The organism is Sphingomonas sp. AP28, assembly GCF_056680455.1.
Genome location: NZ_CM155283.1, coordinates 403072 through 460742, shown reverse-complemented (window position 1 = coordinate 460742; position 57671 = coordinate 403072). Strand labels below are relative to the sequence as shown.

Sequence of the window (57671 nt, the reverse complement as noted above, 5' to 3'; positions counted from 1 at the left end):
ACGTGCTGACTGCCCATCTCGCCGAGGCGCAGCGACGATTGTCGGCGGTCGCGATGGTCCATCGTCGCCTCCATTCGGACGAGCATGTCCAGGCCGTCGACCTCGCGCGCTATATCGGCGACCTCTGTGCCGAGATCAGGTCGACGATGGACCAGTCATGGGGCGGACAGATTCAACTCGAACTTGCGCCGATCCTAATCTCGACGGACCGCGCCGTCAGCCTCGGCTTGATCCTGACGGAGTTGGTGATCAACGCCAATAAATACGCGTATGCGGGTGGCTCGGGACCGATCACGATCGCGCTCGAACACCATCGCAACCGCTTTCGCCTGATCGTCGCCGATCGCGGCCGCGGAAAGGGCAATGCGGGTACCGGGTTCGGTTCGCGGATGCTCATGTCGATGGTCGCGCGGCTGTCCGGCACGATCGAGGAGGCCGACAATGATCCCGGCCTCCGCGTCACCATCGGCGCGCCGATCAACGACGACCCGCCGCACGCCTGAACCGCTACGCTAGCGCCATAACGCACGGTCCCCGCATCAGACAGAGCCCGTCCGTATCAGCGTCCGAACATCCTCCGCCACTTGGTTGTTGGCGCCGAGCCGCTCGATCAGTTGCGCCGGACGGCTGCCACGCAGTCCCGCGGTCGTCAGCTGCTTGTTGCGGACATAGGTGTAGACGCCACTGACCGCGAACGCCTGGACATGCGAGATATTGGCCTTCTGCTCGGCCTGCGTTGCGACGAACACGTCGGACTCGAAGAAGGCGCGTCGTGTCAGCGGACTTTCGAAGGCCAGTTCGATCACCGCGATCAGGGCACGCTCGGCAGGGACGCGATGATCGACGTTGGGTGCCGGCGGTGCGGGCTCCGCGTTGTCGTAGCGGTCCGGCAGGTGCAGCCGCAACTTCAGCACCGCCGGGTCCGCAGCGAGCGTCTCGGCGAAGCCCGTCATGAATGTGCCGAACGCGGTCGCATCCTCGGTCGCCGCCCCGAAATGGACGTGGATACGGTCGAAGCCGTCGTCGCCATTCGGGATGGGATCCGCGACCCGGTCGACCAGCGTGCGCGATCCATCGGGCAGCGCATAGGCGACGGTGGCGGCGAACATGTTCTGTTCGTCGGCGAACAGGATATGGCTCGCGGCGTTGAAGACCTCCTGGTCCGCCTTCGATGCGAAGCCGATCTCCACCCCGCCATCGAGTTCATAATCGGCGAACGGCGCGATCCCTTCGATCACCGGCCAGAGATGCGCGTCCTGTTCGCGGTTCAGATGGTTCTGGACGTACCAGCCCAGCCCCGGGATGCGCGAACACAGCGGACCATGGACGTCCCGCCAATAGGTCGCGAACACCTCGTGCGGCACGCGAGGCCGACGCAGCACGGTGGTGTAGCTGTTGATGACGATGCTCGCATCGCGCTCGGCGTAATCGGACTTGGTCGAAACTTTGGGCATTGTTGTACTCCTGATGCTGTACGTGCGAACGCCCGCGAGTGGTTCGCCGGGCCAATCGCGTAAAAGGTCGTCGCGCGCGACGATCCTCGAGCTATGCCGCGGTCCGCGGCTTGAGCCGGTTCACCACCGGCGTGACGATGACCGCGAGGATGGCGACCGCGGCGGCGACATAGCCGACCGCGCCGAGCCCGAGATGCTGGATCACCGAGCCGCCGATGATCGCGCCCAGCCCGATGCCGGCGTTCGCCATCGATACGTTGAGCGTCCCGGCCAACGCCTGCGCATGGCTCGCCGACTGCATCACGCGCACCTGGCAGATGGGATAGAGTGCGGTGTTGGCGATGCCCCAGACGGCAAGCGCAACCGCGAGCCAGACATGGGAGCCGGCAACCAGCGTGGTCGCCGCCATACCGACCGCCAGCACCAGCGCCGTGATCGCCGTCACCAGCAACGGCCCGCGACCGACGAACTGTCCGCCCAGCCAGTTGCCTGCGAGACCGACGATGCCGAAGCCCATCAGCCACCAACCGACCTGCCCCGCCGGAATGTGCGCGATCTGCTCGAGCGTGTCGGCCAGGTAGGTATAGGCGGTGAACATCGCGGTGAACACGATCACCGACAGCACGACGTTGCCGAGGAAGTACGGGTCCTTGAGGATCCGCGCCTGTTCGGCCAGCTTGACGCGCGCCGGTCGTGCCAGGCTCGGCATCACGACGAGCAACAGCACCGCCATCAGCAGCGACAGGCCCGACAAACCCCAGAACGTCCCGCGCCAGCCGAACGCGGTCGATGCCAGCGTACCTAACGGAATGCCGAGCACCATCGCACCGGAAATGCCGAGATACACGTTGGCGACGGCCTTGCCTGCCTTCTCGGGACCGGCAAGCTCGCCCGCGGTTTCACTCGCCGTACCCCAGAACACCGGAAGCGCCAGTGCCGGCAGGAACCGCGCGAGACCCAGCACCCAGATATCGGGAGCTGCGGCGGCGAGTGCGTTCGCGCCTGCGAAGATTACTAGGATCACGACGAACAACCGCTTGCGTTCGAAGTGCGAGAGCATCGCGGTCAGAAACGGGCCTGCGAGCATGACGGTGAACGCGAACAGGGTGACGAGCTGTCCGGCGACGGTGATCGAGATACCGAGATCGCGCGACAGGCTCGGAAGCAGGCCGACGATGATGAACTCGGTCGTGACGATCACGAATGCGGAAATCGCCAGCAGCAGCACAGCCAGGCCATGCCCCGCGGACGGAGCGCCCGGCCTGCTATCGGGCGGAACGGCATCGATGGGACGGACGGACGACGACATGGGCAAACTCCTGAAGCTGCCGTGTCTACGCGCGACAAAAAGCGAAGTCCTGCGGCAAGATTTCGCGTAGGACGCGACAATAATTCCACAATGGATGGATGCCGCATGATCCCCTCCGAACGTCTCAAGGGCATCGAGGCCTTTGTCTCTACCGCCGATGCCGGCAGCTTCACCGCAGCGGGCGTCAGGCTGAACCTGACCAACTCCGCCGTCAGCAAGAGCGTCGCAAGATTGGAGGCACGGCTCGGGAGCCGGCTGTTCGAACGTACCACCCGCCGGCTCAAGCTGACCGATGTCGGCGCCGCCTTTTACGAGACCTGTGTCCGGGTCCTCGAGGACCTAGCCGACGCCGAGGCGGTGCTGGCGGCGCATCGATCGGAGATCGTCGGCCGACTGAAGGTCGACGTGCCGATCGCGTTCGGGCGGATGCAGGCAATGCCGCTGTTGCTCGCCTTTGCCGAACGCCACCCCAATTTGCGTCCGAGCATCACCTTCACCGACCGGAAGATCGACATCGTCGAGGAAGGCATCGACGTCGCGATCCGGATCGGCGCGTCGGAGCCCTGGGCTGACAATCTGGGCCACCGCTATCTCGGCAGCGAGCGCGTCATCGTCTGCGCCGCCCCCGCTTATCTGGCGCGGCGCGGCACTCCGGAATCGGCAGGCGATCTCGCACGCTTCGATTGCATCCTGTACGGGCGCGGCGACGGCAGCACGATCAAGTGGCGCTTCGCCAATGATGCCGGTGGTGTCGACGAGCGCGCCATGGACGGCCGTATCGTCCTCGGCAGCGCTGAGGCGCAGGTCGGCGCGGTCAAGGCCGGTTTCGGTATCGCGCAACTCGCCACCTGGCTGATCGAGGACGAACTTGCGCGGGGGGATCTGGTCGAGATCCTGCCCGTACTGGCGACGGCAGGCCTTCCGCTGCATCTCGTCTGGCAACGCCGCCGGCAGCTTAGTCCCAAGGTGGATGCGCTGCTCGATGCGCTCACCAACGGCTTGCGGATCGCATGACGGCACAGTGAAAAGCGCGTCATCCTGCCGTTTCCTGCAACTCGCGATGATCTTGCCTGTTGGGCAGGAATGGACATTCTCAACGACCAAGTCGCCATCGTTACGGGTGGCGAATCCGGAATCGGCGCCGCGTGCGCCAAGGCGCTCGGGGAGGCCGGCGCGCGCGTCGTCATCACCTACTTCAAGGACGCCGCGGCAGCGCAGGCTGTGTGCGAAGCGATCGGCGGCGACGACCGTGCGATCGCGGTCCAGGCCGACGTGGGCGACGAAACCGCGATCGAACGCCTGTTCGCGCAGGCGGAAAGCACGTTCGGCACGGTCACGTTGCTCGTCAACTCGGCAGGCCTGAACATGAGCGGTGTCATGCTGGCCGACATGGAGCTCACCCAGTTCGACCGAGTCATCCGCTCCGACCTGTACGGCCCGTTCCTCACCTGCCGCCGCATGGTCCGTGCACTCGAAGTCAAGGCTACCAAGGGCCGCATCGTCAATATCTCGTCGATCCACGAACGCGCGCCACGTCCCGGTGGCGTCGACTACGACTCCGCGAAGGGTGGTCTGTCGCAGTTGACGGCGACGCTCGCGCTCGAACTCGCGCCCAAGGGTATCGCGGTCAACGGTGTCGCACCCGGCATGATCCTGACCCCGATGAACCAGTCCGCGCTCGATCACCCGCAGGAACTCGCCGCCAAGGAGGCCGCGATCCCCTGGAAGCGCGCCGGGCGGCCCGACGAGGTCGCGTCGCTGGTGACGTACCTGCTGTCGCCCGCCGCGGACTACATCACCGGCACGACCGTCACGATCGACGGCGCATTGTCGCTCACCGTCGCACAGGGCGCGTGATGATCACCTACGCCGTCGAGCAGCTCGACACCGTTGCGATCGCCGCCGCCTCCGTGATCGACGGCATGGACCTCATGAGCCCGTTCGTCTGGAAGGAAGGCGACCTGTACCGGATCATGGTCCGCGGCGTTCCACATCCGCTCGGGCCGCAAGATCCGACCGGGATAATCGCGCGCGGCGAAAGCCGTGACGGCGTGTCGTTCACGATGGACCCGGGGCTTGCGATAACGCCTGGCCCCGGTGCGGAAGACATGGGCGGGTGTGAAGACCCGACCGTGTTGATGACCCCCGATCACGAATATCTGATCTATTACACCGGCGTCGATGCCGATCGGTCGCAGGGTTGCATGATCCTCGCCGCGGGTCGCGACCTAACCGCGCTGGTGAAGGAGGATCTGGTGCTCAAGGCCCCGCCGGGCGAGGGCAATATCAAGGAGGCCACGCTGGTGCAGACGAGCGCTGGCGACTGGCGGCTGTTCTACGAATACGCGGCGAATGGCGCGTCGCGGATCGGCATGGCGGGCGGACCGACCGCCAAGGGCCCGTGGACCGTGCTGCCCGATCCGTTCGGCATCCGCGAGGACAGTTGGGACAATTGGCACCTGTCGACCGGGCCGATCTGGCAGGCGGAGGGCGCCGACCCGGTGATGTTCTACAACGGCGCGACGCATGATGCGCGGTGGCGGATCGGTTGGATAAGCTTCAGTCCCGATCTCACGCGGGTCACGGGGCGTGGGTTGGAACCGCTGCTCGTACCGCCGCCCGCTCTCAGCCGCGAAGCGACCGACATCGCTTTCGCCGCATCCACCGTCGCGGAGGGCGATCGGATCGCGCTCTATTATTCGCTGGAGGACCGTATGTTGCGGCGCGCCTTGATCGGACGATACAGCCGCTAGCGAAGTCTTGGGGTCGCGACCGTCATACCGTCCGCGACCCCGACACACTTACCCGTGGGCGCGAGCAGCGGCCTTCTGCGCGCGGGCCTGCTTGGCATAGTGATGATGCGCGACCACGCAGCCGATGGCGGCGCCGGCGACGGCATGACCCTTGCCGACGAAATGCCCGCCTACGCCGCCCGCCGCTGCACCGCGAATGCAGCCTTTTGCCAAGACGGGCGACGCCGTCATGGCGAGAAGCGGAAGGGCGAGCAGGGAAATGAAGCGCATATCGGTATCCTTGAAAGCACTGCAGGAAGACCTGAAATACCCTTCAGGCCGCGGTCGTGTTCCGTGAGAAATTCGTCATGTTCCGCATCGGCGGGACATTCGCGACCGATACGAATTATCCGCGATAATACATTGAAATGCGGCGCTCCTGTAACGAACACCAAGTCCACCGATCGGGGCAAGACATGCCCCCGTCGCATCCCCTTCCGATCAACCCGAAAGCCACTCACCATGATTGCCCTGTACCTCGCGGCACTGTCGATCGCGCCTGCCGCCGCCGTGAAACCGATCGGTCCCGATGCGGCGAAATGCGTCGCGGGCAGCACGCATCCGGCCATGCTGGTCGTCGTCGAGGGATTCAAGGCACGCACCGGCACCGTCCGCGTCCGGACCTTCGGAGGCGCGACGTCGACCTATTTCGACAAGAAAAGAACGCTCTTGCGTACCGAAGTTCCGACCCCGCGCGAGGGCCGCGTCGCGATCTGCATGCCGGTCGACCGGCCGGGCGTCTACGCGGTCGACGTCCGCCACGACATCAACGCCAACGACAAGACCGATCGCAGCGACGGCGGCGGCGCGTCGGGCAACCCCCACGTCACGCTGTTCGACATGCTGTTCTCGCGCAAACCCGATCCAAAGATCGTCCAGGTGCGTGTCGGATCGGGCACGACGGTCGTGCCGATCACCCTCACCTATCTGCAGGGCGGATCGCTGCAACCCATACGCTGAGCCGATCACCAGCTGATCGACGCGCCCAGCCTGAAGGTACGCGGCCGCAACGGCGTATATTCGTTGCGCGCGGCGAGCGCGAACGGGTTGCCGCCCGCAAATCTGTCGCCCTTCACGTCGAACAGGTTATCGACCGTCGCGGTCATTCGGACATCGTTTCTCGCCACGCTGCCGCCGAGATGCGTGCTGCCATATTCGCCCTGCGAGATGTCGAGCGGCGCCTGCGTCCCGACGGTCGACCGGCCGACGTAGCGCCATCCCGCGTCGACGCTGACATGCGTATCGGCGCTAAGCGACCATTCATAGCCGATACTCCCCGACACCGCGAACGGCGGCGTGTTGGGCAGTCGCGCGCCGACCTGCCGGCGTAGTGCGGGGTCTGCATCGGCGACGTGGGTCTCGTTGAGGAACATCGCCATGTCGATCTTCAAGCCGGACAGCGGCACCCAGTTGGCGCTCGCCTCCAGCCCATAGATATGGCTGTTGCCGAGATTGGTGGTGAACGGAAAGCCGGATTTGTCGACCAGATCCGCCTGGATGTGCCGCCAGTCGGTCAGCGATGCACCGATCGATGCGGAAAGCCCAAGCGGTCCATGCCGCTCCTTGCGCAGGCCGATCTCCCCGACGTGGATGGTGTCGCGAACGAGATCGGCGATGCGGCCGACGCCAGGCGCCACGGTAACCCCGCCGGTCCGAAAGCCCGATTGATAGCGCGCATATGCCGCCACCGTCGGGGTCAACAGCCAGGATGCGCCGAGCGTGGGATCGAGCCGGGTCGAACTGCGTCCGCGGATATAGGTTGTCGTCTTGAGGCGCGCGATCGGATCGCCATCGGTACGCTGATGCGTCAGCCGCGCGCCCGCAGTGATCGTCAACGCCGGGCCGATCGCGATCCCCGCCTCGCCGAATATCGCGGCATCGCGCGTCCGGTTGGTGACGCCGACGATGTCGCGCAACCTGTCGGGCGACCCGTATCGGCGCGCATAGGCGTCACGCGCGTGGATCAGCGCGACGCCGACCAGCCAGCCGGCACCGTTCGGCTTTGCCCGCGACAGCCGCGTCTCGTGCGAGAACAACCGGCTTCGCTCGTCGGTGTCATAGGCAATCGGCGTATTCGGCCGCACCGGTCGCGTCGCGTCGAACCGACTTTCCGCATCGCGGTGGACGAACCCGGTCGCCGAGACGAGGTGCAGCCCGTCCTCCCAGCGCCTGTCGACCACGACCCGTCCCAGGAAATACTGCTGCTCGAACGGCTGGGCGAGCAAGGACGAACGCGACAGCGGCCCCATCCCCCGCTCCGCATATTGAAGGTCGGGCGCGGTCACGTTCTGGATCACGGCGCCCGCATCGACCGTCCACCCACCTACCGGAACGATACGGACGTCCAGCCGCCCGCCGGTCGTCGCCACCCGGTTGACGTTGCGAAGGTTGCGCCGCACGTCGTCGATATAGCCACCTTCGACCACCCGGTAGCCAACTGCGCGCACGCCGGCGACGCCAGTTTCGATCGGTATGTTGACCATCCCGGCGATATCGGTGCCCGGATCGCCCGATCGCGTCGCGCCCACGCCGCCCGAAGCATTGGCCGATAGGGACGACAAATCCACCGCGTGCGGCACCAGCCTGACGATCCCACCGATCGCCCCCGCCCCGTACAACGTGCCCTGCGGCCCCTCGAGCACTTCGACCTGGTCGACATCGTACAGGTTCAGCCCGGGCTCCGGACCGTTATAAGCGACCGGCACCTCTCCGAAATAGACGTTGGCCGTCGATTGCGTCGGCCCGGTGAAGCTGCTGTCCGCCACCCCGCGTATGAACAGCTTGTTGCGCCCGGCACCCAATGCGGTGCTCTGCAGGATCGGGGTCGCGGCAATCGCCTGGTCCATGCCGTTCGCCGCATCGTTCCGGATATTGATCGCACTCGCCGGTCGCAGGATCGTCAGCCCGCCCGGAAACCGCAGTCGCGACGTCGCGCGCTTGGTCGCGGTGACGATGATTTCGGGCGAGACTTCGACAGGCGGCGTCTGGAGGCGTCGCGGTTCCGGTTGACGTTCGCGGACGACGGGGCGCGGGACGACCGCACGACGAACGATCCGGAAGCTGTCCGCGCTCAGTCGTTGCGCGGTGTACGGCGTACCCGCGAGCATCTGGTCGAGCGCAGCCGCGGCGGTCAGTCGACCCCTCACGCCCCGCGTCACGGCCCGCGGCAGCCCGGGCTCCGCGCTGCCGATATCGACGCCCGCCTGCTGCGCGAGCACCGCGATCGCGCGATCGAGCGGCCCGGGCGCAACCGCAACCGTGCGCTGCCCGGCCCCGTAAGCGGGCGCGGACAGCGACGGTGTGAGCAGGGTGGCGGCGAGCAGCGATACGGCCAGGCGGAATTTACGGACCGGCATGGCCTCCAACCAGACGCCAGCGGCCATCGACACGCTCTGCGCGCGCACCGATCAGCGCAGCCACGCGGGGAACCAGTCCGTCGGCACCTCCGCCGACGCCGATCGAGCCGGTGAACGGCGTTTCGGCCAGCCCCGGCGAGACGCTCACAACGGTTCCGGTACTGCGTTCCAGGGCCGCGGCGACAAGGCGCACTGGCGTCTGCTGGAACACGAGCCGGTTCCTGCGCCAGCTACCGACGTCGTCGATCGCGACCCCCGACATACGCGGTGCCTCGCCGTCGACATGCGACAGCGCCGCGCCGGCGGTCAGCATGATGCGCTCCTGGTCGGGCTGGAACATCACCGCACCCTCCGCGACCTGGACGCCGAGATGCGGCCCTACGCGAGCGACGTTGAAGACGGTGCCGACGTCCTGCAACCGCATCGTCCCCGACTGGACGACGAAGGGATGTGCGACATCGTGCGTGACCCGGAAGATCGCTTCGCCGCGTTCCAACGTCACCAGCCGCGATGCGCCGTCGTCGACCGCCAGCTTGGTCCCGCCGTTCAGCTCGATACGGCTGCCGTCGGCGAGCGTGACACTCCGCCGGACCCCGGCCGGTGTCTCGATGATCCGCTCTGCAGTCTTGGCAGGGTTCTCCAGCGGTAGCATGACGCCGACGATCCCCGCCGCCGCCAGTCCCCCGACAGCGCCCATCACCCAGCGTCGCCGGGGCGTCGGCCGGTCGTCGTTGGCGGCAACCACGGGCGTCGCTTGCGACCAGTCGGGCGGCGAGAGCGCATCCGTGAGTTCGGCATCCGCGACAGCCAGTGCGTCATAGGCGCGTGCGTGTCGTGGGTCGGCCTCCAGCCAGTCGGTGAAGGCCATCCAGGCGCCACCATCGGCGGTCGCCAGGCGGAGGTGCCACGCGACCGCCTCGACCGCGGCATTCCTGCCATAGTCCAAGCCGTCGTGACCGTCCTTGCCCCACTCATCGACCATCGCGCTGGTCCTCCTCATGAGTGAGACGTCCTGCCTGCGGGATATCCGCACCGGAATTGCTCCGTTGCAAGTGAATTCGCAGGTACGCGCGGTGCAGCAGCTTCTCAACGCCGCTGACGGTGATGCCCATCTGCTCGGCGATCGCCTTCTGCGGCATGTCCTCGAACCGGTAGAGGCGGAACGCGGTCGCCACGCGATCGGGCAGGCCGGCGAGCGTCGCCTCGACCCGACCGAGCCGTTCGCGGGCGATCAACGCGCGTTCTGCATCGGGATGCTCGTCGGCGGTAGCCTGCGTTTCCAGCCAGTCGGTGTCGCGATCCGCCCGCCGCGCCGCGCGACGACGCCGGTCGACGGCGATATTGTTCGCCATCCGGCAGATATAGCCGAGCGGTTCTGCGATCGGCCCGCCGGTCACCGTCTCCAGCTTCAGCCACAGATCCTGCAACGCATCCTCCGCCTCCTCTACGCTTCCCAGCCGGGCGACGAGCAGCCGGAGGAGCATCGCGCGCTCGGCGAGAAACACGGCACGGAGCCCGCCCAGGGTCACGCCGGGTCGGCCTTGGCATCGCGGCGGAACAGCACCGCCAGCGCGACGATCGCGACGCCGTTCTGGAGCAGCGCGTGCCACCCTGCCCCGTCGGTCCCGAACGCCCACAGCATCGCGGGCAGCAGCGGGTAGAGCGCGAGGCTGGTGACGAGGCCGACGGTCATCGAGCGCCCCGGCAGTCCGAGTGCTGTCAGTCCCGAAGCCAATGGCGCGCTTGCGAGCCCCGCCGCTCGTGCTCCGGCAATGAGGATCAAGAGGACGGTGCCGCCCGCGAAGCTCGCGCCGCCGAGCGTCACGAGCAGCCGATCCCCTGCAAAGGCCAGGATCACGACGATCGGCAGCGCTACCGCCAGCGCCAGCCCCGCGCTCCGCCAGACCGTATGCCGCAATGCTCTCAGGTCGCCGCGTGCGACCTGTGCCGCGAGCACCGCGTAGCTCGCCTGGCTCAGGAGCACCGTCGGCTGGGCAAGCAACGACGTCGCGCGCTGGGTCAGTGCGAGCAGTCCCGCCGCCGCCGGCCCGAGCAGCCAGCCGACGGTCAGCGGAGCCAGGTTCGGCGCGAGCTCCCGGACCGTGATGTCGAAATTGGTGATGAGGATGAAGCGCTTGAGCCCCGCGATATCGCGCAACGTGCCACGCCAGGGTCCGCGCACGGGCTCGTTGCCGGCAAGCTTGCGCCAGGCGACCCAGCCGAAGACCCACATCGCCAGTCCCTCGGCAACGGCCGCGACGAGCCAGACCGCGATGAAGCCGATCAACCCGCCGCCGGTGAACCAGACCCCGAGCGCGCCGACGAGGCGGATCAGCGGCGACACCGCCTGGTGGATGCCGATCAGGTCGAACCGGTCGGCGATCTGGAGCAGGCCTTGCGGCGTCGCGCGGACCGTCGCGATCACCGCGAGCGAATACGGGATCGCGATCCGGATCGTGTCGGGCGACCAGCCGAGCCGCGGTCCGATCAGCGGCACCAGCAGCGCTGCTACGATTACCGCGAGGGCACCGCAGCCGAGCTCGATCACCGCCATGAACCGGACGATCCGCGCGAACCGGGCACGGTCGCCCGCCTCCAGCGCGAGCCCGCCATACCGCACCACGCCGTGGAAACCGGAGAACGCCAGGACGCTGCCGATCAGCACGGCATAGGCGTTGACCAGCACAAGAACGCCGTAGTCAGCAGCGCCCAGCCGGTGCGTCACGAGCACGAGGTAGACAAGGCTCATGACGCCCGCTGCCGCCTTGCCGCCTAGGAGGTGACCGAGGTTCGCCAGCACCAGCCACAGCCCCGACCGATCGCCGCGTCCCGCCCCAGCTTTGGCGGAGTCCGCCTGCCGGGACGTCATACGGTGGAGAAGCGAACGCATCGCGAGCGCTTAGACGCCCATCGTTGCGCCGACGAACGGAAAGTTCCGCGCGATCGGCCAGATGACAAAATATTTAGTGAGGATGGCCGGTGCCGGGAACGTCTACCGGCCATGAAGATCGGTTTTCTGTTCAATCACGACCAGGTTCATCAGGTCGCGCATGCCCTCCCGACCGCGCTGGCCATGGCGGAGGGCTATCCCGAAGCGGAGATCGTCGTCGCGACCACCAACGCACGGCTGACCGACGAAGTGCGGCGGCTGTGCGCGCGGCTCGGCGTTACCGTACCGCTGGTCGAACTGGGTCTGCGTCGTGCATCGACGCGTGCGCTATCCGGCACGCTCGAATGGGCACTGCCGGTGACCAAGATCGGCATCTACCGCGACAATCTTGATTTTTTCCGGTCGCTCGACGCGCTAGTCGTCGCCGAGAAGACGTCGCTTCTATTGAAGACGCGCTATCGTCTCGACGATCTCAAGATCATCCACACCCGCCACGGTGCCGGCGACCGCGCGATCGGCTTCAACAAGCACAGCGCAACGTTCGATCACGTCCTCGTCTCGGGCAGCAAGATCCGCCAGCGCCTGCACCGCGAGGCGGGCGTGCCGTTCAACCGGATGAGCCTGATCGGCTATCCCAAGTTCGACCTGATGCCCGAGCCTGCGCCGCGCCTGCCGTTCCAGGCGAATGGTAAACCCACCGTGCTCTACAACCCGCATCCGTCGCCGCATCTGTCGTCCTGGTATGCGCAGGGCCGCGCGGTGCTCGAGCACTTCCTGCACGACGACCGCTACAATCTGATCTTCGCCCCGCACGTCATGCTGTTCCACCGTAAGTTCGTGCTGACGATCGACAAGTTCCGGATCGACCGTGCTGGCGTGATCGAACAGCGCTTTCTCGACGCGCCGAACATCCATGTCGATCTCGGATCGGCCGCATCGACCGACATGATCTACACGGCGGCGGCGGACATCTATCTCGGCGACGTCAGCAGCCAGGTGTACGAATTCCTCCACACGCCGCGCCCGTGCCTGTTCCTCGACGCGCATGCGACGGCGTGGGACGGCGATGCGAACTATGCGCATTGGCAGGCGGGCGAAGTCGTGACCGGCACCGACGACCTGGGCGCCGCGCTCGACCGCGCGGTGGCGCAGCACGACCGCTATCGTCCCGTGCAGCGCGCGCTGTTCCAGCGCAGCTTCGAACTGACCGCGGAACGCTCCGCCGTGCGTGCGGCGCGCGCGGTGATGAGCGTGCTCGGCGATACCGTCCGGGCAGTCCTGCCCGAGCGCGAACTGGAGACGGCAACCGGACTGCAGGGGTTGCGCGTAGCCTGATCCGCCGCGAGAAGGCCCGCGCGGCGCCCCTGTCGGGCGCGGCGTTTGGGATCGATCGACCACCGTGGCTCTACGCAAGGATATCTGGCGCCCCGTGATCGTGATGGCGACCGCCGAGGCGATCGTCGCACGCGGCTCGATCGAGGGGTTCCCCCTGATGTGGCTGCCGTCGATGGGCAGCTTCCAGTTTCTCGCGGATCCGTTCGGGTTGTGGCGCGACGGCCGGCTGTACGTGTTCGTCGAGACCTATGACTACCGCGTCCGGATCGGCGCGATCGAAGTGCTAATCTATGATGCTGACTTCCGCCTGGTCGACCGTCAGCCGGTGCTGAACGAGCCCTGGCACCTTTCCTATCCGCTGGTGTTCGAGGCGGAGGGCGGGACGTGGATGCTGCCCGAGGCGCATCGCTCGAACCGACTGACGCTGTACCGCGCGGTCGACTTCCCGACCAAGTGGGAACCGGCGCATGTCATCGAACTCGATCATGTCGCGGTCGATGCGACGCCGGTGTTCCATGACGGGCGGTGGTGGTTGTTCTACACCTCGGCCGACCGCGAGCCGGACAAGATGAGCGCGCTGCACGTCGCCTATGCGGACCGATTGGCAGGACCGTGGACGCCGCATCCGATGAACCCGGTGCGGGTCGATGTCGCGAGCGCGCGACCGGGCGGAATGTCGCTGGTGATCGATGGACGGATCGTGCTGCCGGTGCAGGATTGCAGCCGGACCTATGGTGGCGCGATCCGGCCGCTGACGATGACGATTTTGACAACGGATCGGTTCGTGGCGGAAGTGGGCGAGGCGATCGTCCCGCCAATCTCGTCGGCGCCGTTCGTCGAAGGGCTTCACACGCTTTCAGCCGCGGGGCCGGTGACACTGGTCGACATGAAACGCACCGAATTGTCGCTCCACGGACTCTCGATCGAGGCAATACGCGAGGTCAAGAAACTGAGCCTTAAAAACCGCGCATCCGTTCGAGGATAGCGAGGCCGGTCGCTACGAACCGCTCCGGCCCGAACGTGTCGAGAACGCGCTCGCGGCCCGCCTGCCCCATCACTGCCAGTTGTGCGGGCTCGGCCAGTGCTCGCGATACCGCAGCGGCAAGCGCCACCGGATCGGCGGGCGTGACGGTGAAGCCGGTCTCGCCCTCGACGATGCTGCCGGGAAGTTCGCCGACCGCCGACGCGATCACGGGCAGCCCCGCCTGCATCGCCTCGTGCGCCGCAACGCAGAGACCTTCGGAGCGCGATGGTTGTACGTAAAGATGGCAGCCCGCGAGAAATGCCGCAGGGTTCGCCGCATAGCCTGCGAACTGCAGCGTCTTGATGCCAAGCGTATCCGCGCGAGCTTCGAGTGCTACCCGCTCGGCGCCGTCCCCAGCGATCACCATCTCATACGGCGTCGATGTTTCAAGCAAAGCCAACGCCTCGACCAGCACGTCGTAACCCTTCACGTGGTGCAGGCGACCAAGGCTGCCGATCCGGACAGGTTGCCCCGGTCGCCACCGCGTCGCCTGACGCGCGTCAGGGTCCGCCCGGAAGATCGACCACTGGATCAGCCGTTCAGGGGGCACATCAAGGCGCTCCGCGGTCAATCGCGTCACCGCTGTGGAATCCCCTATCCACAGCCGCGACAGCCGCTGCATCGCGCGGAGCAGAACACGGTTGGCAGGTTTGAGGAATGCAGCGTGCTGCCAGCTGACGACCGGCCAGCCCCGCCGCCTGCCGACGATCTGGCCGAGCAAAGTCGCACGGGTCAACGAGGTCCAGACATGCGTCGGCGCCCAGTTCTTCAGCGTCGCATCGAGCCAGCGTAGCGCGGCAGCATGGTCGGTCTCTCCGCCCTCCCGCACGTGCACCTCGAACCCGGCGGCACGCATCGCGGGCTCGCCGCGGCGATTGCGCGCGGTCAGTGCGAACACCGCCACTTCGGCACCGCCGTCGCGCAAAACGCCGAGCACTGCTGGCACCGGCGACGCAGCCCCGCCGCCCTCGACCGAGTTGATCACATAGGCGATCCGCATCGCGCGACCAGTCACGCGCGCAACCCAGCGAACAGATCGAGATACACAGTTGCAACCGCGCCGATCCGGTGATGCTCGACCAGTTTCGCCAATGCCGCCGGATCGGGCGGGGCGCGCGCAAGCATCGCGGAGATCGCGCGCGCCAAGGCGTCGCTGTCGTTCAGCGGCACGACCATGCCTGCGCCCGGTGCACCGAGCAGCAGCGTCGCCGGGGTACAATCGGTCGCCAGCACCGGCCGCCCCGCGGCCAGGGCCTCGACGATCACCGCCGGATACCCTTCGAAATCGGACGCCAGCACAAACAGCCGCGTGGCATCGAGCCATGGCCGGATCTCCGCGACATACCCGACAAGTTCTATCCGATCGACGAGTCCCAACGTCTCGCTCTGCTGACGCAACGCAGCCGCCTCGGGGCCATCTCCGACGATGACAAGTCGTGCCGTGCCTTCGGGGAGTTTTGCAAAGGCATTGATCAATCGCGCGAACCCCTTTTCGGGCACCAGTCGCCCCGCGGCAAGCACGATAGGCGGCCGCGTTGCAGGAACCGGCAGCGGCGCCGCGGCGTCGTCGCTCAATGCGGGCAGCGCGATCGTTGTCGCGCCGCGGCGGCGCAATATCCGGTCGGCCTGATCGCGCGCCACGTCCGAGAGCGCGACGACTGCCTGCACGCGTCGAAGGAGGTATCGCATACGAACCTCGAACGCCCATTGCCTCAACCGGCCACGCTGCGGCTTGTCGAGCGCTGCACTGACCTGCGCAACGACAGGCACTCCCGATCCAGCCAATGCCGCAGCGACGGGCCAATGAAAATTACCGGGAATGAAGACGCCATCGAAGTGGCGTTGCTCGACGAATGCCCGCGCCGCCCGCGCCAGTTGTCGGCGGGAACCATGACCACGCGCGATCGGAGGCGCCGCAACGACGATCTGGACAGCCTCGCCGGCCATGGCCTGCAGTGGCCCGGTATCCGATCCCGCAAAGATCGTGACCACAGCGCCCTGTCGCGCCCAGGCATCGGCGAGCCGCACTGCGACCCGCTCGGTACCTCCCAACGCGAAATCGTGGAGAACTATCAGGATCGACGCGGGAGCCATGTCCGCGCGGTTAGCGCCGACAGCGCATCGACGCCAAGCTTTGTTACGTCGAGACCCAGATTCGGCCGTGCCCGAGATCAAAGATCACGCGCATGGTCTTGAACGCGGCGAGCCCGACCGACGGCATCGCGCCTCGTGTTACGACGGCGTCCTTCAGGACGGCATGGCCGAGCGCGACAGGACCGTCGTCGATTGCTGCTATGACGTCCGTCGGGCTCGCGAGGTCGAGTATCGCCGCCGTCGGCGGGGCCGAACCAATCGTCAACGGTATCGTCATCGACCCGTCTGCCTGGTGGGTGACGGGTATCGCGGTCATCCCGCGTTCGACCCGTGATGCTTCGCCGGGCAGCAACAAGCGAAGTTCATGACGCGGGAAGTCGATCTCGATCGGATTGGCATCGAGAACATCCTGGCCGATGCGCACGTCGGCACCCGTTGCCGGGTCCGTTTCGACCGTCGCGATCGGAGCGTAAAGATACTCTGCGCGAATCCCGATCTTTACCCGGTCGCGATGCGCGATGCGGTCGGCGAACTTCGTGGCGATGGCCGAACGCGGCGCGCCCGGCACGAGTCCGATCGTCGCGTGCGCATTGTCGACCCGGCCGTGGAAGAGCAGCGTGGCTGCCATGAGAACGAACTTGCCGCTCGTCGCACCCGTGATTCCGCCCATCGATTATCCGCCCGTGACGCCGCCGCCCGCGGCCTGGAACAGTGCGACCGTATCCGACAGGCGGGCGGCACGAGCCTGCACCGCCTGCCCACGCGCCTGTGCGTCGGTCGCTGTGGCGTTGAGTAGTGCTGGCGTACCCACGTCGCCGAGCGCGAGTTGGCGGCGGACGAAGGTAAGCGCGCGGCCGGACGCGTCGGTCGCCCGCGTCGCGGCGTCGAGTGAGTCCGCGTCGGTTCGCAAACCGGTCAGCGCATCGGACACGTCGCCGAACGCCTGTAGCACCGCGGCGCGATATTGCGCCTTCGCCCCCCCGAGCGCAGCTTCGGCGGCGCGTTGCTGATGGCGGAGCGCGCCGACATGGAAGATCGGCTGGGTGATCCCGCCGATCAGTGTCCAGAACGGATTGCCGTTCTTGAACATGTCGCCGAACCGTTCCGACGTTCCGCCAGCCGAACCGTTGAGCGAAATTGCCGGTAGCCGCGCCGCGATCGCGGTGCCAACATCGGCCCCTGCCCCTTCAAGTTGCGCGCGCGCCGCCAGCACGTCGGGCCGCCGTGCAACGAGGTCGGACGGCACGACCAAGGGCAGGTCGCGCGGGAGTGTCAGGGACATCAGCGCCGGCAGCGGCAGAAGGTCCGATCCCGCTGATCGCCCGATCAACGTCGCGATCACGACGCGTTGATGCGCCTCGGCGCGGACCAGAGGCGGCAGCGCACCTTCGGCAGTCGCCAGCGCCGCCTGTTGCGTCGATACGTCGGCGGCTCCGACCGCGCCGAGTTGCTGGCGCCGAACCAGTGTCTGGAGAATGTCGCGGTTGACGACGATCGCGGTCTGCGCCGCCGCGATCTGTTCGGCGAGCGACCCGCGCTGGATCACCGCCTCGACCAGGTTGGCGATCACCGTCGTGCGCGCCGCCGCCAGCCTTTGTCTCGCCGTCTCGGTCGCCGCGTGCGCGGACCGGATCTTCGACCGCGTGCCGCCGAACAGGTCGGGCGCATAGCTGACCGTCACCTGCGCGGTATGGAGCGTGTAAAGCTGCTGGTTCTGGTCCGCGACCGCGGGCGACAGCGCGTTCGAGATCCGCGTACGCTCCGCCTGATAGTTCACGTCGGCCTGGGGCAGCGCCGCGCCCGCCGTGGCGGAACCCTGTTCGCGATATTGCCGGAGCGTGGCTTCGGCCACGGCGATGTCGGTCGCGTGCGACTGCGCCTCGCTCACCAGCGTGTCGAGCTGCGCGCTGCCGAAGGTCCGCCACCACTCCGCTGGCACTGCCGAGATGGTGGTAGCCTGCGCCGCGCCGCTTGACGGTGCGAAGGTCTGCAAGGCGGGGATCGGCGGCAGGCTGGCATGCGCGTCGAGGTTGCGCGGGCCCATCGTGCAGGCGCTGGTGACACCCGCGAGCAGGAGGATGGCGGGACGCTTCATGCTTGAACCTCCGTATGAGGATGATGGCCGACATCGCGGCCGTGTGCGCCGCGATCCTCGGGCGGCACGCGCTTCGAGAAGCGCGCGATCAGCACCGGCAGCACCAGCAGGATCAGGATCGGCGCGAGCGTCATGCCCCCGACCACGACCAGCGCGAGCGGTTTCTGCACTTGGCTGCCGATCCCGCTCGACAGCGCGGCGGGGAGCAGGCCGATCGCGGCCACCAGGCACGTCATCACCACCGGACGCAGGCTGTGCCGCACCGTCGTGGCCAAGGCATTCTCGCGCGCGAACCCCTCGTCGACCGCGTGGTTATAGGTCGTGACCACTAGGATCCCGTCCATCACCGCGATCCCGAACAGCGCGACGAAGCCGATCGCCGACGAGATGCTGAACGCGGTCCCGGTCAGCGCGAGTGCGAGCACGCCGCCGATGATCGCCATCGGGATCGCCGAGAACGCCAGCAGGCTGTCGCGGATCGAGCCGAAGTTCGCATAGAGCAGCAGCAGGATCACCAGCAGGCTGATCGGTACCACCACTTCCAATCGCGCGACCGCATTGTTGAGGTTGTCGAGCTCGCCCGCCCATTCGAGATGATAGCCGGACGGCAGATGCACGGTCCGCTCGATCCGCGCATGCGCCTCGTCCACCGCCCCGCCGAGATCGCGGCCGCGGACCGAGAACTTGATCGGGATGTAGCGCTCCTGATGCTCGCGGTAGATGAACGACGCGCCCGAGGTGAGCTTGACGTCGGCGACCTCGGACAGCGGCACCTGGATCGTGCCCGCGCCATCGGGCGACGGCGCACCGATCGTGATCCGGCGGATCGCATCGATCGTGTCGCGCTGTTCGGGTTTCAGGCGGACGACGATCGGGAAGTGGCGATCGGTGCCCTTCTCGTACAGATCAACGTTCGACTGCCCGCCGATCGCCGCGGCGACGGTCGCGTTGATGTCGTAAGGGGTCAGGCCGTAGCGTGAGGCACGCGCGCGATCGACGTCGATCCGCACGGTCGGCTGGCCGAGCGACTGGAACACGCCAAGGTCCTCGATCCCGCGGACCTTGCCCATCTGCGCCTTGATCTGGTTGGCATATTTCTCGAGCGTGGTCAGGTCGGGGCCGAACAGCTTGATCGAGTTCGCGCCCTTCACGCCCGACGCCGCCTCCTCGACGTTATCCTCGATGATCTGCGAGAAGGAGAAGTCGACGCCCGGATATTTGGCGCTAAGCCGCTTCGACAGTTCCTCGGTCAGCGTTTCCTTGGTGACGCCGCTCGACCATGTGTCGAACGGCTTCAGTGGCACGAAGAACTCGGCATTGAAGAACCCGGTGGAGTCGGTCCCGTCGTCGGGGCGGCCATGCGCGGACAGGACTGCCTGCACCTCGGGATATTGCGTCAGAATGCGGCGGACGCCGTTGACCACCGGCTGCCCCGCCTCGAGGCTGACCGATGCGGGCAGCGTCGCGCGGATATACATGTTGCCCTCTTCGAGATGCGGCAGGAACTCGATCCCGAGCGACCGCACGCCGACCAGCGCGACCGCCATCAGCAGCAGCGCGCCACCGATCGCGACGACCCGGTTGCCTAGCGCGAACGCCGCCGCCGGTTCGTAGACGCGGCGCAGCTTGCCGACGATCCACGTCTCGACCTCAGACAATTTGTCGGGCAGCAGCATCGTCGCCAGCACCGGCGCGACCGTGAAGGTCGCGATCAGCCCGCCGGTGATCGCATAGGCATAGGTCTTCGCCATCGGCCCGAAGATATGGCCCTCGACGCCGGTCAGCGTGAACAGCGGCAGGAAGCTGGCGATGATGATCGCGGCGGCGAAGAAGATCCCGCGGCTGACCTCGGAACTGGCGCCCAGCACCGCCGAGAAGCGGTTGGCGAGTGTGTAATGTCCCTTCCCGCTTTCGACATGCGCGGACCGATCGACCATGTGGCGGAAGATGTTCTCGACCATGATCACGCAGGCATCGACCACGAGCCCGAAATCGAGCGCGCCGACCGAGAGCAGGTTCGCGCTTTCCCCCTGCAACACCAGGATAAGGATCGCGAAGGCGAGCGCGAACGGGATCGTCGCCGAGACGATGATCGCGCTGCGCAGATTGCCGAGGAATATCCACTGAAGCGCGAAGATCAGCAGGATGCCGACCACCATGTTCTCCAGCACAGTGTGGATCGTCAGGTGGATCAGATCGGAGCGATCATAGATCCGGTCGAGATGGACGCCCGGCGGCAGGATCCCCGACGCGTTGATGTCGGACACTTCCTTCTGCACCGCGAGGATCGTCGGCATCGACTGCGCGCCACGCTGCATCAGGACGATGCCCTGGACGATATCGTCCTGGTCGTTGTAGCCGGCGATGCCGAGCCGCGGCGCGTTGCCGATCCGGACGTGCGCGACGTCCTTCAACAACACCGGCTGGCCACCGCCGGTGCCGACGAGCACGTTCTCGATGCCGCCGACCGACTGGATCAGGCCAATGCCGCGGACGATCGCCGCCTGCGCCCCGAAGTTGATCGTCTGGCCGCCGACATTGCCGTCGCTCTTGGCGAGCGCCGCCAGCACCTGCGACACCGTCACGTTGTGCGCGGCGAGGCGATCATTGTCGATCACCACGTCGTAGGTGCGCAGCTTGCCGCCCCAGCCGGTGACGTCGATCACGCCCGGAATGCGCTTGAAGCGGCGCTGGAGGACCCAGTCCTGCAACGTCTTCAGGTCCATCACCGAATAGCCCTGCGGCGCGGTGATCTTGTACCGGAAGATCTCTCCGACCGGGCTGGTCGGGGACAACGTCGGCTGCGCCCCACCTTGGAGCGGCGGCAGCTGCGACAGGCGGTTGATGACCTGCTGCTTGGCCTCGTCGTTGGTCAGGTCGTAGCTGAACTGGATCTTGATGTCTGACAGCCCGAACAGCGAGATCGCGCGGATCGCGGTCAGATGCGGGATGCCCGCCATGCCGACCTCGATCGGGATCGTGACGTTGCGCTCCATCTCCTCGGCCGACAGGCCCTGGGTCTGCGTTATGATCTCGACCATCGGCGGGACCGGGTCGGGATACGCCTCGATGTTGAGATTGTAGAAGCCGACGCCCCCCGCCACGAGCATGGCGACGAAGATGCCGACGATCAGCAGCCGCTGGCGCAGCGCGAATTCGACGATCCGGTTCATTCGCCGAGTCCCGCCTCGTTCACGAACAGTGCGCCCGCAGTGACGATCCGCTCGCCCGATCGCAGCCCGGCGGTGATCGTCACCTTGCCGTCCTGCTCCTCGCCCGCAGTCACCGTCCGCGCGACCAGCAGGCCATCGGGTCGCACCACCCACACGCGCGCTTGATCCCCCTCGTGGATCACGGCGGCGGCCGGCACGCGCAGTGCTTCCCCGCCGTGTGGGCGCTCGATCGAGAAGCTCGCGAACATCTGCGGCTTTAGCGCGCCGTCCGGATTGGCGATCGTCGCGCGGACCGGCAAACGGCGGCTTTGCGGATCAAGCGCGGCACCCACCAGGTCGATCGTCGCGTGGAAGCTGCGCCCCGGCAGCGCGGGCGTCGTTACCGTCACGCTGTCGCCGAGATGCACCGCGGTCGCGTCGTTTTCGGCGAGTTGCGCGATCAGCCAGACGTGCGACGGATCGGTGATCGTCATCACCGGCTTGTCGCCGCCCTGGGAGAGATACTGTCCCGCCGACACGTCGCGCGTCGCGATCAGGCCGGAGATCGGCGCATGCAGCGTCGTCACGTCGTGGATGCCGGAGACTTCACCGACGTTTTCGAGGCGCGAAATCTCACTCTGCGACTTGCCGAGGATCGCCAGCTTGTCGCGCGCCGCGCCCAGCGAGGCGGCGGCGGTGCGCGCGGTCGCCTGCGCAGCCGCAAGATCCGTCTTCGCCTGCTGGTAATCCTTCAACGCGCCGCCGGCCGTCTCGTAGATCAGCCGTTGGCGTTCCGCGGTCCGCTGCGCCGTGACGAGTTGGGCCTGCGCATTCTGCAATCCGGCGCGTGCCGCGAACAAGCCGCTGCGCGCCTCGACAAAATCGCTAGTCTTCACCAGCATCAGCGGCTGGCCTTCGGTCACGTGCTGGCCGGCATCCGCCAGCACGCGGACGACCTGCCCCGAATAGGGCATCAGCATGGGCGTGCTGCGATCACCGTCCACCGTGATCGCACCACTTGCCAGCGTCCGCGCGTCGGACGCGCCGTAACCGACGCGCATCGTCGTCATCCCGGCCAGCTGGTCCCTGGTCGGCCGGAACGTGCCGGCAGGCGACACGGGCGCCGGCGCAAGCTCGTGGTGCGTGAGCTTGCCGATCAGCACGACGATCAGCACCAGCCCGACGATCACGCCAGCGGCGATCCCAAGCCAGCGTATCTGCGCGGATCGCGAGAGCGTGGCGGCAGGAGGGAGCGTTTCGGGTGTCGTCGATGCGTGCATTATCAGCCCCTTGGGGATTAGACTGGAGCCGCTAGCGCCGCTGGCTTACAGCGCGCTTACGGATGCTGCGCCGCGGCAATATGAGGTTGAGTTCGATGCGAGTGCTGTTGATCGAGGACGATCGCGATCTGGCGCAGGCGTTGACCGCGGCGCTGGCGCCACGTGGTTTCGCGGTCGATCTCGCGCGATCGGTTGACGAGGCCGAAGCGTATTTGCAGCACGGGGATTATGCCGCCATCCTGCTCGATCTTGGGCTGCCCGATGAAGATGGACTGGCGCTTCTCCACCGCATGCGGGGTCGCGGTGACACCCGTCCGGTGCTGATCCTCACCGCGCGCGGTACGATCGACGCGCGTATCCGAGGCCTGAACGAGGGTGCCGACGATTATCTGGTAAAGCCGTTCGACGTCGATGAACTTCACGCGCGACTGCTCGCAGTCCTGCGGCGGCAAGGTGGGTATCTCGGTCGGTCGCTGAGCTGCGGGCGGTTGACGTTCGACGTCGAGATCCGGTGCGCGCATGTCGACGGGACGACGATCGCCTTGTCGGTACGCGAGACCGAGCTGCTCGAACTTCTCCTGCGTCGCGCCGGCAACGTCGTCCCCAAGCGGATCGCGGAGGACCATCTGTTCGGGCTGGGCGGCGAGCTCGGCTCGAATGCGGTCGAGGTCTATGTCCATCGCCTGCGGAAAAAGCTCGACGAAGCCGAGAGCGGCGCGCGGATCGAAACGGTGCGCGGCGTCGGCTACATCATCGTCTGCAAGCCGTGAGGCTGCGTCTTCCCCGATCGCTGCCCAAATCGCTGTTCGGACAGTTCGTCGCGCTGCACGTCGTCACCGCGCTGGTCGCGACCATCGCATTGTCGCTGGGTGTCACAGTGATGCTCCACAGTACCGCCGACCATTACCAGCGGCGGCTTCTCCGCCAGCAGGCCGCCGTCGTCGCAGGTGCGCTGTCCGTCTCCGCCGCGCTACGCAGCGACGCGCTGACCGACGGGATGGCGGTCGCGGTCATCGACCGAAGCCGCGCCGTACTGATGGCGAAGGGGCCTGCCCGACCGCGGATCATCGCCGCAGTGCCGATGGATCATGGCGCACATTTCTTTCGCCGCGGCGTGATCGAGGCCTACAGCCTGCCGATCGGTGGCGGGCGCTTGATCGTCGCGTCGCAGGACGGTGCCGCGCCCGAAGTCATCACCGACGATATCGTCACAGCCTTCCTCAAGCGCTTCGCACTGCTGGTCCTGCCGATCGCCGCACTGGTACCGCTGATCGGAGCGCTGCTGACGCGGCGCCTGACGCGGCGGATGCAGGCGGTCTCCGCGACCGCGGCAGCGATCGGGCCTCGCACGCTGGATACCCGCCTTCCGCGGGGCACGTTGCCGTCCGAAGTCGAACCGCTCGCAGCCGCCACGAACGAGGCGCTCGAACGGCTCGAGGACGGCTTCAGGACCCAGGCCGGGTTCGCCGCGGACATCGCGCACGAACTGCGCACGCCACTTGCCGTGATCCGGCTGCGGGCCGACGCCGTCGACGATCCGGCGCTCAAGGATGCGTTGCTGGCATCGGTCGATCGTGCCGCCCGCGTGGTAACGCAAATGCTCGCGCTGGCGGATCTGGAGCGACCGGTCGAGGAGCACGGCGAGCCGCTCGACCTCGTCGCAATCGCCGAAGCGGTCGTCGCGAACCGGGCGCCCGCCATCATCGCCGGCGGACGCAGTATCGCGATGGAGGATCGGACGTCGGACGCTGCTTTCGGCGTCGGCCATACCGGTGCCATCGCGCTCGCGCTGGAGAATTTGGTGGATAACGCCGTCCGTCACACCCGACCGGGAACGGCCATCGTCGTCCGGGTCGGTCCGGACGCCAGCGTGCACGTGCTCGACGACGGCGACCGCATTCCGGACGAGCATCTCGCGCGTCTAACGGATAGGTTCTGGCGCGCCGATGGATCACGGTCCGAGGGCTCGGGCATCGGCCTATCGATCGTCGACCGCGTTGCGCGGGCGCATCACGGCATACTCGACGTCAGCCAGCGGACTGATGATACCGGATTGCATTTCCGGATCACCCTCGGGCACGTCAAACGCCACCGGCGATAAGTGCGTGTCAGTCGTTATGGCTAAGCCGTCGGCAGCGATCCCAGCGTATCGACCACACGCCGCCGCAGATCGGGATCGCGGGTGATCTCCAACATCGCGCTCAAGCTCCCTCGCGCCGCCGTCACGTCATCGTCGACCAACTCCAGTCGCGCGCGCTCCCACCACGCATGCCCGTAAGCCGGCGCCATCAGAGTCATTCGCGTGTAGAGTTCCAGAGCGCGGCGACCGAAACCCGCCTGCTCTGCTCGCGTCGCCTGATTGAGCAAGAGCCGCACCAGAATGGCGCGGTTCGGCATCGTTGCGACGTGGTTCACCGCAGCGGCTCGCTCAGTGTTCGACGCAAACACCAATGCGGTCAACGCCTCGCGATCCACCCGCATCCCGCCGCGAAACGGGTCGATGATAACCGGAGCAGCCTCGGCTCCGATCATGACCAGCACGTGCCCGGGAACGTCAAGCGCGTCCGCCTGCCATCCGATCCGGCGTGCGGCGCCGACGTAGAGGATCGACAGGCTTACGGGCAGGCCTCGACGCCGGTCGAGGACCCGTATCAGGTCGGCGTTGGCAGGATCGTCATACGATTCACGGTCGCCGACGAAGCCGAACTCCTCTCCCAAAGTCTCGGCCATGACATCGGCACGTTCTTCGGCGGTACCGGCGTTTCGGCCGACCGCCGCAAGCCGTTTTGCTATGGCATCGATCAGCGTGCTGTAAGGCGTCGGGTCGACATCCGCGTGATCGAGCAGCGCCAGCGACAGCGCCGCTTCATCGAGTATGATGTCTACCTCATCGAGAAGACCGAGGCGGATCAAATTTTCGTTCATCTACCGGAGATGGGAGCGCCCTGCGGCACTGCAAGCGGGGGCTGTCGTGGCGGTCGCAGCTATCGGCGCGCTCGTGTGTTAATCAAATTAAACACGGAGACCATTGATGAAGCTATATTATTCGCCCGGCGCGTGCAGCCTCGCCGATCACATCGCACTGCACGAGGCGGGACTTCCGTTCGAGCTTGAAAAGGTCGATCTGAAGGCCAAGCGGACCGAGGGCGATGTCGACTATACGACGATCAACCCAAAGGGCTACGTCCCCGCCCTGACCCTCGACTCGGGCGAGACGGTGACCGAAAACGTAGCAATTCTCGATTGGATCGCCCGCCAGGATACCGCGCTAAAACCTGTGGGCGCGATGGGTCATACGCACCTGCTGGAGGCGCTCGCGTATATTTCGACCGAGGTTCACAAGAGCTTCAAGCCGTTCTTCTCGGGCGCGAGCGATGAAGCGCAAATCCAGGCTAGCGACGTGATCCTGAAACGATTGGGATATCTCGCCGACACCATGCAGGGCGACTATCTGTTCGGTAAATCACTGAGCGTGGCGGACTGTTACCTTTTCGTTATGCTGATGTGGGCGGCGAAAAACCGGATCGACGTGCCGGCTTCGCTCGAAAGGTTCCGGGATCGGATGAAAACGCGTCCTGCCGTACGAGAGGCGATGCAGCGTGAGGGGCTAATCTGATGTGCCTGGCCGTCAAGGGTCGCCAATCGGACCGGTCGCGCGACTTTGCGCGGCGTCGGTGATACTTGTCGCCACCAGAAAATCGACCCAATGCTGACGTTCAGCGCCATACCGATCGTTTCACCCCGACGACGCCTTTCGCGTTCGCACAGCGGTGTGGGCTCGACCTCATGGCGATCCCGGAAGGGAGTGCCGGACAGCGGCGATCTTCGGTTTATTCGTTTCTTTTAAATCTCCGACGTTCATGGACGATTGCATGAGTGGCTTAATCTCTCGTCTCAGGCAGTTGCGGCATTCCGATCAGGCGATCGCCGCGTCGGTGCGTGCCACCTTGTTGGAATCGCTATACGCATCCCCGCAATCGCTCGTCATCGGCGCTGTGACCAGTGCCGGTATCATGGGGATCGTCGCCTGTGTCAGTGGCAATCGATGGCTGATCGTCTGCGCCGTGGCGATCGCGTTGGTTGCCGGCATCCGCGTGGTCGATGCGCTGAAGCGACCGCGACAGGCTCCCCGGACGGTTTTGTCAAGAAACGGCTGGGCGGCGCGGCAGGAATTTCTTTATCGGTCGGGCGCGCTTGGCTATTCGGCCTTGCTCGGTACGTTTGGCCTTCTGACGCTGGTCTACAGCGACGAAGGCGTCCTCCAGCTCCTAGCGGTAACCACAACGATTGGATACGCTGCAGGGATTGCGGGCCGCAACGCCGGGCGGCCGTTGATAGCTCTGTCGCAATTATGCTTTGCCTCGCTACCGCTGACGGTGGGATTGGTCGTCTCGCTGCAGCCGTTGAAGATGGCGCTGGCTGCAGTGATCGTCCTGTTCGTCGTCGCGATGATGGACATCACCTTGCAGACATATGGCGTCATCCTGAAGGCAACGTTGGTATCGCGCGAAAAAGCGGCGCTGGCCGAGCATCATGCCGCGGTCGCCCGCCGCGACGACCTCACCGGGGTCGCCAACCGGACAGCATTCCGGGAACAGTTCGAGGCGCGTTTGCAGGCGCTGGAAGACGGCAACCGACGTCTTGCCATTTTCTGGATCGATCTGGATCGGTTCAAGGAGATCAACGACTCGTTCGGTCACCTCGCCGGTAACGCGTTGCTGGCTGGGGTGGCTCAGGGGCTCGCCACGGCGTTCGGTGATGCCGGGATCGTTGCCCGGTTGGGCGGTGACGAGTTCGCGGTGATCTGCGACGTCGTCTCGCACGCGGAAGCCGTCGCGACGGGTGAGCGGATCATCGCCTTGGTCGAGCAACCGGTCCAGCACGACGGGCGGGCGCTGTGCGTCGGCGCGTCGCTCGGCATCGCGATCGCACCGTCCGACGGCACCGACGCTGACACGTTGTTGAAGAATGCTGATCTCGCCTTGTACCGCGCAAAGGATAGCGGCCGTGGTCAGATGCGGTTCTACGAGCCACTGATGGACGAAAAGATCGAGCGCACGCGCGACCTCGGCACCGAGATGCAGGGCGCGCTGGAACGCGGCGAGTTCCACCTGATGTTCCAGCCGATCTTCGACCTGACGGGACGGCGCATACTATCCTGCGAAACGTTGCTACGGTGGACCAACCGTCGTTACGGCGCGATCTCGCCAGCCGAATTCATACCGATCGCCGAAGAGAATGGGCTGATCGTCGTGATCGGCAGCTGGGTGATCCGGGAAGCTTGCCGGGTTGCCAAAGGCTGGCCAGCCGACGTGACCGTCGCCGTCAACCTCTCGCCGATCCAGCTACGGTCGGCGAACATGCCGACCATCATCATGAGCGCCTTAGCCGCCAGTGGCCTCGCAGCCGATCGCCTCGAGCTGGAGGTGACCGAATCAGTCCTTCTCGACGATATCGATGCATCGCTGGCGGCATTGGACGCGATCAATCGTCTCGATGTCCGGACAACGCTCGACGATTTCGGGACGGGATATTCCTCGCTGAGCTATTTGACCAAGTTCCCCTTCCAGACGCTGAAGATCGACCGATCGTTCATCGCAGATCTCGAAGAGAGCCCGGCATCGGTCGCCATCGTCCAAACCGTGATCGAACTGGCGGCGAAGCTGGGCATGCAGACCGTCGCAGAAGGGGTCGAGACGCAAGCCCAACTCGAACAGTTGCGCCGTACCCGCTGCGATGCGGTGCAGGGTTTTCTGCTGGCACACCCGATGCCGGCAAGCATGGTCGCGACGATGCTTGCCGGCGCAGGGGTCAAGGCGTTGGGGCGCTCCTGAAGGAGATCGCTACGCCGCTTTGTCCATCAGCCGCGTCTGGGCGCCTACCAAGCGGCGCATGAGTTTGAGATCCGCCTCGCTGAGCCGGAGCGCAGCATCCGCCCAGAGATCGACGACCGCCTGCAGTTCGCTGAGCGCCAGTGGGTTCACCGACCGTGACGCCTCATAGATTGCGCAATGGCCGCTATGCCGACGGTGATTCTGGCGGATGTAGCGCTCGACCTCCGCACGGCCCATGCCCGGGTCGGCAAGTGCGTGGACGATGCCGAGGTCATATAGTTCTTCCGCCGTGTATGACCGACCACTCAAGATCATCTGTTCGGCACGTGCGGCCCCGAGGCGACGGGACAAGAAGCAGTGTGCGCCCATCCCAGGGAACAGGCCGAAGTTCGTTTCCGGCAAGCCGAAATGCGTGCCGCGCTCGGCGATCACCACGTTAAACGACAACAACGCCTCGAACCCACCGCCCAGTGCATCACCTTCCACCAAACCGATCGTGATGATCGGCTGATCCAGACTGCGCATGTTGCGGTGCAGGATCTGCACGCACGCGCGGCCGTAGCGGACCAGCGCGTCGCGGTCCTGGTTGCGGATATGCGCGGCGAACAAATCGAGATCGCCCCCTAGCGAGAAGACCCCGGGAAAGTGCGAACCGAGCACGAGATACCGGATCGACATAGCGCCCGACGACCGCGCGGCGGCAATGTCGTCTTGCCATTGGTCGAATTCGGCGAGGAGTCTTGGGTTGAAGCTAGGCCGTGTGCGTTGCCGCATGTAAGTCCACAGCGTCTCGTATTCGGGATCGAAACGTGTCTCCAGATCGATGAACTCGAAGGGTCGCCGCTCGGGAAGGGCATTGACATTATGATGCACGACTTCTTCGGGCTGACGACCGCTGTCAGGAAGGGATTCCAGGGTCATAACGACGTCCTATTCAAGCGCAGCGGATTGCTGCGCGAAAAGATTACGTCGGTTTTGACTGGTAAGGCGCAGATTCTAGGATACCACGTAACGCCTTGGCCAAGGCGTCCATGTCCGCCATCGTGTTGAAGAGCGCGGGCGTCACGCGGACGCAGGATCCGCCAGCGGCACCGTCGCGATGAACCGTGAATATGCGGTATTTTTCGAGCAGCGCGGCCGATACCGCGACGTTTTCCGCCGTGCTCGTCCTGCCCCGAATGCGGAAGGACGTGATGCCACCATGTAAGGCGGGATCATCGGGCGTCAGGATCTCGATGCCAGGCACTGTCTTTACTTGGTCGACCCAACGGTTCCGGAGCGCCACGAGACGATCGGCCCGTCGTCTGCTGCCGATCCGGCCTTGGAAGGCGAGCGCAGCCGGAACCGTGAGCGGCGCGGCGAAATCGACCGTACCGGTATGGATTCGCGCCTGTATCGTCTCGCGTTCGGATGCCGGATTGGCCGGATCGCGATCGATCGCCGCCAAGGCGCCGCGACGGATGTGGATTGCACCGACACCCAGCGGTGCACCCAGCCATTTGTGGCAGTTGATGCCGACATAGTCGCAGTCGAGATCCGCCAGCGTCATGTCTAGCTGACACCAGCTATGTGCCGCGTCGACGATGGTCGCGATCCCACGCGCACGCGCCATCGCGGCAATCTCGCGTACCGGCAGGACGAGGCCGGTGCGATGGCTCAAATGCGTGAGCAGGATCAACCTGAGACGCGGGTTCGCCGCCATCGCAGCGGCGTAGGCGTCGATCAACGACTGTCGTGTCGCCGGTTGCGGCAGAGCGATCCGCACCACCGAAACACCACGCCGTGTCGCAAGGCTGTCCATGCAAGCCTGCATGCTGTCGTAATCGAGGTCGGCATACAGCACGGTATCGCCCGGCGTCAGGCGGTTATAGCCGAGTATCAACGCCTTCAGAGCTTCGGTCGCATTCCGCGTGAACGCGACCTCGTCGGGTTGGACCTGCAAGGTGGCTGCCAGCGCATCGCGTGCGCGCATCCAGTCGGCGATCATCCCGCGCCGCGTATAGTAACTGGTATCGCGGTTAACGCGCTCGACGTTGCCTTCATACGCCTCGATCACAGGGCGGGCCATCATGCCCCAATTGCCGTTTTCCAACTGGGTGATCTCGCGCGTGACGTCGTACTGTGATGCTATGTTTGTCCAGAAGGCGTCCTCGTCGATCGCGACGGACGCAAAGGCCCCCGCCTGCCGTGCCATTGGCAAGGTAGCAGTTGCGGCGGCACCGCCCATAAACCCGCGGCGATCGACGAACTGCACCATCAGAACTTCATCCCGAGACGTACGTAATACTGACCGCCATCGGTATCGTACGGCGCATTTCGCGAATAGATCAGCCCGCGGACGGCTTGGTTGGTCGCTTCGGCCGGATAGGTATTGGCGACGTTCTCGGCTCCAACGCGAAGGGTGAAATGCTCGTCGAACCGATAGCTGGCCGACACGTCGAACAACGCGATCGAGCCGAACCGCTGGAACAGTTCACCGGTCGCATTGCCGGTGACGTCGGTCCACGCCCCGTAATAGCGGCCACGCGCTAGGAACGACACCGCGCCGATGTCGTAGCCGAGCGTCGCGGTGCCGTTATGCTGAGGCAGGCGCTCCTCGAAGATGCGGCGTTGCGTGTCGTTAGGGATCGCCGCGCTGACGCCGCTGCGCACCTTGGTCTGGTTGTAGTTGTAGGCAAGGCTCAGGCTCGCGCGGCCGGGTCCGACGCGATGGGCATAGGACAGCACCGCATCGATACCGCGCGTGCGCGTGTCGAAGTCGTTGGTGAAGTACGAAACTGCGGTGAAGCGCTGCGGATTGGCGAAGCTGGTGGGGACCGCGAACGTCCGCGACTGGCTGAAGCGGTTGTCGACGTCGATCTGATAGGCGTCGATCGAGCCGGTCAGCCCGAAGTGGCTCTGGAAGGTGAGGCCGGCCGTCGCGGTCTTTGACGTTTCCGGCGTCAACGGTTTTGCCCCCAGCGCGATCGCCAGCGGATCGCTGGGCGAAAGGCGGCCCTGGTTGAAGATCTGAAGCGTCGCGGTGTCGAGGCCCTGCGTGGTCTGCGACGTGTTCAACTGTGCCGGAGTCGGCGCACGGAAACCGGTCGAGTAGGTCCCGCGCGCTGCAATGCCCCTGACTGGTTCGAACCGGGCGGACAGCTTGTAGTTGAAGGTGTCTCCGAACTCGGAGAAGTCCTCGTAGCGACCGGCTGCACCGACCGTCACCATCTCGATCGGCTGCCATTCGAGATCAAGATAGCCAGCATAGCTGGTCTGGTCGAACGTGCCGGCCAGACTAGGGCTGAAGCCGGGAAATCCGTTGGAATTAGGCGCTAGGCCGGTCGCCGCGCCCGCGCCGATTGCATAGGATGCGGGGTCGCCCGCGGAAACCTGATAGGTTTCACGACGTCGTTCCGCACCGAACGCGACGTTGACGGGATGTGCGGTACCGACAGGCAGGCGGTAGACGAAATCGGCGTTGAGATTGAACTCGCGCTGTTCGAGTTGACCAAGATAAAAACTCGTCGGGCTCGCCGGCCCAAGCGACGCATTCAGGCTCTCGGCGAGCGTATATGCGATCCGGCTGCGCCCGACCGCAGCGGAAAGATCGTAGCTGAAGCGCTCGCTGAGATCGCCGCGAAGCCCGCTATCGCCCTGATAATCGCTGAACGTCGTGCCGAACCGCGGGGTGAAGCCGACGGGGTAGACACTGCGGAACGAGAAGCCGGGAAACGCGCTGCTTGCGTTGTAGACGCTGCCCGTGCCGGCGGGGTTGCGCCAGTTGAAGTCGGTGAGTCCCTCGCCCTGCTGTGCCGTGCCGAACAGATACAGCGTTGCGGCATCGATGAGTGCGTAATGCGCGTCGATCGCGCCGCGAATGCGCTCCTCGTCGGGCTGGCCCCAGCGTTGCACGGGATTGGGCACTACGAGATTGGGGTTTGCCGCCTGGAACGCGATAGCGTCGGGACGTTGACGAGTCCGCGACGTAGCCTCCGAATGATCATATTCGCCGGTGACGACGATCGCGCCTCGGTCGCCCAGCGCGATGCCGCCGCGCGCGCCGGTCTGATACTCGTTGCCGTCGCCTTTGTAATATTGCGAGAACTGCCCGAACGCTTCCATGCCCGCGGTGTCGTCGAGGATGATGTTGACGACGCCAGCGATCGCGTCGGAGCCATATTGCGCCGACGCGCCATCGCGCAACACTTCGATCCGCTTGATCGCAAGCGACGGGATACCGGCCAGATCGGGCGCCTGCGCACCGCGCGTACCGAGCAAGGCCGACCGGTGATAGCGCTTGCCGTTGACGAGGACGAGCGTCTGGTCCGCGGATAGCCCGCGCAGCGTCGCCGGCCGGACGAACGCCTGACCGTCGGCTGCGGGAAGGCGCTGGACGTTGAACGACGGCAGCAGTTGCGCGAGCGTGTCCGACAGATCCCCGGATACACTGGAGCGCACTGCGTCGCCCGACAGGACATCGACCGGGGCGAGTGTGTCGAACTGCGTTCGTGAGCGATCGCGCGTCCCCGTGACGACGATCAGGCTGTCCTCGGCTACGGTATCGACGGCAGCGTTCCCGGGTACCTGCGGCGCGATCTGCGCAACAGCCGACGAACTGGCGATCAGCGCGATCAACGCGCTGCCGGTGATGAATTTCATGATGCCCCTGGGGTTGCCGACTTGGATCCGCCGGTTCGCGTGGACAGCTAGGCGCAATGTTTTTCGTGTTGATGACGTAACGAATGCACTTTGATGACAGCGCCGGTGGCGTCAAAGCCCGATCGCGACCCGTACCGTCAGCGTTCGCGGGCGGATCGGCACGGTCTGGTCGCTCGTCGCCAGCGTGAAGGGATTGCCGAACCCGAAGCTGTTGCCGCGGCTGTCGAGCACGTTGTCGACCGCGATCGACCAGCGCCACCCGCCCCGGTCGATCGTCGCGCCGGTATCGATGGTCGCGTAGTTCCCAGCCGGTCGATCGAGCAGCGGATCGAAGCTCAACCGGGTACGGCCTGTGTAACGCCCGGCGACGTAGATCGTCGCGGGTAGGCCGAACGCAACGAGGCTACGCGTCGCCGTCAGCCTCGCCGATATGTCGGGGACGACCGGCAACCGGCGATCGTCGCGATCCAGTCCGGTGTTCGACGACGCCGACGTCAGTCGAGCGCGTTGCAGCGTGGTCCCGAAGTCGATCGTGAGCGGTGGCAGGGTCAGAACGCCGCCCAGCTCTAGTCCGTAATTCACCGCGTTGCCCGCATCGACGGTCCCGAGGAGTCCATCGGGCCCGACGGTATCGCTGCGCAGATGCTGCCATGCCGATCCGAACACCGCGCCGTGCAAGGCGAGCCGATCCCCTGCCACGCGTATCCGCCAGCCCAGTTCCAGGCTCTGGAGCTCATCGCCGGGTATCCGCAGGTTGGTGGGGTCCGCGGTGCGACTGATCCCCGCGGGCCTCACCGCGCTGGCATAGCGAAGCCACACCAGCCCGAGATCGTCGCGATGCCAGCTGAGCGTACCGCTGGGGGTAACGCCGATCCTGTTGGCGCGGACACGGCCCGGAGCCTGTTGCTCGAGATGGCCCGAGGTCGAGAATGCCCGCAGCCCGAGCTTGAAATCGAGCGTGTTCGAGAGGCGCTGCGTTCCTTCGGTAAAGAGGGCGAAGTCCGTGACGTCCTCCTCGTCGCGCCGCGCGGCGATGGTGTCGACGCCGACCGACGTGAAACGACCGTCGAGGCGGCTCGTCGAATGCAGGATGGTCGCGCCGATGATCCAGGGGTGACGCGCGGTCGGGTCGCTCAGCCGAATCTCCTGAGACAGCAACCGCGCGGAGCGATCCTCGATATAGGCGACCGGCGACGCCACGCCGAGCGACGATGCCAGGATGCTCGCGTCATATGTGCTGCCGAACTCCTGGTCGACATAGGCGGTCGTCGCCTGCGCCTCGAGCTTGCCGATCGGTCCTAGCAGTGTCAGCGCACCGGACGTGAAGTCGTTGTCCTGCGGCTCGGCAATCCGCGTGGCGCGCGACAGGCCGCTGGTCGCATATTGGCTGTCGCGCGCGTCGATCCGTTGGGCGACGCCGCTCAGCGTCGCCGACCACCCTCCGCCGATCGACCAGCGCAGCGCGGCGCGGCCACCGAACCGCCGCGTCCGGTTCACGTCGCGCCGATCGCGCCCGGTATCGTCGATCCAGCCGGGCATCGTCTCGATCCAGCCCGAGGTCCGGAGGGCGACCGTGCCGGTGACGATCGGCAGGTTGAGGATACCCTGGACCGCGCCACCGACCGCACCGTTGGTGATCCCCGTCCCCTCGACCGCGACACCGCCGGCGAGCCGATCAAGGTCCGGCGCGGCGGTCACGACACGGACGACTCCGCCTAGCGCACCGGTGCCGTAGAGCGTGCCCTGCGGTCCGCGCAGGATCTCGATCCGGTCGACGTCGACGAGCCGCAGGTCGGGATCGGGGGACGAGGAGCCGATCCGCGCATCGTCCAGATACAGGCTGACGAGCGACTGGCTGGTGCCGTTGAACGCGCTGTCGGCGACTCCGCGGAGGAATATCCGGTCACGGCCCGGGCCGAGGTTCGTGGAGAATGCGCCGTCGGTCGTGGCCACGACGTCGGTCAGGCCACGCCGCCCCGCCAGTCGCCCCAAATTGGGCCCACCGACGATACTGATCGAGGCGGAGAGATCGGACAGCCGCTCGTCGCGCTTGCTGGCGATGACGACAATATCGCCAGTCACTAGCGTCTCCGTCGTGACACCGCGACGCGCCACCGCGCGCGGTGGTTTTGCCGGAATGGCCTCGATCCGCCACGTGGTCGCATCGACCTGCACCGCGCGCAGCCTGCTGCCCGCCAGCATGCGCCGTACGGCCTGTGCGACGTCGGCAGCATGACCGACCTGCCTGACGACGACATCCGGCAAACCGCCGGCCATCCCGATCGAGATCCCGGTCTGGCGTGCCAGCGAGTCGAGCGCGGACCGTAACGGTCCCGCCGGGATCGTGATCGAAGGCTTGCCCGGTGATGCCCGCTCAGCGTCCGCCGGCGGCACCAAGATGCACGACGCCAGCAACCCGGCGAACGCGTATCGGCAGCACCGCCTGAAGCTGGTCGACAAGCCGCGATCCGTCACCAATCGTCAATACCCCGGAAAAGCGCAGGTTCGCCGCCGAAGGATCGACCGTCAGCGGGCTCTGCGCATACCGCGAGATATCCGCCGCAACCAGTGGCAATGGCGCCCCGTCATAGTCGAGCCGACCGTCGGTCCAGTCCGACACGCGCGCAGGGTCGACCGTCCGCCGTTCGGCGATCTGTTTGGCCGGGGTGATATCGAGGCTCTGGCCCGCCTGCAGCGTCGTCGCGTCGGACGGCGCGCCACCGACCGGCAGGACGCTCACCATGCCCTCCGCGACGGTGACGGCAACACGTCCCCGCGCACTGACGACATCGAATTTCGTACCGAGATCGCGTATTTCGTATCCGCCGGCGCGTACCATCAGGGCGCGGGACGGATCGTGCCGGACGGCAAAGTTCGCCGCGCCTTGCGCGATCTCAATCACCGGACTGCGGCCGCCACTGACCGTCACGCGCGAGCCGCGATCGATCTGCATGCGACTGCCATCGGCCAGCGTCACCGACCGGGTCTCGGTGCGACCCGTTTCATAGGCCTGCGCCGCGTCGTCGCCCGACGGCGCGACCAGCAAGACCGCGAGCCCCGCGGCAAGCGCTCCACTGGAACCGAACGCCGCCCATTGCCACCGGCGAGTGCGTGATGCTGCAAGGGGCACAACATCCCGGTGGACATTGCCCGCCTGGTCATCATTCGCCGGCAGGCGTGCGGCGATCGCCGGTGCGGCAGCGACGAACTCCGCATCGAGACCCGCGATCGCATCATAGGCCGCCCGATGGGACGGGTCGGCCGCGAGCCACTCGCCGAACCGGTCCCAGTCCATATTCGGCGCGTCGAGACGCGAATGCCACGTCGCGGCCGTTTCGGCGGCGCTATCTATCGCAGCGTGCGTGTCAGTCATGCGTCCCCCTTTCCGGCGGATGCCCCCCGCCCGTGTCAGGATCGACGCACCGCGCGCCGACCCTGCGAGATTCTCCCGACAAATACCGGACCGCCTGATAGACGCCGCCGCGCGGATCAAACCGCACCCCGTTCGCTAAATCATTCATCGAGCGCCTTTCTCAGATGCCTGAGGGCGACGGCGATGTGTTTCTCGACTGCGCTGCGCGAGATGCCGAGTTCGGCGGCGATGTCGGCATGGGACGCCCCGTCGATACGGTGCCGACGAAATACGCGCATCGCACCCTCGGGCGGTCCGGACAGCGCAGCGGCCAGACGGTCGAACCGTTCACGGCTGGCGGCCGCGTCGAACGCGGACGGCGCGTCGTCGACCGCCTCCGCACCGACGATCGAGGTCGTCGCGTCGACATAGCCGGTGTCGCGGCGCTGGCGACGGCCGTTCGCACGGACGCGGTCGAGCACGATGTTCATGCCGACGCGGTGCAGATACGCGAGCGGATTGGCGATCGGTCCCGTCGCCTGTGCCGGTGACGGCTGCGCGGTGTGGAGCCAGATTTCCTGCACGACGTCCTCGGCTTCCGCGACGCTGCCCGTGCGCCCGGTGAAGAACCGGACGAGCCGGCCACGATTGGCCGCGAGTACGGCAGAAAGACCTTCGGACTGGTGCGAAGGCGGTATCGTATCGGGGTCGGCTACGGCATTCCTCCGAGGCTCATCGTCTCTGGCAAGGCGTATTGCTCCTGCCCGCCCCGGATGTCGCCCCGAAAAATGCGACCGACGGTGTCCGCGCGTCGGATCAGTGCGTCAGGATACCGAGCGGTTCAGCACGGTTGCGGCACGGTCGCACAGGCAGATCGCTCCCGCGGCGAGGGCGAGGACCGCGGAGGCCGGAATGGCAAGGTAGAACAGCGGACAGGCCCAGGCGGAACGCGGGTGTGCGAGCGCGTCGGCCAAGCGTCCGTCGCCGCGAAAATCACACGGTGGCAACGGCGTATTGGACGGCGCGACTGTCGCAGCCGGGGCCGGGGCCGGGGCCGGGGCCGGGTCATGATCCGAAACATGTATCGGTTGCAGGGCGAAGCGGGTCGCGGTCATCGACATGATCCTTCTCTCCTCACCAGGTCCTCGTTCACGTATAGTGCGAGCAGGGCGTCGAAATGATCGTCCATCGTGCGAACCGGGGTTACCGCGCGTGGCCTGCGGCTCGCGCGGGCGACCGACAGGATCGCCTCGGACGCTGCCTGCGCATCGCTGGAGCGATACAGCACGCCGCCGGATTTCCGCGCGAGATCGGCGGCACCGCCCCGGTCGGGTGCGATCAGCGGCAGCCCGGAGGCGATCGCCTCGGCGGCAACGAAGCAGAACGTCTCCGCCTCGCAACCGTGGATGAGGGCATCCGCGCTTGCCATCATCCGCGCCAGCGCCGCGCGATCGGTGGTCGGCTCGAGCAGGCGGACATGCGGATTGCCGTCGATCGCGTCGATCACCGGCCGTTGCCGCGATCCGCCGCCGACGATGACCAGCCCTACCGGCATCTGGGCGCCGGCGATCGTCGCAGCCTGCGCCACCATCGGCCAGCGCTTTTCGGGCGCATGCCGTCCGACCCCGATCAACAGCACCGCATTCTCGGGCAAGCCGCACAGCGCCAGCATCTCGCGCCGGACGGTGGCATCGCGCAACGAGGGCGAGAACTGGCCCGGCTCGACACCCATCGGGTCGGTCAGCACCTTTTGCAGGCCACCCTCGCGCAGTCGCTCGCTCAGGCTATCGCTCGCGCTGACGACCATGTCGAAGCGCCGATCGAGGCGGCGCAGGTGCCGCCAGTACCAATCGAATGCTTGATCGATGGTCTGAGTCGATGCGACGCCGCCAAACCAGCGATAGGCGTAGGCGGCCAGCGGATCGGCATGCGCGATCAGCGCGAGGCGTGCCCTGGCGCCGCGGTCGCTCTTCCAGTCGGCGACCATCGACGCGCTGCGCCAGGGCGACGAGACCTCGACGAGGTCGGGGTCTTCTTCGTCCAGCACCGCATGCAGTGCGGCTCGGTCGGAAAAATAGCGGTAGGAGCGGTCGAGCGGGAACCGTGGCGCGCGCACCCAGCGGATCCGGGCGTGCGGCCCGCGCCGTTCCTCGCCATCGCGCTCGCCGGGTGCGACGACCACCATCTCGTGCCCGCGCTCCGCAAAGGCGACGAGCTTGCGATCGACATAGGTCCGGACGCCACCACCGCTGGGCGTGTAGAAGGCGCAGACATCAACGATCTTCACGACGGCCCTCCCCCTCTGGTAGCAGATCCGCGTAACGGGCGACCATGCGGCGGTCCGCCAGGCACCGGATCGTCCGGTCGATACTGGTCATCAGAGACTCCTTCGTGACGTCGCCGGGATGGACCGCGACGCGCAGGGTCGGCAGCCAGCCCGGCAGGGTGCGCGCCGCCGCGGCGACCGCGAGCGAACTGGCGGTGCGGGCGGGCGAGCGACTCGCCCAGGTGACGACCGGACCGCGCGCGACGATCGCGTCGGTCGCGGGCCGCCAGACGCGGAAATGATCCTCCGCCAGCGCGAAATCGCAGGCCTTGAGCGCCGCCATCGCGCCGGGGCCGTACAGCCAGGCGGGCGCGATGAAGCCTGCGACTGGCCTGCCGATCGCCTGTTCGACCAAGTCGCGGCCGGCGCGCATCCGATGTTCCGCCTCGTCCGCGTCGAGGCCGAGAAACTCGCCCTCGCCCGCGGTCATGTAGCGCGCCTTCAGCGAGGCGCCCGTGCTGCGGTGCGCGCTGGTATCGCGGTGGAACCAGCCGTGGAGGAACATCTCGACCCCCGCATCGGCCCATTGCCGCAACCGCCGCGCGAACGCCGGCGCCTGGTCGAGCGGCGCCGCGCCCCAGTGATCGGGGACGACCAGCATCGCGAACCGCGGACCGCCGAGGATCCCCCCGATCATTTCCGCCAGCCGCTCCACGGGTTCGGCAAACGCCGGAGAGACGTCGTGGATCGAGACGATGAGGCGGCGGTCCGGCGATGGGGCACGCACGGCCTTTGCCGGGGCGTTCACGACTGAGGTCCGGGCAGCTGGGGCACACACATGCCCCGGAGACGGCACCACGCGATCCGAACCGCAGTCCGCCGGATTATTTTTTCGCGCGGACTGTTTCGGGCTGCGGATGCCGCGATGCGGTGACGTCCAGGGCCCATGACATATCCCGGCTCCCCCGCCGTCGCGGCATCGCTGCGTCATGGAAATCCGCTCGCCGCCCCGATCGCCGTACGGCGGGCGGTGGCATGAGCAAGGCCCTCGACCGGATCGCCCTGCCCGCCCCCACGCTACCGCTCAAGACGATCGAGGTCCGCAAGGGTATAGTCGCCCGCGGCCTGACGCCGCTGTTGTCCGCGGCGATCCTGATCGCAGCGCTGTGGCAGCTGCGCTATCTCGACGTACGCGGCGTTATCGCGATGGTGCCGCGGTCGCCGCTGTTCTGGCTGCTGTTCGCCGCCGGCTATCTCGCGCTGCCGGCAAGCGAGTGGGTGATCTATCGCCGGCTGTGGAACCTGCCCCCACGCGGTTTCCTCGCCTTGCTGCGCAAGCGGATCAGCAACGAGATCATCGCTGGCTATTCCGGTGAACTGTACTTCTATGCCTGGGCGCGGCGGCATGCGGCTCTGGTCGCGACGCCATTCGGCGCGATCAAGGACGTGTCGATCCTGTCCGCGGTCGTCGCCAACGTCTGCACGCTGGCGCTCGCCGCGGTCAGCTGGCAGTCGCTGGTCGCGCTGAACCTCGGCACCGACGCCAAGGTGATGATCGTCTCCGCCGCCTGCATCGCGCTGCCCTCGATCGTCGCGCTCGTGATGCGCAAGCGGCTGTTCACGCTGCCCCGCGACGAACTCGCCCGGATCGCGGTCATCCACCTGTTGCGGATCGTCGCGACGACGGTGTTCGCCGCCGCGCTCTGGGCGGTCGCGCTGCCCGCCGCACCGCTCGCGTGGTGGCTGGTGCTGGCGACGCTGCGCCTGCTCGTCTCGCGCCTGCCGCTGTTGCCGAACAAGGACATCGTTTTTGCCGGCCTCGTCGCCTTCACCGTCGGACAAGCCTCCAACGTCGCGGCGATGCTGACGATGGTCGCCGCGCTCTGGCTGGTCACGCACCTGTTGCTCGGCGCCGCGCTGACCGCGGTCGAACTTCTTAATCCGGAGCATAATCAATGATCGTCGCCCTCCTGGCGCTGGCCGCGATGCAGATCGCGTCGACCCCTGCGCTGGGGACCGCGGCGGCGCAGTGCCGACCGCACGAGACGGGACCCGCGATCGTCGTGACGGTCGAGGGACTGAAGGATCGCGCGGGCAACCTGCGCGCCGAAGTCTATCCTGCGGTCGAAGGCGAGTTCCTGGCCGACGACAACGTGCTGGTGGCGCAGGGCAAGACGTTCCGCCGCGCGGTGATCCCGGTGCCGGCGTCGGGCCCGGCGCGGCTGTGCCTGCGGGTTCCGGGCGAGGGTGCGTATGCGCTCAGCGTCGTCCATGCCCGCAGCGGCGGTCACGGGTTCAGCCTGCTCCACGACGGGATCGGTTTTGCCGGTAACCCGCGGCTCGGCCATTCCAAACCGAGCGCGGAGGCGGCGCGGGTCGTCGCGCATGCCGGAATCACGCCGACGACGGTGGTGATGAACTACCGAAGCGGGCTGTTCTCGTTCGCGCCGCTGAAGCGCTGACACCGACCAAGACACCGCAGACGAACGAAGTTTTCTCGAGAGGTGGGGTTTCGGTCGAGCCGTGGCGTCACCCACGCAACTACAGGAATTGGATCGCCAATGGTTTCGCGTCGTCTCGGTCGTCTCGGTCGTCTTGCCGTCTGTCTCGGGCTACTCGTAGCAATCACGTCGCCAGCAGCGGCTGAGCGGCCGGAAACGACGGTGTCGATCATGACCTACAACGTCCACGGCCTGCCCTGGCCAATCGCAGAGGACCGGACGGCGTCGTTGTCGGCGATCGCCGCGCAGCTCCGCGCGATGCGGGCTGCGGGGCACCAACCGCGGATCGTCGCGTTGCAGGAGGCGTTCGTGCCCGATGCCAAGGCGATCGGTGCCGCGGCCGGCTACCGCTACGTCGCGTTCGGAGCCTCCGCCGACGACGCCGCGACCGCCGCGACCCCGAACGACCGGGATTTCGTCGCGGAAGGCAGCATGTTGCGCGGGGAGCAGGTCGGCAAGCATGTCGACAGCGGGCTCGCGATCTTCTCCGACTATCCGATCCTGGCGGTCCGACGGGTCAGCTACCCGGTATGCGCAGGTTATGACTGCCTCGCCAACAAGGGTGCGATGGCGGCGATGATCGCGGTTCCGGGCCGGGCGGGCCCGGTCACCGTGATCGACACGCACCTGAACTCGAACGGGGCGACCGGCGTATCCGAGCCTCGTGCGCTCTATGCCTATAAACGGCAGATCGACGTGCTCAGCGCATTCATCGGCTCGATGGAACGCCCGCATGAGACGCTGTTGGTGGCGGGAGACTTCAACGTCGGGCAGGACGTCGCGCGAAGGGCGTATTTCGCACGGCACATGTTCGGCGGTGCGATGCCGCTGACGGGTGGCGAGCAGCGGTGCCGGTCGACTCCTAGCTGCCTGGTGACGCAACGCGCGGACGTCGCGACCTCGACGGGGCGTGCCAAGGACTGGCTGATGTACCGCGCCTCCGATGCGCTGTCGGTAAAGCCGGTTGCGTTGAGCGCGCCGTTCGGACGCGCAGGCGACAACAGCATGCTGTCCGATCATATCGGCGTGATGGTCAGTTACCAGCTTGACGGGTTCGCCGTCCGCCCGAAGATGGCGGCGATGCTTGCCAGCCGCTGAGGGGGCGGAAGCGCCCGATTTGCGCGCGGGTTGAAGTCGTCCGGCGTCTACCCTAGTTCGGGTTTCATAATACCATTATGATACCGGAGACGAGCATGACGCGACATACGGGCAAGTTCGGCCTCGTCCCCTCCCTCATGGCTGTCGCGGGGCTGTCTAGTCTGGCATCGGGGTCGGCTTCGGCGGAACCGGTCACCATGCCCGCGCTGTTCCCCGCTCCCGCGTCGATCGAACTGGGATCGGGAAGGATCGCGCTAGGGCGTACGGTATCGCTGATCGCAGCGCCCGGCGTCGACGCCGAGACGGTCGCGCTCGTCCGAAGCATCCTCACGGCATCCGGTGTCCAGACCGTCACGAGCGCGCGACGATTGCCGTCCGCCGTCGACGGTACGTATATCGTGCTGGGGCTATCGACCGCGCCGATCGTCCGCGACGCGCTAGCCCGCAGTCGCGCGGTGGCCGATGACCATGCCGAGGGCTACACGATCGCGAGCCTGGCCTCGGCGTCGGGCGGGGTCGTCACGCTGGCGGGTCACGACGTGGACGGCCTGTTCCATGCCGCCCAGACGTTTCGCCAGCTTGCCCGGCGGTCGACGATTCCGGCACTGGTGATCCAGGATCATCCGGCGATGCCGATCCGGGGCACGATCGAGGGATTCTACGGCGCGCCGTGGTCGATGGCGGACCGCACCAGGCATCTCGACTTCCTCGCCACGGTCAAGGCGAACACCTATGTCTACAGCCCGAAGGACGATCCGTATGCGCGCGATCGCTGGCGGGAGGCGTATCCGGCCGCGACGCTGAAGGCGCTGGGGACGCTCGCGACGACGGCGCGGCGGAACCATGTCGACTTCGTCTACGCGGTGTCGCCGGGGCCGTCGGTCTGCTTCTCCGACCCTGCGGACGTGCAGGCGCTGGAACGCAAGTTCGACGCGATGCGATCGATCGGCGTCGGCAGCTTTTATGTCGCGCTCGACGACATCGAATACACCAAGTGGAACTGCGAGAAAGACAAGGCGGCGTTCGGTCCATCGGGCGCGGAGGCGGCTGGCATCGCGCAGTCGCAATTGCTGAATGCGGTGCAGGCCAACCTTGCCGCCAAGGACCCTTCGGCGCGTGCGCTGATCATGGTGCCGACCGAATATTACGACGCGAAGGAGACGCCGTACAAGGCGGCGCTGCGCAAGCATCTCGACCCGCGAATCGTCGTGCAGTGGACCGGCACCGACGTCGTGCCGCCGGCGATCTCGATCCCTGACGCCAAGGCGGCGACCAAGGCGTTCGGTCGCAAGACTCTGTTGTGGGACAATTATCCGGTCAACGACTATGCGCAGACCACCGGCCGGCTGCTGATGGCGCCCTATACGCGGCGCGAGGCGGGCCTGTCGGGCGAGCTGACCGGGATCCTGTCGAACCCGATGAACCAGGAGGCGCCCAGCCGCCCGGCGGTGACCGGCGTCGCCGCGTTCGGCTGGAACGACAAGGGGTATGATGCGCAACGGACGTGGCATTTCGCGGCGCGGGAACTGGCGGGCGGCGACGAGCGCGCAACCGCGGCGCTGTTGACGTTCTTCGATACGCAGCACATGGCACCGACCTTCGGCAGCCAGCCCTGGCAGGAGCAGGCGCCGCGCTTGAAGGCGATGCTGGACGGCGTGCGGGAGGTGCTGGCCGGGGGCGACGGAGCTGCACGGCGCCGAGCGATCGCGGACCTGACCGCGCGTGCCGACGAGATCGCGAATGCGCCCGACATCATCCGGTCCGGGACCATCGACCCCGGTTTCGCGGCGCAGTCGCGGCCGTGGCTGGACGCAATGCAGCGATGGGGGCGTGCGCTGCAGTTGACGGCGGCCGGACTCGACGCGGCGGACCGCGGAAGCAGCGCTGCGGGACGGTATTTCGCGGATGCCAAGCGATTGGCCGCCGAAGCCGCGGCGATCCAGAGCATTCCAGGTGCCACGCGGTTCGACGGGCCGATAAAGATCGCGGACGGCGTGCTCGACCGGTTCGTCGCGGACGCACCGACGCTGATCGCGTTCAATCGTACCGGGGGTGATGCCTCCGCTGCCGCGCGGTCACTGGCGCGTGCGATAGGGAACGGCGCGACCTTCGCAGGTTTCGATCGTTCCGACTGGATGGATGGCCACGACCCGTCGTACGATCGCTCGATCGCCGAAGCCCGCTGGCTGACGCTTACCCAAGAGACGCTGCCAGCGGTCGCCCGCCGGCGTCGCTGGCCGGTCGAGGCGAATCACTGCTTCCAGCGGATCTTCCTCGACAATGCCTGCGGCGGCGTGTGGTACGACAGGATCACCCGCCGCCCCGCATACGCCCACGCCGACCGCGCGCTATTGGATCGCGCCATCGCGCTGGCGGAGGCGGCGCTGGCGGGCGGGGTCGACCTTCACGATCTGAACCGACGTTCGCTTGCTTGGCGGCGGCGGGCCGCGGCGATCGGAGGTTAGCCGGCGCTGCGGAAGAAGCATCGGCCACGTAGCGGCTCGATCGCGTCGGCAAAAGTGATAAGGCGGCGTCTGATCGCTAGCGTCGCCGAACAGGACGACCGGGACGATCGCGTCGCCAAGGCGACGAGAATGCGCGAGGTTGCATCGTCCGAGACGTCAGGCGAGGCGCGAGTCACGTGCGGCGTATCGTCTCGAACTCGACTACGGGTGCAATCAAAATGCCAAACTGCCGAGAGTTCAACGATCGCATGGCCGCTCCCCCGCCAGCAGAATAGTTGCTGACAGACGCTAATCCAGACTTAACCGGGTCGAGCCCGCGTAGCCATTAAGAACTCATGTTTAATTTATCTGGTTTGATTTAGATCAAACCATTAAGGTTTTTATTATAGAGGCGAACGTGAAAGGAATCGTGTGCGCGATCATCACGAAGAAGCCCGGTTGGACGCTCTGTACCAGCTGAAGCTGCTCGACACGCCGGCGAGCGAAGGATTCGATCGCATTACTCGGATGGCCAGCCAGATCTTCGGGCTGCCAGTGGCGGCGGTGTCGCTGACCGATCGAGACCGACAATGGTTCAAGTCGCGGGTCGGCGTCGAGCATCGCGGCATCCCGCGCGACAAAGCACCATGCGCCCAGGTCGCCGAATCGACCAGGCCTCTCGTCATAGAAGATTTTCAGGCAGACCCCTGCTACGCCGACAGCGTCCTCGGACGAGCCGGCACGCGATTTTACGCTGGTGCGCCTTTGATAACCAGTGACGGCTTCGGGCTCGGATCGCTGTGCGTCCTAGGCACCGAACCACGCAAGGCCACCGAAGCGGAACTTGCCGCGCTGGTCGACCTGGCCGCAATGGTGATGGCGCAGATTGAATTACAGCACGCGTTCGGCAGAATCGATCCAGTCACCGGCATGCCGACCCGGAACCAGTTTCGCGAAGACCTGATGGACTTGGAGCGCGACCATCCGGGCGAGCATCGCTTCGCAGTGGTGGTCGACATGGCGCGCGACGACCAGATCAGTCGGATCACGCGGGCGCTGGGCGTCGCCCGCGTCGACGACTTCATCCGCGAGGCGTCGCAGTCGTTGCGCGTGGCATTGGGGCCGGGGCGGATCGCGTACCAAGTCGGCAGTGCGCAATTTGCGTTCATATCGCCGCCGGGTGTCGAGGAGCTTGCCTATGTGACTTTGCTCAAGACGAGCTTCGAAGCGATGCATGCTACGTCGTCGGTACGCTTCGTCACGAACGTCGCGATCGGCGTCCGGTCTTTCGTCATCGGTAGCGTTTCGGCGGACGACGTGCTCAGGGGCGCGGCGAGCGCGGCGCAGGATGCACGCAACACGGATGGTGCTATCGCGCTGCATTCGCCGGCCAACGACATCGCGCACCGCCGCCAATACGGCCTGTTGCAGGATTTCGGCGCGGCGCTCGAAGCGGGCGACCAGTTGCGGATGGTGTACCAGCCACGGGTCGAACTTGCGACCGGGCGATGCCTTGGCGCGGAGGCGTTGCTACGCTGGCGGCATCCTCGACTGGGCGAGGTATCGCCGGCCGAGTTCATCCCGATCATCGAGGAAACGTCGCTGGCGCGGGCAACGACGCAGTGGGTGATCGACGCGGCGATGGACCAGATGGTAAATTGGGATCTTGCCGCGATCGCGCCGGTCCTGTCGGTGAATATCTCCGCTGCCAACCTAGGCGAGTCGGACCTGATCGACCGAATTCAGCCGGCGTTGTTCGAGCGCGACCTGCGGCCCGAGCGACTGGAGATCGAGCTGACCGAAAGCGCGATCATGGATCAGCCCGACCAGGCACTGGCGATGCTGCGCGAACTGGCCGGAGCAGGTATCTGTCTTGCGATCGACGATTTCGGGACAGGACATAGCAGCCTTGCGTATCTCCAGCGCCTGCCGGCACGGATCGTGAAGATCGACCAAGCCTTCATGCGCAACCTGACGGAAGCGGCAGGGCCCGATTTTGTCCTCGTCGAGACGATGATCGGGCTCGCGCACAAACTTGGATACCGAGTAGTGGCCGAGGGGGTCGAGACCGGCAAGGCCGCCGCAATCCTAGCGCAGCTTGGTTGCGAAGAGGCGCAGGGATTCTGGTTTGCGCGCCCGATGGAAGCCGCACAATTTGCAACCTGGATTGCCGAGCGCCAGGCGGCGGTCGAGATCGAGCACGTTTGATCTTCCCCCAACCTCGATCCTCGTCTCAAGTCTTCCGGATGAGGAAATCGCGCAACATCGCAGCAATGTCGGCATGGTGCGTTTCAAGCGAAGAAGCCACCGACCACATTCGCCAACGCAGTCGACGAAGGGTCGCTCGGCGCGGCTGAGTGTCACCGTAACCGGTCTGCGGCCAGCGTCCCGCGGGCGGTCATCTTTGCTTGGCGGAAGACTTCGCGGCGGGCCGCCTTGTCACGGTTCCGAGAGCATTCGAACCCCCGCCGCAATCGGCGCATATGGTATATCATCCGTATCGAGGAAGCCGCGGCGTCGTTCGGGCCTTCATCAACCATGCCGTACCGGCGCTGCGGGCCGAACATCGGCGGATCACGGCGACTATCGCCGCGATCGGCGGACCGCCGGCATCCGCAAAGATCTTTCCGCCCGCGCGATGGCGAGCTGGCGGGCTGATCATCTCTTCGATGATAAGGCGGGCGATGGCCGGGGCGGTCGAGTACTATTTGCGGTCATGGATTACCGATTTCTCTGGGCTTGCGGACGAATTTGCCGATATCGTTCGCGTGGGGATTATTGGGGGCCGAATTGTGCGGAGTGTAGTGGTTGCAGCGGTGTCGCTGGGGTGCATGGCGACGTCTGCGGCGCAGGCGAGCGACGTTCCTTTGTATCAGGCCGCGCCCAGCTGGGTCATTCCGGCCGTGATGCCGGACGCTGCGAAGACGGGCGGCGATACGCCGACGCTGGTGATCTTCGATACCCAACAACGCATCGAGGACGGGCGGCTATGGTCCTATATGGACGTCGCGTCGCACATCACGTCGCCGGAGATGCTGGCGCAGGCCACGTCGCTTACCCTGCCTTGGGCACCGGACAAGGGCGACATCATCGTCCATGAACTGGCCATCTGGCGCGGGAGCCAGCGTATCGACCTCTTGGCAAACGGTCAGAAGTTTACCGTCTTGCGACGCGAACAGGCGCTCGAACAGCGCGAATTAACCGGTATCCTGACGGCAACGCTCGCGGTCGAGGGTCTCCAGGTTGGCGATACCCTGCGGCTGCGGGCGTCGACGACATCCAAGGACGTCGCGTTGGGTGGGCGCGTGCAGAACGTCGTGCCGATGATCGCCCTGCCCGCTCGCGTCACCTTTGCCCGCGCTCGCATATCGTGGCCGACCGCGACGCCACCGCGCTGGAAGCTCGAGGCCGACGGTGTCAAGGCCGTGCCGATCCGCGACGGGCAATATACCGTGCTCGACCTCGCCCTACCCGCGCCAAAGCCGGTCGAGATGCCGCAGGATGCGCCAAGCCGTTTCCGGCATCCGCCGATGATCGAATTCGCGACCTTCTCAGATTGGGCGGACGTCTCGAAGACCTTCGCGCCGCTCTATGGCGCGGAGGCCAACACCGTCGCGCCCGGCTCACCGCTGAGGACCGAGGTCGACGCGATCATGAAGGCGGATGCGACGCCAATCGGCAGGGCCGAACGCGCGCTTGAGCTTGTGCAGGACAAGATTCGCTACCTTGCCGTCGGGATGGACGGCGGGAACTATGTTCCGCAGAAACCCGCGCGAACGTGGGAGGTTCGCTACGGCGACTGCAAGGCGAAGACGGTGCTGTTGCTGGCTATGCTGCGGGCAATGGGCATCGATGCGGAGCCTGTCCTCGCCGCGGTCGGAACGGGGGACTTCGTCGCCGAAAGGCTGCCGAGCGCGGCGGCTTTCAATCACGTCTTCGTGAAGGCGACGATCGGCGGGCAGACGCTGTGGCTCGACGGGACGGGTGCCGGTTCTAGGCTTGCGGATATCCACGACACGCCGGATGTCGGCTATGTCCTGCCGATCCGCGCCGATGGCGCATCGCTCCTCAGGATCGCGGCGCACGCGAACGCGCGCCCGGTCATCGACCTGACCGTCGAAGCGGACGAAACCGCCAGCGTCGACCTGCCCAGTGCATTCGAGGCTACGGCGATCGTTCACGGGCGACCGGCAGCGATGCTGACGATGGCCAAGACCCAGTTGGGCGAGAAGGAGCAACGCGACGCTGTCAGTCAGTTTCTGCAAGGCTTCCTGGGCGAGGGGCAATTTGTCGACACGTCGATCACGTCCGACCCGATCACCGGTGCGGTCACGCTGAAGGCCCGCGGCGCCACAAGCACGATCTGGACGACCGACGATCGTCGTCGCAAGCGCATGGTCGACCGGCTCATTAATCAGGTCAATTTCGATCCCGACCGTAGCAAGGCGACCTGGGCATCCGTCCCTGTCGTCGTCAACCAACCGGACGGCATGCGCTATCGCTTGCGATTGCGCCTTCCCGAGGGAGCACGAGCCTTCACGCTGGAGGGGGAACCCGATCTCAAGGCGAACATCGCCGGGTATGATATCGTTCGTAGCGCAGCCCTTGAAAACGGGACTTTCACGCTCGACGAGCGCATCGACACCGTCGGCGGCGAGATCGCGGTCGCGCGTATCCCGGCGGAGCGCGATGCGCTGGCGACCGCGAAAGCCCGCGCCCCCCGTATCGTCGCCTCCGCCGACACCCGGCGCCGGTGGGACATCATGGCCAGCGATCCCCCTGGCGCTACGCAGTTGAAGGCGGTCGAGGCGATCTTTGCAAAGGCTATCGCCAACGATCCCGAGGAGGTCAGCGGGTATGCCAGCCGCGCGTCGCTTAGGAGCGGCGTGGGTGATCGCCGCGGCGCCGTCGCCGACCTGACGCAGGCGATCGCGATCGCTCCGACGATCGACCTCTATCTGCAGCGATCGACGGAATCACACGAATTGGGTGACATGGCGGCGGCGCTCAAAGACGCGGAAGCCGCGCGTGCCCTGGACCCGTCGTCGGAACAAGCGATTGGTCAGCTCAGCGACCTGAAGGCGGAAGGCGGTGACATGACCGGAGCGCTGGCATTGCTGGATCAGCGCATTGCGCTGGGCGGCAGCATGCGCAACGCGTTTCGCGAAGCAAAGGCGAGCTTGCTCGGCGAGTATGGCGACGTCACCGCGGCACTCACCCTGTACGACAGCCTGATCGCGGAAAAGCCGGGTTCGCCTTCGCTGATGAACGAGCGATGCTGGGCCAAAGGAACCCGCATGGTCATGATCGAGAGCGCGCTCAAAGACTGTACGACGGCGATCGAGCTCAGCACCGACACGAGTGGTCCGCTCGATAGCCGGGCGCTGGTCTGGTATCGGCTCGGAAAATACGAGCAGGCTTTGGCCGATCTCGACGCGGTGCTGGCATCGACGCCCAATCAGGCGGAAAGCCATTTCATGCGCGGGATCGTGTTGGCGAAATCGAACCGGACGCCTGAAGCGAAGAAGGAATTCGCGATTGCACGGCGGCTACTACCGAGCGTCGACAGGCGGTATGCGCGCTACGGCATCAAGACGGACTGACCATTGGTATCGGGCAGCCCTTAACTGGGCGCTCAGCCTATTGATTGGCGACAACGGTGAACGGTGCTGGGTCGTAGGGAGAAAATCGCTTGATGTCGGACGAGTATGCGCATGGCCGTCGAGACGGGTTGCGGCTGGCGCTGGCGATCTTGGCTGCCGAAGAGGCCAAATGGGCGGCGTTGCTGGGCGAGAGTGCATCCTGGCGGACCAACGCCACGCGTGAGGTGCGGCACAAGACGCTCCAAGTCGCTCAAACGCGCGTCCAGACCGTGCTGAACCGGCTTTCTCCCAAGGACGACACCGCATCGAATGCGGAGTTGTCCGCCGCGCTGGCGAAGATCGGGCTTTAGCCCGCCCTGCCGTCCGACGAAGCGTCGATCAGTTCGGTCAGCTGAAGCGCATCACCCAGCGCCGCGGAGGCGGCCGTGTTGTCGAACATGCACCATGCCGGGCGCCCTGCTGCGCGGTCCGCGGCAATCAGGTGCGCATAGTCGCGCAGGCGGTCGAGCCCGTACGCGGTTCGGTACATGTCGAGCGATCCGTGCAGCCGGTAATAAGTAAGCCCGCGCCAACCACCCGGACGTGCCGCCGCCGGGACCCGGGCGGGACCGGCAGCGACCCGTGCTACTTCCTGGTCCGCTAGCAAGCAGTCGACATCGGGCTCGAACCAGCTGGCGTGGCGTGGTTCGCACACGTTGCCCGGCATGAACGCCTGCTGCGAAATCTGGCCACCGCCGACGACGGCGTAGCGCACCTTCTTCTTGTGTCCGAACATAGCGGTCCTTCGGTGTAGTTTGGGGATGCAGGGCGAACGACGGGCGACCATGATCGTTGCATTCTCCCGACGTTTGCTCCGTACAGGACACGCGACGCTGCGTTTCCGCAGTCGCGCTGATCGGGCAGGACCGCATGGCGGTGCCATTCGTTCGGCACGTGAACCTTTGAGGTAGATGGACCATGGAATATACCAAACTGGGCAGCACCGGCCTGGACGTATCGCGGCTGTGCCTCGGCTGCATGACCTACGGCGTGCCCGATCGCGGCAACCACGCGTGGACGCTCGACGAGGACACCAGCCGTCCCATCCTCCGCGCCGCGGTCGAGGCGGGGATCAACTTCTTCGACACTGCCAACGTCTATTCGGATGGCACCTCGGAGGAGATCGTCGGTCGTGCGGTCAAGGACTTCAGCCGCCGCGACGAAGTGGTAATCGCCACCAAGGTGCACGGGCGGATGCGTCCGGGCCCGAACGGTGCCGGTCTCAGCCGCAAGGCGATCATGGCCGAGATTGATGCCAGCCTTACGCGGCTCGGCACCGACTATGTCGATCTCTACCAGATTCATCGGTTCGATTACGACGTGCCGATCGAGGAAACGCTGGAGGCGCTGCACGACGTCGTGAAGGCGGGAAAGGCGCGGTATATCGGTGCGTCGTCGATGTTCGCGTGGCAGTTCGCTACGATGCTGCACGTCAGCGAAGCGAATGGCTGGACGCGGTTCGCGACGATGCAGGATTATCTGAACCTGCTGTACCGCGAGGAAGAGCGCGAGATGCTGCCGCTGTGCGACGCCGAAGGGGTCGGCGTGATCCCCTGGAGCCCGCTCGCTCGCGGTCGTCTGACGCGCGACTGGGACGAGACCACCGGGCGTTCGCAGACCGATGAGTTCGGCAAGACGCTGTATGCACATACTGTCGAGGCGGACCGCAAGGTGGTGGAGACGGTCGCGACGATCGCCTTGGAACGCGGCGTGCCGAGGGCCCAAGTGGCGCTCGCCTGGGTGCTGGCGAAGCCGGAGGTATCCGCGCCGATCATCGGTGCATCGAAGATCGCGCATCTCGACGATGCGATCGCGGCGCTCGAACTGGGCCTTACCGACCGCGAGATCGCGCGGCTGGAAGAACCGTACGTCCCACATGCAGTCGTAGGTTTCTCATAATAGTCCAGGGGGCGGCAGCGGTACGAGCTGCGACCAGGCCGCCCCCTCCCCAATCCGGCGAGCACAACGCGCATTAAATGACGAACGGTTCTCATTCCCGTGCGCTCGATAAGGCCGGTTCTTCCGTGCACTATCGTCGTAGGACTCGAAGCTCGGTCGAGCAGCTCAGCGCGGCGGGCCGTGAAGGCAACGCGGTATGTCACCTTCATACCAGGATGAAGTTCGCACGTCAGATGGCCACGGTCGCACGGCATGCCTGCATGATGTGCTTTACGCGGTCCGCCGCAGCATCATCGATATACCTACTTCGTAGGGGAAACGGCGTCGTGTTCTTGGCGGGACGTTACGAAGCCCGCTTGTTGGATCACTACCGCCGGTAAACGGTGACGGGGTGATCGCACCGGCGTCGTATGGCTGGACCATGTACGCGCGTATCTCCACCATCGCGATACGCGCACATACGAAGCAAAACGCGACCCTGCGTCCGAGTATTGCGTGCTTTACTTGGCCGATCCAACTGTCAGACTATGCATCTCACTTGGCGCTTGCGCCGTATCGGAGCATTCGGCATGAACTTCATCGATCGGCGTACTGCCCTAGCCGGTATCGGTGCGACGCTCGGTTGCGCCGCCCTGCCTGCGTCCGCACGTCCTGCGCCGGACGACGTTTTCCTGCTCAGCTATTTCACGGACAAGGATGAGGGTCGTGAAGGCCTGAAACTTGCGCGAAGCGACGACGGGTATGTTTTCACGGCGCTGGGCGGCGGTCGTGGTTTCCTGACGCCGATGGTCGGTGAGAACAGGCTGATGCGCGATCCCAACCTGTCGCAGGGACCCGATGGCCTGTGGCACCTCGTCTGGACGAGCGACTGGTTCGGCCCCGTCATCGGCCACGCCACGTCACGCGACCTGATGCAATGGTCGCCGCAACAGACCATTCCGGTGATGAAAGGCTTCGCTGGCGTCCGCAACAGTTGGGCGCCCGAGGTGATTTACGATCGCCCGCGGGGCGATTTCGTGATCATGTGGTCGAGCAGCATCGACGGCCGTTTCGGCGCGACCGCCGGCGAGAAGTTCGCGGGGATCAAGCTGCGGCCTTACTACACGCGAACCCGGGATTTTCGCACGTTCACCCCGACCAGGCTATTGTTCGATCCCGGTACCGATTCCATCGACTTCACCTGGTTGAAGCTGGCCGACGGAGGGCTGCGGCTGATCTACAAGGACGAGACGCACGACACGGAAACGCGGCGGTGGCTGGTGAGCCAGTCGGCCGCCTCGCCGACCGGTCCGTTCGGGCCGGTCAGCGTGCCTTTCACCAAACCGATGACGGAAGGCCCGACGGCGATCCGTCTTGGCGACCGCTACATGGTATATTACGACGTCTACGAGCAGCAACGCTTCGGCGGCGCCTCGACCCGGGATTTCGTCCACTGGACCGACGAAAGCGCACGCGTTCGGTTTCCCGAGAACGCACGCCATGGGACAGTAGTTCGCGCGCCCCGCGCATTCGCCGACAGGATCGTGTGACGGCTGGGGCCGGGGCGGTCCGAAGCTGCGTCGTGTCGACGCCGAGCGACGCGCTCCACAAGATCGGTGCGAGCATCGCCACTGCCCGACGTGTTGCAATCAGAACGATCGCGAGCGACACTGATGCGAATACAGCATGGCCGACCAACACGAGGTACCGCGTCATCCGACTACGCCCTCGATTACGCCGCCCATCTGGCCAATTCCCCGTGGTAGGACCCGGCGAAGTTTGGGGAGCGACGATGCGGACGGTCATCATGGCGACGGTGGTGCTAGCGCTTAGATCGGGTACGACGTCGGTCGCTGCCGACCGAACAGCGGAAGCAAGTGCGCGAAGCTCAACGGCGCACGGACGGGTCGAGGGTCCGTTCGCGCTTCATTCACGGATCTACCCAGGGACGGTCAGACGTTATTGGGTGTATGTGCCAGCGGGCTACGACGCATCGACGCCACCCAATCTTCTGCTGTTTCAAGATGGTCAGCGCGCGGTCAATCCGGCAGGTTCGCTAAAGTTGCCCGCCGTTCTGGACACGCTGATCGAACAGAAACTCATCCCGCAGACGTTGGGCGTGTTCGTCACGCCAGGCAACGTGTCCGTTCGATATCCGGATACGCTCGGCATGCAAAACCCGGATCATCGAACGGAAGAGTATGACGAACTTTCCGACACCTATGGCCGGATGACGTTGGACGAATTGCTGCCCGCCATAGCCCGGCGATGGCGGTTTTCAGGGGATCCGAAGCGGCGCGCTATCGGCGGCACGTCAAGCGGTGCGATCGCCGCGTGGACAGTCGCATGGCGCCATCCGGACGCGTTCGGCAACGTCATCAGCTTCATCGGAAGCTATACGTCGATCGGTCTGAAGCTCGCGCCGGACGGAACGCCGCTGGCCTATGGCGGGGATACCTACCCCGGCCTGATCCGGAAAAGCGCGATCCGCCCCTTGCGCGTCTTCCTTCAGGACGGGCGGGGCGACCTGGATAACGAACACGGCAACTGGTTCCTGGCCAATCAGCAGATGCTGAAAGCGTTTGAGTGGGCGAACGTCAACGCCGATGCGGAGAAGAGCAAGGGGCCGCGCTACGACATCAATCACGCTTGGACCGACGGTATGCATTCCGATGCGGATGGCGGATCGATCCTGCCTGATGTCCTTCGCTGGATCTGGCGAGACCAAGTTCAGGCTAACCGCTCAAGTCGGTAGGTTCAACCACCGCGGCGCCCCGGCCTCGCCTCGCTTTCCACATTGACGCAGTGCAGCATCGCACCTACCAGCCCGCGCTCCCAAGATGCTTGCCTACAAGGCGCAGTTTAGCTCAGCGCTGGAGGCGCCGCGTGACCATGACCATGACCTTTGCCGATCTCTTCCTGGCGCCGTTTTTGCTGCAGGCGCTAGCTGAGGAAGGCTATGCCCACCCCACCCCGATCCAGGCGCAGTCGATCCCGATGCTGCTGCAGGGACGCGACATGCTCGGGATGGCGCAGACCGGCACGGGCAAGACCGCCGCCTTCGCGCTGCCGCTGCTCCACCGCCTCGCCGCGCATCCCCGCCCTGCACCCAAGGGCGGCGCGCGCATCCTCGTACTCGCGCCGACCCGCGAACTCGTGTCGCAGATCGCGGCCGGGTTCGAGAGCTTCGGTCGCCATTTGAAACCGAGCGTCATGACGATCTTCGGCGGCGTCAGCCAGTTCCATCAGGTCAAGGCGCTGGAAGCCGGGGTCGACATCATCGTCGCCGCACCGGGCCGCCTGCTCGATCTGGTCGATCAGGGGCTCTGCGACCTGTCGCAGCTCGAAGCGCTGGTGCTCGACGAAGCCGACCAGATGCTCGACATGGGTTTCGCCAAGCCGATCGAGCGCCTCGTCGCGACATTGCCGACCGACCGCCAGACGGTGCTGTTCTCGGCGACCATGCCGAAGTCGATCGCCGTCCTGGCCGAGAGCTTGTTGCGTGATCCGGCAAAGGTCGAGATCGCTCCGCCGTCGACGACCGTCGATCGGATCGACCAGTCGGTGATGTTCCTCGATGCGACCGACAAGAAGGCCGCCTTGCTGGCGTTGTTGAAGACCCCGGACATGGGCCAGGCGGTCGTTTTCACGTTGCAGAAGAACATCGCCAACGACGTCTGCGCGTTCATCGGCGAGGCGGGCATCACCGCCGAAGCTTTGCACGGCAACAAGTCGCAGGGTCAGCGCGAGCGCGCCCTCGATGCCTTCCGTGCCGGAACCGTGCAGGTGCTGGTCGCGACCGATATCGCCGCGCGCGGGATCGACGTCGATACCGTGACGCACGTGTTCAACCATGACCTGCCCAGCCTGCCGGAAAGCTATGTCCACCGGATCGGCCGCACCGGTCGCGCCGGTCGCAGCGGGTTCGCGATCACGCTGTGCGACGCCGAGCAGCGGGCATGGCTGCACGACGTCGAGCGCGAGATCGGGCGCACCCTGACAGTGCAGGACGATCACGAGTGGCATTGCGAAGTGGCGCGGCACTCGACCAAGCGCGCGCCGGTGCTGGGGGGCGGCGCAGTCAAGCAGGTCAAGCCGGTGAAGCCGCCGCGCGAGCGGAAGGTCTGGACCGAAGAGGAAAAGCTCGCCGCCAGGATGGCCGCAAAGGCCGCCTGAGAACGTCACTGGACGAGGATGCGATGCCCTCGTACAGCGCCGCCGGCGTTCGGCGACAAGAGCAATCTACCGCTGGCAGTGAGCGAATGCTCCAGCGCGACATCGGCGCCGTCAGCAAGCGCCTCGGCCGTCGAGGCGGCCGTTTTGGCCGATCGCGTTTATGACGCACCTGCAACATAAGTCGCATAAAACCGTCGCCGCGAGATGCCATGCCCCGCTTCGAAACGCGTAAGGGGAATGGTGTGTCTTTAAGTAAACTCATGGTCTGTGCAGCGTCGGCAACGATGCTGACGCCGCTGTCGATCGCGGCGCAGACGATCCCGACATCGCCACCAGTCAACTACGTCAACGAGAGCAATCCGGCGATCGGCAGCATCGTTCCGAAGCTGCTCGACAGCTATGTGAGTCTGATCCGCGACCATCCCGAAGTGATGGTGCAGAACTACAAGACCGTCGTCACGATGACCAACGCGCGCACGCCGAGCCAGACCCTCGCGGCGATCCACGACGATCGTACCAACCAGGCCTACAGCATCCTGAATGGCCTCGGCGCGCTGACCAACCTTTACATGGCGGGCGCCGGTGCTTCGACCAGCGGGTCGGCGCCGAACACGCTGACCCCGACCAGCTATGCGACCGCGACGCTCGCCGACTATGTCGCCAACATTAATCTCGGCAACAGCTTCAGCCCGGGCGCCGAGAAGTTCGGCAACGGTACCGCAACGCCGCTGGCCGCCGCAGTCGCCTTCATCAACAACACCGTCCGCGCCAGTTCGTCGACCGAGCCCGCCAAGCGGACGTTCGCGCGGTATCAGGGCGAGAACCCACCGATCGACCCGCTCGATCCGCGGTTCGCCAACTACAACGTCAACACCAATCGCGGCGCGCTGACGCTGACGGACACCGCGGCGATCATCGTGCCGTCGTATCTGTCGAGCTTCACCACGCCTGCGCCCTACGCCTCCACGACGCAGTGGGTACGCGGGTTCGTCGTGACGGCGGACATGGTCGCGGCAAATGGCGGCAAGCCGATCACCGCACCCAATTTCGGCACGTTC

At 65.9% G+C, this 57671-nt stretch carries 47 protein-coding genes (2 of these 47 only partly in view); 23 read left to right on the top strand and 24 right to left on the bottom strand.

Going from position 1 to position 57671, the window contains the following annotated elements; genetic code table 11:
• On the top strand, positions 1–503 hold the 3' portion of the coding sequence (locus tag AC1MH0_RS01930) for a histidine kinase dimerization/phosphoacceptor domain -containing protein (RefSeq protein ID WP_480964470.1). The gene continues 1666 nt to the left of window position 1, outside the view; 503 of the gene's 2169 nt are visible here — the last part of the coding sequence; the start codon falls outside the window, past its left edge; its stop codon occupies positions 501–503.
• A 36-nt stretch (positions 504–539) separates the two neighbouring features.
• Here the strand turns inward: AC1MH0_RS01930 and AC1MH0_RS01925 are convergent, their stop codons facing one another.
• Complete coding sequence (locus AC1MH0_RS01925; RefSeq protein WP_480964469.1) at positions 540–1454, bottom strand: EthD domain-containing protein; 915 nt, start codon at positions 1452–1454, stop codon at positions 540–542.
• Between the two features lie 91 nt (positions 1455–1545).
• The gene (locus AC1MH0_RS01920; RefSeq protein ID WP_480964468.1) at positions 1546–2763 is read right to left on the bottom strand and encodes an MFS transporter; all 1218 of its coding nucleotides are present in this window, start codon (positions 2761–2763) and stop codon (positions 1546–1548) included.
• A 105-nt stretch (positions 2764–2868) separates the two neighbouring features.
• Here AC1MH0_RS01920 and AC1MH0_RS01915 point away from each other — a divergent pair, with 105 nt between their 5' ends.
• The 3 genes from AC1MH0_RS01915 (at position 2869) to AC1MH0_RS01905 (ending at position 5516) form a co-directional block, all read left to right on the top strand.
• A complete protein-coding gene (locus AC1MH0_RS01915) occupies positions 2869–3777 on the top strand; it encodes a LysR family transcriptional regulator (protein ID WP_480964467.1) in 909 nt (302 codons plus the stop codon).
• Between the two features lie 69 nt (positions 3778–3846).
• Positions 3847–4620, top strand: a complete 774-nt coding sequence (locus AC1MH0_RS01910; RefSeq protein WP_480964466.1) for an SDR family NAD(P)-dependent oxidoreductase — start codon at positions 3847–3849, stop codon at positions 4618–4620.
• Positions 4620–5516 (top strand): glycoside hydrolase family protein, encoded by an 897-nt coding sequence (locus tag AC1MH0_RS01905; RefSeq protein ID WP_480964465.1) that lies wholly within the window; start codon positions 4620–4622, stop codon positions 5514–5516. Before AC1MH0_RS01910 ends, AC1MH0_RS01905 begins: the two co-directional genes overlap by 1 nt.
• A 48-nt stretch (positions 5517–5564) precedes the next feature.
• On the opposite strand, the gene AC1MH0_RS01900 is transcribed toward AC1MH0_RS01905, so the two are convergent.
• A complete protein-coding gene (locus AC1MH0_RS01900; RefSeq protein WP_480964464.1) occupies positions 5565–5786 on the bottom strand; it encodes a hypothetical protein in 222 nt (73 codons plus the stop codon).
• A gap of 231 nt (positions 5787–6017) precedes the next feature.
• Between AC1MH0_RS01900 and AC1MH0_RS01895 the strand changes: the two genes are divergently transcribed.
• Positions 6018–6515 (top strand): DUF2141 domain-containing protein, encoded by a 498-nt coding sequence (locus tag AC1MH0_RS01895; RefSeq protein ID WP_480964463.1) that lies wholly within the window; start codon positions 6018–6020, stop codon positions 6513–6515.
• Between the two features lie 5 nt (positions 6516–6520).
• Here the strand turns inward: AC1MH0_RS01895 and AC1MH0_RS01890 are convergent, their stop codons facing one another.
• The 4 genes from AC1MH0_RS01890 to AC1MH0_RS01875 are packed head-to-tail and all read right to left on the bottom strand — an operon-like array spanning position 6521 to position 11801.
• Positions 6521–8938 carry a TonB-dependent receptor gene (locus AC1MH0_RS01890; RefSeq protein WP_480964462.1) on the bottom strand — a complete coding sequence of 806 codons (2418 nt, stop codon included), beginning with the start codon at positions 8936–8938 and terminating at the stop codon, positions 6521–6523.
• Entirely contained in the window at positions 8898–9911 is a 1014-nt protein-coding gene (locus AC1MH0_RS01885; protein WP_480964461.1) for a FecR family protein, read from the bottom strand. Before AC1MH0_RS01885 ends, AC1MH0_RS01890 begins: the two co-directional genes overlap by 41 nt.
• Positions 9883–10440 (bottom strand): RNA polymerase sigma factor, encoded by a 558-nt coding sequence (locus AC1MH0_RS01880; protein WP_480964460.1) that lies wholly within the window; start codon positions 10438–10440, stop codon positions 9883–9885. Before AC1MH0_RS01880 ends, AC1MH0_RS01885 begins: the two co-directional genes overlap by 29 nt.
• On the bottom strand, positions 10437–11801 hold the full coding sequence (locus AC1MH0_RS01875; protein ID WP_480964459.1) for a lipopolysaccharide biosynthesis protein: 1365 nt from the start codon (positions 11799–11801) through the stop codon (positions 10437–10439). The genes AC1MH0_RS01880 and AC1MH0_RS01875 overlap by 4 nt, the downstream gene beginning before the upstream one ends.
• Positions 11802–11912: 111 nt before the next feature.
• On the opposite strand from AC1MH0_RS01875, the gene AC1MH0_RS01870 reads away from it, so the two are divergent.
• Entirely contained in the window at positions 11913–13136 is a 1224-nt protein-coding gene (locus tag AC1MH0_RS01870) for a hypothetical protein (RefSeq protein WP_480964458.1), read from the top strand.
• A gap of 64 nt (positions 13137–13200) precedes the next feature.
• A complete protein-coding gene (locus AC1MH0_RS01865) occupies positions 13201–14121 on the top strand; it encodes a glucosamine inositolphosphorylceramide transferase family protein (RefSeq protein ID WP_480964457.1) in 921 nt (306 codons plus the stop codon).
• Here AC1MH0_RS01865 and AC1MH0_RS01860 read toward each other — a convergent pair.
• Genes AC1MH0_RS01860 through AC1MH0_RS01835 form a run of 6 tightly spaced genes read right to left on the bottom strand, consistent with a single transcriptional unit; the run spans position 14093 to position 22781 of the window.
• On the bottom strand, positions 14093–15175 hold the full coding sequence (locus AC1MH0_RS01860; RefSeq protein WP_480964456.1) for a glycosyltransferase family 4 protein: 1083 nt from the start codon (positions 15173–15175) through the stop codon (positions 14093–14095). The two genes, AC1MH0_RS01865 and AC1MH0_RS01860, sit on opposite strands and share 29 nt — an antisense overlap.
• A complete protein-coding gene (locus tag AC1MH0_RS01855; RefSeq protein ID WP_480964455.1) occupies positions 15172–16254 on the bottom strand; it encodes a glycosyltransferase in 1083 nt (360 codons plus the stop codon). Before AC1MH0_RS01855 ends, AC1MH0_RS01860 begins: the two co-directional genes overlap by 4 nt.
• Positions 16255–16297: 43 nt before the next feature.
• The gene (locus AC1MH0_RS01850) at positions 16298–16924 is read right to left on the bottom strand and encodes a hypothetical protein (RefSeq protein WP_480964454.1); all 627 of its coding nucleotides are present in this window, start codon (positions 16922–16924) and stop codon (positions 16298–16300) included.
• 3 nt (positions 16925–16927) lie between these two features.
• A complete protein-coding gene (locus tag AC1MH0_RS01845) occupies positions 16928–18349 on the bottom strand; it encodes an efflux transporter outer membrane subunit (protein ID WP_480964453.1) in 1422 nt (473 codons plus the stop codon).
• Positions 18346–21522: an efflux RND transporter permease subunit gene (locus tag AC1MH0_RS01840; protein ID WP_480964452.1), complete on the bottom strand. Its 3177-nt coding sequence runs from the start codon at positions 21520–21522 to the stop codon at positions 18346–18348. The genes AC1MH0_RS01845 and AC1MH0_RS01840 overlap by 4 nt, the downstream gene beginning before the upstream one ends.
• Positions 21519–22781: an efflux RND transporter periplasmic adaptor subunit gene (locus AC1MH0_RS01835; protein WP_480964451.1), complete on the bottom strand. Its 1263-nt coding sequence runs from the start codon at positions 22779–22781 to the stop codon at positions 21519–21521. The genes AC1MH0_RS01840 and AC1MH0_RS01835 overlap by 4 nt, the downstream gene beginning before the upstream one ends.
• 95 nt (positions 22782–22876) lie before the next feature.
• Between AC1MH0_RS01835 and AC1MH0_RS01830 the strand changes: the two genes are divergently transcribed.
• Positions 22877–23551 carry a response regulator gene (locus AC1MH0_RS01830; RefSeq protein WP_480964450.1) on the top strand — a complete coding sequence of 225 codons (675 nt, stop codon included), beginning with the start codon at positions 22877–22879 and terminating at the stop codon, positions 23549–23551.
• Positions 23548–24882, top strand: coding sequence for an ATP-binding protein (locus AC1MH0_RS01825; RefSeq protein ID WP_480964449.1), 1335 nt, complete (start codon positions 23548–23550; stop codon positions 24880–24882). Before AC1MH0_RS01830 ends, AC1MH0_RS01825 begins: the two co-directional genes overlap by 4 nt.
• Before the next feature lie 20 nt (positions 24883–24902).
• Here the strand turns inward: AC1MH0_RS01825 and AC1MH0_RS01820 are convergent, their stop codons facing one another.
• Complete coding sequence (locus AC1MH0_RS01820) at positions 24903–25706, bottom strand: transglutaminase family protein (RefSeq protein WP_480964448.1); 804 nt, start codon at positions 25704–25706, stop codon at positions 24903–24905.
• Positions 25707–25812: 106 nt separating this feature from the next.
• Here AC1MH0_RS01820 and AC1MH0_RS01815 point away from each other — a divergent pair, with 106 nt between their 5' ends.
• A complete protein-coding gene (locus AC1MH0_RS01815; RefSeq protein WP_480964447.1) occupies positions 25813–26397 on the top strand; it encodes a glutathione S-transferase N-terminal domain-containing protein in 585 nt (194 codons plus the stop codon).
• A 256-nt stretch (positions 26398–26653) separates the two neighbouring features.
• Positions 26654–28615, top strand: a complete 1962-nt coding sequence (locus AC1MH0_RS01810; RefSeq protein ID WP_480964446.1) for a putative bifunctional diguanylate cyclase/phosphodiesterase — start codon at positions 26654–26656, stop codon at positions 28613–28615.
• A 9-nt stretch (positions 28616–28624) separates the two neighbouring features.
• Here the strand turns inward: AC1MH0_RS01810 and AC1MH0_RS01805 are convergent, their stop codons facing one another.
• The 9 genes from AC1MH0_RS01805 to AC1MH0_RS01765 form a co-directional block, all read right to left on the bottom strand.
• Positions 28625–29536, bottom strand: coding sequence for a crotonase/enoyl-CoA hydratase family protein (locus AC1MH0_RS01805; RefSeq protein ID WP_480964445.1), 912 nt, complete (start codon positions 29534–29536; stop codon positions 28625–28627).
• Between the two features lie 43 nt (positions 29537–29579).
• Positions 29580–30872: an aminotransferase class V-fold PLP-dependent enzyme gene (locus AC1MH0_RS01800; RefSeq protein ID WP_480964444.1), complete on the bottom strand. Its 1293-nt coding sequence runs from the start codon at positions 30870–30872 to the stop codon at positions 29580–29582.
• On the bottom strand, positions 30872–33256 hold the full coding sequence (locus AC1MH0_RS01795) for a TonB-dependent receptor plug domain-containing protein (protein ID WP_480964443.1): 2385 nt from the start codon (positions 33254–33256) through the stop codon (positions 30872–30874). The genes AC1MH0_RS01800 and AC1MH0_RS01795 overlap by 1 nt, the downstream gene beginning before the upstream one ends.
• Positions 33257–33367: 111 nt before the next feature.
• A complete protein-coding gene (locus tag AC1MH0_RS01790; RefSeq protein ID WP_480964442.1) occupies positions 33368–35731 on the bottom strand; it encodes a TonB-dependent receptor in 2364 nt (787 codons plus the stop codon).
• Complete coding sequence (locus AC1MH0_RS01785) at positions 35631–36629, bottom strand: FecR family protein (protein ID WP_480964441.1); 999 nt, start codon at positions 36627–36629, stop codon at positions 35631–35633. The genes AC1MH0_RS01790 and AC1MH0_RS01785 overlap by 101 nt, the downstream gene beginning before the upstream one ends.
• A 140-nt stretch (positions 36630–36769) precedes the next feature.
• Positions 36770–37306 carry an RNA polymerase sigma factor gene (locus AC1MH0_RS01780; RefSeq protein ID WP_480965805.1) on the bottom strand — a complete coding sequence of 179 codons (537 nt, stop codon included), beginning with the start codon at positions 37304–37306 and terminating at the stop codon, positions 36770–36772.
• 126 nt (positions 37307–37432) lie between these two features.
• Positions 37433–37729 carry a hypothetical protein gene (locus tag AC1MH0_RS01775; RefSeq protein ID WP_480964440.1) on the bottom strand — a complete coding sequence of 99 codons (297 nt, stop codon included), beginning with the start codon at positions 37727–37729 and terminating at the stop codon, positions 37433–37435.
• A complete protein-coding gene (locus tag AC1MH0_RS01770; protein ID WP_480964439.1) occupies positions 37720–38895 on the bottom strand; it encodes a glycosyltransferase in 1176 nt (391 codons plus the stop codon). Before AC1MH0_RS01770 ends, AC1MH0_RS01775 begins: the two co-directional genes overlap by 10 nt.
• On the bottom strand, positions 38882–39661 hold the full coding sequence (locus AC1MH0_RS01765; protein ID WP_480964438.1) for a DUF2334 domain-containing protein: 780 nt from the start codon (positions 39659–39661) through the stop codon (positions 38882–38884). The genes AC1MH0_RS01770 and AC1MH0_RS01765 overlap by 14 nt, the downstream gene beginning before the upstream one ends.
• A gap of 248 nt (positions 39662–39909) precedes the next feature.
• Here AC1MH0_RS01765 and AC1MH0_RS01760 point away from each other — a divergent pair, with 248 nt between their 5' ends.
• The 7 genes from AC1MH0_RS01760 (at position 39910) to AC1MH0_RS01730 (ending at position 50870) form a co-directional block, all read left to right on the top strand.
• Positions 39910–40833 (top strand): hypothetical protein, encoded by a 924-nt coding sequence (locus AC1MH0_RS01760; RefSeq protein ID WP_480964437.1) that lies wholly within the window; start codon positions 39910–39912, stop codon positions 40831–40833.
• Complete coding sequence (locus AC1MH0_RS01755; RefSeq protein WP_480964436.1) at positions 40830–41336, top strand: DUF2141 domain-containing protein; 507 nt, start codon at positions 40830–40832, stop codon at positions 41334–41336. The genes AC1MH0_RS01760 and AC1MH0_RS01755 overlap by 4 nt, the downstream gene beginning before the upstream one ends.
• Positions 41337–41435: 99 nt before the next feature.
• Positions 41436–42473 (top strand): endonuclease/exonuclease/phosphatase family protein, encoded by a 1038-nt coding sequence (locus AC1MH0_RS01750; protein WP_480964435.1) that lies wholly within the window; start codon positions 41436–41438, stop codon positions 42471–42473.
• Between the two features lie 95 nt (positions 42474–42568).
• Positions 42569–44938, top strand: coding sequence for a glycoside hydrolase family 84 protein (locus AC1MH0_RS01745; RefSeq protein ID WP_480964434.1), 2370 nt, complete (start codon positions 42569–42571; stop codon positions 44936–44938).
• Positions 44939–45349: 411 nt separating this feature from the next.
• Complete coding sequence (locus AC1MH0_RS01740; protein WP_480964433.1) at positions 45350–47125, top strand: putative bifunctional diguanylate cyclase/phosphodiesterase; 1776 nt, start codon at positions 45350–45352, stop codon at positions 47123–47125.
• A gap of 623 nt (positions 47126–47748) precedes the next feature.
• A complete protein-coding gene (locus AC1MH0_RS01735) occupies positions 47749–50520 on the top strand; it encodes a DUF3857 domain-containing protein (protein ID WP_480964432.1) in 2772 nt (923 codons plus the stop codon).
• A gap of 92 nt (positions 50521–50612) precedes the next feature.
• Positions 50613–50870: a hypothetical protein gene (locus AC1MH0_RS01730; protein ID WP_056059124.1), complete on the top strand. Its 258-nt coding sequence runs from the start codon at positions 50613–50615 to the stop codon at positions 50868–50870.
• Here the strand turns inward: AC1MH0_RS01730 and AC1MH0_RS01725 are convergent.
• Positions 50867–51295, bottom strand: a complete 429-nt coding sequence (locus AC1MH0_RS01725; RefSeq protein WP_480964431.1) for a DUF72 domain-containing protein — start codon at positions 51293–51295, stop codon at positions 50867–50869. The genes AC1MH0_RS01730 and AC1MH0_RS01725 overlap by 4 nt on opposite strands.
• Before the next feature lie 182 nt (positions 51296–51477).
• Here AC1MH0_RS01725 and AC1MH0_RS01720 point away from each other — a divergent pair, with 182 nt between their 5' ends.
• The 5 genes from AC1MH0_RS01720 to AC1MH0_RS01700 form a co-directional block, all read left to right on the top strand.
• Entirely contained in the window at positions 51478–52458 is a 981-nt protein-coding gene (locus tag AC1MH0_RS01720; RefSeq protein ID WP_480964430.1) for an aldo/keto reductase, read from the top strand.
• A gap of 569 nt (positions 52459–53027) precedes the next feature.
• Complete coding sequence (locus AC1MH0_RS01715) at positions 53028–53987, top strand: glycoside hydrolase family 43 protein (protein WP_480964429.1); 960 nt, start codon at positions 53028–53030, stop codon at positions 53985–53987.
• A gap of 242 nt (positions 53988–54229) precedes the next feature.
• Positions 54230–55192, top strand: coding sequence for an alpha/beta hydrolase (locus tag AC1MH0_RS01710; protein WP_480964428.1), 963 nt, complete (start codon positions 54230–54232; stop codon positions 55190–55192).
• Between the two features lie 137 nt (positions 55193–55329).
• On the top strand, positions 55330–56613 hold the full coding sequence (locus tag AC1MH0_RS01705) for a DEAD/DEAH box helicase (RefSeq protein ID WP_480965804.1): 1284 nt from the start codon (positions 55330–55332) through the stop codon (positions 56611–56613).
• A 260-nt stretch (positions 56614–56873) separates the two neighbouring features.
• On the top strand, positions 56874–57671 hold the start of the coding sequence (locus AC1MH0_RS01700; protein ID WP_480964427.1) for an autotransporter family protein. Its footprint extends 2520 nt past the window's final position; only the first 798 of its 3318 coding nucleotides appear in the window; its start codon is at positions 56874–56876; its stop codon lies beyond the right edge, outside the window.

Excerpts from the sequence above, each read along its gene's own strand:
- AC1MH0_RS01810 (WP_480964446.1), top strand. The coding sequence starts at position 26,654 with ATGAGTGGCTTAATCTCTCGTCTCAGGCAGTTGCGGCATTCCGATCAG.
- AC1MH0_RS01835 (WP_480964451.1), bottom strand. The coding sequence starts at position 22,781 with ATGCACGCATCGACGACACCCGAAACGCTCCCTCCTGCCGCCACGCTC.
- AC1MH0_RS01925 (WP_480964469.1), bottom strand. The coding sequence starts at position 1,454 with ATGCCCAAAGTTTCGACCAAGTCCGATTACGCCGAGCGCGATGCGAGC.
- AC1MH0_RS01800 (WP_480964444.1), bottom strand. The coding sequence starts at position 30,872 with ATGGTGCAGTTCGTCGATCGCCGCGGGTTTATGGGCGGTGCCGCCGCA.
- AC1MH0_RS01725 (WP_480964431.1), bottom strand. The coding sequence starts at position 51,295 with ATGTTCGGACACAAGAAGAAGGTGCGCTACGCCGTCGTCGGCGGTGGC.
- AC1MH0_RS01705 (WP_480965804.1), top strand. The coding sequence starts at position 55,330 with ATGACCATGACCTTTGCCGATCTCTTCCTGGCGCCGTTTTTGCTGCAG.
- AC1MH0_RS01875 (WP_480964459.1), bottom strand. The coding sequence starts at position 11,801 with ATGCGTTCGCTTCTCCACCGTATGACGTCCCGGCAGGCGGACTCCGCC.
- AC1MH0_RS01885 (WP_480964461.1), bottom strand. The coding sequence starts at position 9,911 with ATGAGGAGGACCAGCGCGATGGTCGATGAGTGGGGCAAGGACGGTCAC.
- AC1MH0_RS01920 (WP_480964468.1), bottom strand. The coding sequence starts at position 2,763 with ATGTCGTCGTCCGTCCGTCCCATCGATGCCGTTCCGCCCGATAGCAGG.
- AC1MH0_RS01785 (WP_480964441.1), bottom strand. The coding sequence starts at position 36,629 with ATGACTGACACGCACGCTGCGATAGATAGCGCCGCCGAAACGGCCGCG.
- AC1MH0_RS01730 (WP_056059124.1), top strand. The coding sequence starts at position 50,613 with ATGTCGGACGAGTATGCGCATGGCCGTCGAGACGGGTTGCGGCTGGCG.
- AC1MH0_RS01795 (WP_480964443.1), bottom strand. The coding sequence starts at position 33,256 with ATGAAATTCATCACCGGCAGCGCGTTGATCGCGCTGATCGCCAGTTCG.
- AC1MH0_RS01720 (WP_480964430.1), top strand. The coding sequence starts at position 51,478 with ATGGAATATACCAAACTGGGCAGCACCGGCCTGGACGTATCGCGGCTG.
- AC1MH0_RS01815 (WP_480964447.1), top strand. The coding sequence starts at position 25,813 with ATGAAGCTATATTATTCGCCCGGCGCGTGCAGCCTCGCCGATCACATC.
- AC1MH0_RS01905 (WP_480964465.1), top strand. The coding sequence starts at position 4,620 with ATGATCACCTACGCCGTCGAGCAGCTCGACACCGTTGCGATCGCCGCC.
- AC1MH0_RS01890 (WP_480964462.1), bottom strand. The coding sequence starts at position 8,938 with ATGGCCGCTGGCGTCTGGTTGGAGGCCATGCCGGTCCGTAAATTCCGC.
- AC1MH0_RS01710 (WP_480964428.1), top strand. The coding sequence starts at position 54,230 with ATGCGGACGGTCATCATGGCGACGGTGGTGCTAGCGCTTAGATCGGGT.
- AC1MH0_RS01755 (WP_480964436.1), top strand. The coding sequence starts at position 40,830 with ATGATCGTCGCCCTCCTGGCGCTGGCCGCGATGCAGATCGCGTCGACC.
- AC1MH0_RS01900 (WP_480964464.1), bottom strand. The coding sequence starts at position 5,786 with ATGCGCTTCATTTCCCTGCTCGCCCTTCCGCTTCTCGCCATGACGGCG.
- AC1MH0_RS01750 (WP_480964435.1), top strand. The coding sequence starts at position 41,436 with ATGGTTTCGCGTCGTCTCGGTCGTCTCGGTCGTCTTGCCGTCTGTCTC.
- AC1MH0_RS01855 (WP_480964455.1), bottom strand. The coding sequence starts at position 16,254 with ATGGCTCCCGCGTCGATCCTGATAGTTCTCCACGATTTCGCGTTGGGA.
- AC1MH0_RS01805 (WP_480964445.1), bottom strand. The coding sequence starts at position 29,536 with ATGACCCTGGAATCCCTTCCTGACAGCGGTCGTCAGCCCGAAGAAGTC.
- AC1MH0_RS01870 (WP_480964458.1), top strand. The coding sequence starts at position 11,913 with ATGAAGATCGGTTTTCTGTTCAATCACGACCAGGTTCATCAGGTCGCG.
- AC1MH0_RS01830 (WP_480964450.1), top strand. The coding sequence starts at position 22,877 with ATGCGAGTGCTGTTGATCGAGGACGATCGCGATCTGGCGCAGGCGTTG.
- AC1MH0_RS01840 (WP_480964452.1), bottom strand. The coding sequence starts at position 21,522 with ATGAACCGGATCGTCGAATTCGCGCTGCGCCAGCGGCTGCTGATCGTC.
- AC1MH0_RS01915 (WP_480964467.1), top strand. The coding sequence starts at position 2,869 with ATGATCCCCTCCGAACGTCTCAAGGGCATCGAGGCCTTTGTCTCTACC.
- AC1MH0_RS01715 (WP_480964429.1), top strand. The coding sequence starts at position 53,028 with ATGAACTTCATCGATCGGCGTACTGCCCTAGCCGGTATCGGTGCGACG.
- AC1MH0_RS01895 (WP_480964463.1), top strand. The coding sequence starts at position 6,018 with ATGATTGCCCTGTACCTCGCGGCACTGTCGATCGCGCCTGCCGCCGCC.
- AC1MH0_RS01760 (WP_480964437.1), top strand. The coding sequence starts at position 39,910 with ATGAGCAAGGCCCTCGACCGGATCGCCCTGCCCGCCCCCACGCTACCG.
- AC1MH0_RS01735 (WP_480964432.1), top strand. The coding sequence starts at position 47,749 with ATGGCGACGTCTGCGGCGCAGGCGAGCGACGTTCCTTTGTATCAGGCC.
- AC1MH0_RS01775 (WP_480964440.1), bottom strand. The coding sequence starts at position 37,729 with ATGTCGATGACCGCGACCCGCTTCGCCCTGCAACCGATACATGTTTCG.
- AC1MH0_RS01910 (WP_480964466.1), top strand. The coding sequence starts at position 3,847 with ATGGACATTCTCAACGACCAAGTCGCCATCGTTACGGGTGGCGAATCC.
- AC1MH0_RS01850 (WP_480964454.1), bottom strand. The coding sequence starts at position 16,924 with ATGGGCGGAATCACGGGTGCGACGAGCGGCAAGTTCGTTCTCATGGCA.
- AC1MH0_RS01745 (WP_480964434.1), top strand. The coding sequence starts at position 42,569 with ATGACGCGACATACGGGCAAGTTCGGCCTCGTCCCCTCCCTCATGGCT.
- AC1MH0_RS01820 (WP_480964448.1), bottom strand. The coding sequence starts at position 25,706 with ATGAACGAAAATTTGATCCGCCTCGGTCTTCTCGATGAGGTAGACATC.
- AC1MH0_RS01845 (WP_480964453.1), bottom strand. The coding sequence starts at position 18,349 with ATGAAGCGTCCCGCCATCCTCCTGCTCGCGGGTGTCACCAGCGCCTGC.